This window comes from Veillonella sp. VA141, from assembly GCF_003992175.1.
Taxonomy (GTDB): Bacteria; Bacillota; Negativicutes; order Veillonellales; family Veillonellaceae; genus F0422.
On record NZ_RQVM01000003.1, the window covers coordinates 1 to 57,671 of the forward strand.

The 57,671-nt window shown below is 38.3% G+C and carries 53 protein-coding genes, 3 tRNA genes and 1 rRNA gene (1 of these 57 running past the window's edge); 50 read left to right on the forward strand and 7 right to left on the reverse strand.

Features of this window, described 5'->3' with window-relative positions; all coding sequences use genetic code 11:
• Positions 1 to 290: 290 nt before the first annotated feature.
• From rrf to EO112_RS04120, 10 genes are all read left to right on the forward strand, one after another.
• Positions 291 to 407, forward strand: a 5S ribosomal RNA gene (rrf, locus tag EO112_RS04075).
• A gap of 109 nt (positions 408 to 516) precedes the next feature.
• A tRNA-Trp gene (locus EO112_RS04080) sits at positions 517 to 592 on the forward strand.
• Positions 593 to 606: 14 nt separating this feature from the next.
• Positions 607 to 683 (forward strand) — tRNA-Arg (locus tag EO112_RS04085).
• A gap of 6 nt (positions 684 to 689) precedes the next feature.
• Positions 690 to 773: transfer RNA gene (locus EO112_RS04090), tRNA-Leu, on the forward strand.
• An 89-nt stretch (positions 774 to 862) separates the two neighbouring features.
• A complete protein-coding gene (locus EO112_RS04095; protein WP_009353527.1) occupies positions 863 to 1,045 on the forward strand; it encodes a hypothetical protein in 183 nt (60 codons plus the stop codon).
• Between the two features lie 55 nt (positions 1,046 to 1,100).
• Positions 1,101 to 4,382, forward strand: coding sequence for a transcription-repair coupling factor (gene mfd / locus EO112_RS04100; protein ID WP_127163039.1), 3,282 nt, complete (start codon positions 1,101 to 1,103; stop codon positions 4,380 to 4,382).
• Position 4,383: 1 nt separating this feature from the next.
• On the forward strand, positions 4,384 to 5,928 hold the full coding sequence (locus tag EO112_RS04105; RefSeq protein ID WP_127163041.1) for a polysaccharide biosynthesis C-terminal domain-containing protein: 1,545 nt from the start codon (positions 4,384 to 4,386) through the stop codon (positions 5,926 to 5,928).
• A complete protein-coding gene (gene mazG / locus EO112_RS04110; RefSeq protein ID WP_127163043.1) occupies positions 5,925 to 6,716 on the forward strand; it encodes a nucleoside triphosphate pyrophosphohydrolase in 792 nt (263 codons plus the stop codon). The genes EO112_RS04105 and mazG overlap by 4 nt, the downstream gene beginning before the upstream one ends.
• A 47-nt stretch (positions 6,717 to 6,763) precedes the next feature.
• Complete coding sequence (locus tag EO112_RS04115; protein WP_062402136.1) at positions 6,764 to 7,087, forward strand: HU family DNA-binding protein; 324 nt, start codon at positions 6,764 to 6,766, stop codon at positions 7,085 to 7,087.
• A gap of 212 nt (positions 7,088 to 7,299) precedes the next feature.
• Positions 7,300 to 8,418: a glycosyltransferase gene (locus EO112_RS04120; protein ID WP_127163045.1), complete on the forward strand. Its 1,119-nt coding sequence runs from the start codon at positions 7,300 to 7,302 to the stop codon at positions 8,416 to 8,418.
• A 119-nt stretch (positions 8,419 to 8,537) separates the two neighbouring features.
• On the opposite strand, the gene EO112_RS04125 is transcribed toward EO112_RS04120, so the two are convergent.
• Complete coding sequence (locus tag EO112_RS04125; RefSeq protein ID WP_009353548.1) at positions 8,538 to 8,897, reverse strand: hypothetical protein; 360 nt, start codon at positions 8,895 to 8,897, stop codon at positions 8,538 to 8,540.
• Between the two features lie 167 nt (positions 8,898 to 9,064).
• On the opposite strand from EO112_RS04125, the gene EO112_RS04130 reads away from it, so the two are divergent.
• The 22 genes from EO112_RS04130 (at position 9,065) to EO112_RS04235 (ending at position 33,195) form a co-directional block, all read left to right on the forward strand.
• Positions 9,065 to 9,259, forward strand: coding sequence for a type II toxin-antitoxin system HicA family toxin (locus tag EO112_RS04130; protein ID WP_009353532.1), 195 nt, complete (start codon positions 9,065 to 9,067; stop codon positions 9,257 to 9,259).
• 29 nt (positions 9,260 to 9,288) lie between these two features.
• Positions 9,289 to 9,687: a type II toxin-antitoxin system HicB family antitoxin gene (locus tag EO112_RS04135; protein WP_009353546.1), complete on the forward strand. Its 399-nt coding sequence runs from the start codon at positions 9,289 to 9,291 to the stop codon at positions 9,685 to 9,687.
• Between the two features lie 6 nt (positions 9,688 to 9,693).
• The gene (locus EO112_RS04140; protein ID WP_127163047.1) at positions 9,694 to 11,718 is read left to right on the forward strand and encodes an ABC-F family ATP-binding cassette domain-containing protein; all 2,025 of its coding nucleotides are present in this window, start codon (positions 9,694 to 9,696) and stop codon (positions 11,716 to 11,718) included.
• A gap of 401 nt (positions 11,719 to 12,119) precedes the next feature.
• Positions 12,120 to 13,466, forward strand: a complete 1,347-nt coding sequence (locus EO112_RS04145) for a putative porin (RefSeq protein WP_127011237.1) — start codon at positions 12,120 to 12,122, stop codon at positions 13,464 to 13,466.
• A 523-nt stretch (positions 13,467 to 13,989) separates the two neighbouring features.
• Positions 13,990 to 15,222 (forward strand): S-layer homology domain-containing protein, encoded by a 1,233-nt coding sequence (locus tag EO112_RS04150; RefSeq protein WP_164723948.1) that lies wholly within the window; start codon positions 13,990 to 13,992, stop codon positions 15,220 to 15,222.
• Positions 15,223 to 15,666: 444 nt separating this feature from the next.
• Complete coding sequence (locus tag EO112_RS04155) at positions 15,667 to 16,905, forward strand: S-layer homology domain-containing protein (RefSeq protein WP_127163051.1); 1,239 nt, start codon at positions 15,667 to 15,669, stop codon at positions 16,903 to 16,905.
• A 173-nt stretch (positions 16,906 to 17,078) separates the two neighbouring features.
• A complete protein-coding gene (locus EO112_RS04160; protein WP_127163053.1) occupies positions 17,079 to 17,669 on the forward strand; it encodes a phosphatase PAP2 family protein in 591 nt (196 codons plus the stop codon).
• Positions 17,670 to 17,773: 104 nt separating this feature from the next.
• Positions 17,774 to 18,088 (forward strand): hypothetical protein, encoded by a 315-nt coding sequence (locus EO112_RS04165; protein ID WP_127163055.1) that lies wholly within the window; start codon positions 17,774 to 17,776, stop codon positions 18,086 to 18,088.
• 189 nt (positions 18,089 to 18,277) lie between these two features.
• Positions 18,278 to 19,150, forward strand: a complete 873-nt coding sequence (locus tag EO112_RS04170; protein ID WP_240629341.1) for a sirohydrochlorin cobaltochelatase — start codon at positions 18,278 to 18,280, stop codon at positions 19,148 to 19,150.
• 115 nt (positions 19,151 to 19,265) lie between these two features.
• Entirely contained in the window at positions 19,266 to 20,216 is a 951-nt protein-coding gene (gene rfbB / locus EO112_RS04175) for a dTDP-glucose 4,6-dehydratase (RefSeq protein WP_127163059.1), read from the forward strand.
• A gap of 404 nt (positions 20,217 to 20,620) precedes the next feature.
• Positions 20,621 to 22,228: an LTA synthase family protein gene (locus EO112_RS04180; RefSeq protein ID WP_240629342.1), complete on the forward strand. Its 1,608-nt coding sequence runs from the start codon at positions 20,621 to 20,623 to the stop codon at positions 22,226 to 22,228.
• A 106-nt stretch (positions 22,229 to 22,334) separates the two neighbouring features.
• On the forward strand, positions 22,335 to 23,093 hold the full coding sequence (locus EO112_RS04185) for a glycosyltransferase family 2 protein (RefSeq protein WP_127163063.1): 759 nt from the start codon (positions 22,335 to 22,337) through the stop codon (positions 23,091 to 23,093).
• Between the two features lie 34 nt (positions 23,094 to 23,127).
• Positions 23,128 to 24,261 carry a glycosyltransferase gene (locus EO112_RS04190; RefSeq protein ID WP_127163065.1) on the forward strand — a complete coding sequence of 378 codons (1,134 nt, stop codon included), beginning with the start codon at positions 23,128 to 23,130 and terminating at the stop codon, positions 24,259 to 24,261.
• Position 24,262: 1 nt separating this feature from the next.
• On the forward strand, positions 24,263 to 25,438 hold the full coding sequence (locus tag EO112_RS04195) for a glycosyltransferase (RefSeq protein WP_127163067.1): 1,176 nt from the start codon (positions 24,263 to 24,265) through the stop codon (positions 25,436 to 25,438).
• 11 nt (positions 25,439 to 25,449) lie between these two features.
• Positions 25,450 to 26,496: a glycosyltransferase family 9 protein gene (locus tag EO112_RS04200; RefSeq protein WP_127163069.1), complete on the forward strand. Its 1,047-nt coding sequence runs from the start codon at positions 25,450 to 25,452 to the stop codon at positions 26,494 to 26,496.
• Positions 26,489 to 27,136, forward strand: a complete 648-nt coding sequence (locus EO112_RS08410; RefSeq protein WP_127163071.1) for a CatB-related O-acetyltransferase — start codon at positions 26,489 to 26,491, stop codon at positions 27,134 to 27,136. Before EO112_RS04200 ends, EO112_RS08410 begins: the two co-directional genes overlap by 8 nt.
• A gap of 8 nt (positions 27,137 to 27,144) precedes the next feature.
• Entirely contained in the window at positions 27,145 to 28,305 is a 1,161-nt protein-coding gene (locus EO112_RS04210; RefSeq protein ID WP_127163073.1) for a glycosyltransferase family 4 protein, read from the forward strand.
• A gap of 135 nt (positions 28,306 to 28,440) precedes the next feature.
• Positions 28,441 to 29,214 carry a glycosyltransferase family 25 protein gene (locus EO112_RS04215; protein WP_127163075.1) on the forward strand — a complete coding sequence of 258 codons (774 nt, stop codon included), beginning with the start codon at positions 28,441 to 28,443 and terminating at the stop codon, positions 29,212 to 29,214.
• 30 nt (positions 29,215 to 29,244) lie between these two features.
• The gene (locus EO112_RS04220) at positions 29,245 to 30,327 is read left to right on the forward strand and encodes a hypothetical protein (RefSeq protein WP_127163077.1); all 1,083 of its coding nucleotides are present in this window, start codon (positions 29,245 to 29,247) and stop codon (positions 30,325 to 30,327) included.
• Positions 30,317 to 31,351, forward strand: a complete 1,035-nt coding sequence (locus EO112_RS04225; RefSeq protein WP_127163079.1) for an N-acetylneuraminate synthase family protein — start codon at positions 30,317 to 30,319, stop codon at positions 31,349 to 31,351. Before EO112_RS04220 ends, EO112_RS04225 begins: the two co-directional genes overlap by 11 nt.
• Before the next feature lie 4 nt (positions 31,352 to 31,355).
• Positions 31,356 to 32,474, forward strand: a complete 1,119-nt coding sequence (neuC, locus tag EO112_RS04230) for a UDP-N-acetylglucosamine 2-epimerase (protein WP_127163081.1) — start codon at positions 31,356 to 31,358, stop codon at positions 32,472 to 32,474.
• A gap of 13 nt (positions 32,475 to 32,487) precedes the next feature.
• On the forward strand, positions 32,488 to 33,195 hold the full coding sequence (locus tag EO112_RS04235; protein ID WP_127163083.1) for a cytidylyltransferase domain-containing protein: 708 nt from the start codon (positions 32,488 to 32,490) through the stop codon (positions 33,193 to 33,195).
• A 131-nt stretch (positions 33,196 to 33,326) separates the two neighbouring features.
• On the opposite strand, the gene EO112_RS04240 is transcribed toward EO112_RS04235, so the two are convergent.
• Positions 33,327 to 33,551, reverse strand: a complete 225-nt coding sequence (locus EO112_RS04240) for a DUF2188 domain-containing protein (RefSeq protein ID WP_127163085.1) — start codon at positions 33,549 to 33,551, stop codon at positions 33,327 to 33,329.
• Positions 33,552 to 34,188: 637 nt separating this feature from the next.
• On the opposite strand from EO112_RS04240, the gene gap reads away from it, so the two are divergent.
• From gap to eno, 5 genes are all read left to right on the forward strand, one after another.
• On the forward strand, positions 34,189 to 35,196 hold the full coding sequence (gap, locus tag EO112_RS04245; protein ID WP_062402066.1) for a type I glyceraldehyde-3-phosphate dehydrogenase: 1,008 nt from the start codon (positions 34,189 to 34,191) through the stop codon (positions 35,194 to 35,196).
• A 64-nt stretch (positions 35,197 to 35,260) separates the two neighbouring features.
• The gene (gene pgk / locus EO112_RS04250) at positions 35,261 to 36,439 is read left to right on the forward strand and encodes a phosphoglycerate kinase (protein ID WP_127163088.1); all 1,179 of its coding nucleotides are present in this window, start codon (positions 35,261 to 35,263) and stop codon (positions 36,437 to 36,439) included.
• 6 nt (positions 36,440 to 36,445) lie between these two features.
• Complete coding sequence (gene tpiA / locus EO112_RS04255; RefSeq protein ID WP_231723409.1) at positions 36,446 to 37,198, forward strand: triose-phosphate isomerase; 753 nt, start codon at positions 36,446 to 36,448, stop codon at positions 37,196 to 37,198.
• A 19-nt stretch (positions 37,199 to 37,217) separates the two neighbouring features.
• Positions 37,218 to 38,744, forward strand: a complete 1,527-nt coding sequence (gpmI, locus tag EO112_RS04260) for a 2,3-bisphosphoglycerate-independent phosphoglycerate mutase (RefSeq protein WP_127163090.1) — start codon at positions 37,218 to 37,220, stop codon at positions 38,742 to 38,744.
• 12 nt (positions 38,745 to 38,756) lie between these two features.
• Positions 38,757 to 40,043, forward strand: a complete 1,287-nt coding sequence (gene eno / locus EO112_RS04265) for a phosphopyruvate hydratase (RefSeq protein ID WP_127163092.1) — start codon at positions 38,757 to 38,759, stop codon at positions 40,041 to 40,043.
• A gap of 50 nt (positions 40,044 to 40,093) precedes the next feature.
• On the opposite strand, the gene EO112_RS04270 is transcribed toward eno, so the two are convergent.
• Entirely contained in the window at positions 40,094 to 40,444 is a 351-nt protein-coding gene (locus tag EO112_RS04270; RefSeq protein ID WP_127163094.1) for a type II toxin-antitoxin system RelE/ParE family toxin, read from the reverse strand.
• Positions 40,445 to 40,446: 2 nt separating this feature from the next.
• On the reverse strand, positions 40,447 to 40,737 hold the full coding sequence (locus EO112_RS04275; protein WP_127135937.1) for a type II toxin-antitoxin system RelB/DinJ family antitoxin: 291 nt from the start codon (positions 40,735 to 40,737) through the stop codon (positions 40,447 to 40,449).
• A 463-nt stretch (positions 40,738 to 41,200) separates the two neighbouring features.
• Between EO112_RS04275 and putP the strand changes: the two genes are divergently transcribed.
• The 13 genes from putP (at position 41,201) to EO112_RS04340 (ending at position 55,060) form a co-directional block, all read left to right on the forward strand.
• Positions 41,201 to 42,631: a sodium/proline symporter PutP gene (putP, locus tag EO112_RS04280; protein ID WP_240629345.1), complete on the forward strand. Its 1,431-nt coding sequence runs from the start codon at positions 41,201 to 41,203 to the stop codon at positions 42,629 to 42,631.
• Between the two features lie 477 nt (positions 42,632 to 43,108).
• Positions 43,109 to 44,932 carry a DNA helicase RecQ gene (gene recQ, locus EO112_RS04285; protein ID WP_127163098.1) on the forward strand — a complete coding sequence of 608 codons (1,824 nt, stop codon included), beginning with the start codon at positions 43,109 to 43,111 and terminating at the stop codon, positions 44,930 to 44,932.
• Positions 44,933 to 45,079: 147 nt separating this feature from the next.
• A complete protein-coding gene (locus EO112_RS04290; RefSeq protein ID WP_126940681.1) occupies positions 45,080 to 45,871 on the forward strand; it encodes a thymidylate synthase in 792 nt (263 codons plus the stop codon).
• Between the two features lie 10 nt (positions 45,872 to 45,881).
• Positions 45,882 to 46,367 (forward strand): dihydrofolate reductase, encoded by a 486-nt coding sequence (locus EO112_RS04295; RefSeq protein WP_127160556.1) that lies wholly within the window; start codon positions 45,882 to 45,884, stop codon positions 46,365 to 46,367.
• A 1-nt stretch (position 46,368) separates the two neighbouring features.
• Positions 46,369 to 48,777 carry a Tex family protein gene (locus EO112_RS04300; RefSeq protein ID WP_127163100.1) on the forward strand — a complete coding sequence of 803 codons (2,409 nt, stop codon included), beginning with the start codon at positions 46,369 to 46,371 and terminating at the stop codon, positions 48,775 to 48,777.
• Positions 48,774 to 49,214: a signal peptidase II gene (gene lspA, locus EO112_RS04305; protein ID WP_127163102.1), complete on the forward strand. Its 441-nt coding sequence runs from the start codon at positions 48,774 to 48,776 to the stop codon at positions 49,212 to 49,214. The genes EO112_RS04300 and lspA overlap by 4 nt, the downstream gene beginning before the upstream one ends.
• 8 nt (positions 49,215 to 49,222) lie before the next feature.
• Positions 49,223 to 50,140 carry an RluA family pseudouridine synthase gene (locus EO112_RS04310; protein ID WP_127163104.1) on the forward strand — a complete coding sequence of 306 codons (918 nt, stop codon included), beginning with the start codon at positions 49,223 to 49,225 and terminating at the stop codon, positions 50,138 to 50,140.
• Positions 50,141 to 50,151: 11 nt separating this feature from the next.
• Positions 50,152 to 50,667 (forward strand): bifunctional pyr operon transcriptional regulator/uracil phosphoribosyltransferase PyrR, encoded by a 516-nt coding sequence (pyrR, locus tag EO112_RS04315; RefSeq protein WP_009353692.1) that lies wholly within the window; start codon positions 50,152 to 50,154, stop codon positions 50,665 to 50,667.
• Between the two features lie 18 nt (positions 50,668 to 50,685).
• The gene (locus tag EO112_RS04320; RefSeq protein ID WP_127163106.1) at positions 50,686 to 51,411 is read left to right on the forward strand and encodes a DUF554 domain-containing protein; all 726 of its coding nucleotides are present in this window, start codon (positions 50,686 to 50,688) and stop codon (positions 51,409 to 51,411) included.
• A gap of 309 nt (positions 51,412 to 51,720) precedes the next feature.
• On the forward strand, positions 51,721 to 52,065 hold the full coding sequence (locus tag EO112_RS04325; protein WP_062402031.1) for a nitrous oxide-stimulated promoter family protein: 345 nt from the start codon (positions 51,721 to 51,723) through the stop codon (positions 52,063 to 52,065).
• Between the two features lie 216 nt (positions 52,066 to 52,281).
• Positions 52,282 to 53,280, forward strand: coding sequence for an iron ABC transporter permease (locus EO112_RS04330; protein ID WP_127135931.1), 999 nt, complete (start codon positions 52,282 to 52,284; stop codon positions 53,278 to 53,280).
• Positions 53,281 to 53,295: 15 nt separating this feature from the next.
• A complete protein-coding gene (locus EO112_RS04335; RefSeq protein WP_127163108.1) occupies positions 53,296 to 54,039 on the forward strand; it encodes an ABC transporter ATP-binding protein in 744 nt (247 codons plus the stop codon).
• 22 nt (positions 54,040 to 54,061) lie between these two features.
• The gene (locus tag EO112_RS04340; RefSeq protein ID WP_127163110.1) at positions 54,062 to 55,060 is read left to right on the forward strand and encodes an ABC transporter substrate-binding protein; all 999 of its coding nucleotides are present in this window, start codon (positions 54,062 to 54,064) and stop codon (positions 55,058 to 55,060) included.
• 66 nt (positions 55,061 to 55,126) lie between these two features.
• Here the strand turns inward: EO112_RS04340 and EO112_RS04345 are convergent, their stop codons facing one another.
• The 3 genes in view from EO112_RS04345 to EO112_RS04355 are tightly spaced (at most 10 nt apart) and all read right to left on the reverse strand, a layout consistent with a single transcriptional unit that may run on beyond the window.
• The gene (locus EO112_RS04345; RefSeq protein WP_009353659.1) at positions 55,127 to 55,702 is read right to left on the reverse strand and encodes a DUF4125 family protein; all 576 of its coding nucleotides are present in this window, start codon (positions 55,700 to 55,702) and stop codon (positions 55,127 to 55,129) included.
• Positions 55,703 to 55,712: 10 nt separating this feature from the next.
• Positions 55,713 to 57,419, reverse strand: a complete 1,707-nt coding sequence (locus EO112_RS04350) for a DUF4037 domain-containing protein (RefSeq protein WP_127163112.1) — start codon at positions 57,417 to 57,419, stop codon at positions 55,713 to 55,715.
• A gap of 8 nt (positions 57,420 to 57,427) precedes the next feature.
• Positions 57,428 to 57,671 carry the end of a hypothetical protein gene (locus EO112_RS04355; RefSeq protein WP_127163114.1) on the reverse strand. The gene runs 293 nt beyond the window's last position, so the window shows 244 of its 537 coding nt (coding positions 294-537); its start codon lies beyond the right edge, outside the window; it ends in the stop codon at positions 57,428 to 57,430.

The window sequence follows — 57,671 nt, forward strand, 5'->3', positions numbered from 1 at the left end:
GACATGGTTGATAGGCCAGGTGTGGAAGTGCTGCAAGGCATGGAGCTGACTGGTACTAATAGATCGAGGGCTTTACTAGAGAACCAACTTTGTAGGAGCGAAAGCGACGCACAAAGTTGTGTGAATCAGTATGTCGGTTGTAAGAATTTCCACGACCGAAGGGAGTGAAGAAATTCCACAAAACCGACGAACTTGAAACTGATTTACGATATGAACTGGTATGTTAATGCAAGAACTTATAAGTTATAAAATTATTCTTCTATGTAGTTTTCAGGGAACACCCTGACAAATTCAGTGACGATGGCTACGAGGAACCACCTGTTCCCATCCCGAACACAGTAGTTAAGCTCGTAAACGCCGAAAGTACTTGGCTGGAAACGGCCTGGGAGGATAGGAAGTTGCTGATTAAACTTAGCGGGGGCTAGCATCTGCTAGCCCAGCTAAAAACTTGGTTCTGCTACAAGAATCACTTGACAAAGTATCAACTTTACGTTATACTGAGTAAGTCGTAAAGATAGGGGTATAGCTCAATTGGTAGAGTAGCGGTCTCCAAAACCGTTGGTTGTGGGTTCAAGTCCTACTGCCCCTGCCAACTAAATTACATATGACTCAGTAGCTCAGCTGGATAGAGTGTTTGACTACGAATCAAAAGGTCGGGGGTTCGAATCCCTCCTGGGTCACCATCTTATGCGGGAGTGGCGGAATTGGCAGACGCACCAGACTTAGGATCTGGCGCCATTGGCGTGGGGGTTCAAGTCCCTTCTCCCGCACCAATTTTAAAGATAAGCGAATAGTTATATTCGCTTTTTTTGTATATCTAGTGTAAGAATATAAATTTAAGTGTTGATACAAGGAGGTTGCTATGAAAGTTACAGACTTAAGCTTTTTAGCATCTGCGGTTTCTGGTTTACGTGAAACTCGTTGGAACAAAGAAATATTCAAAGCCTTTTTCTTCGGTCTTACTGTAGGTGCATATTTAATTTATGCAGCCCTTCATTATATTGAAGAGTCCACGAATACGGCGATTAAAGAAAACCTAGAATAATCACAGGGGCTATAGATAACTATAGCTCTTTTTCATATAAGAAAGGAAATACTATATGTCGATGACATATAAGCCTATATTAGATATAAAAGGGACTATGAAGGATATTGTAGACTCTTTTTATAAAAAAGGAGCTACCCAAATCTATGGATTAGGAGGATCACAGAAATCTTTTCTGTATAGTCAAGCTACATTAGAAGGTGAGCAAAGACCAACCCTTATTGTGACCCATGATAAAACCCATAAAGAGTTGTGGGAAAGGGATATACAATGTCTATTACCATATGCTAAAGTATTATCTTATCCTATTGTGGATCGCTCCCTTTCACAATGGACGGCAAAAAGTTTAGATACACAGGCAAAACGGATGGAGACCTTAGGAAATCTAGCTTTGGGCAAACCAGTGATTGTATTAGCTACTATAGAAGAAGCTAGTCAATTTGTAGGCGAACCTTGTACCGTGTTAGATCATATGTTAACGCTTCAGGTAGAGCAAGACATAGATCAGCAAATCCTGTTAGAAAAATTAGTACAAATTGGATATGAACGAGTGGACCAGGTGGAATATCGTGGTCATTTTAGCGTGCGTGGAGATATTTTAGATGTATTTCCTATTCAAAGTGAATTTCCTTTTCGTCTTGAATTTTTTGGCGATACGATTGATACTATGCGTCAGTTCAATGTGGATACGCAACGCTCTATGGGGGAAACTTCGGAATGTATGGTCTTACCTATACACGCAGATAATGATGAGGAAACTTGCTCTATACTCTCTTATTTAAGTAGTGGCGTATTAATTTTAGATGAGCCAAAACGGTTAGAAGAAGCGTTAGGTAAAGTTCATAAGGAAGATGCGACGAATGAAGAGTTATATATGCGTTGGAAGGATTGGAAAGCATCTTCTCAGGCGCATACCACTATTTTATTCAGTATGATGCAACGCTCTGCAGGGTGGGGGAAGGTACAGACCATCGGTATGATGGGAAAATCTATTGCCTCCTATGAACGTCAAATTCCTATGCTTATGGATGATATTAAGTTTAATGCATCCTTGAATAGACAAATCGTATTGGTATTACACAATCAGCAACGCCGTGAAGCAATAGAAAGTGCGTTACTTGAAAATAAGATATCCTATGTGTATCGAGATACATGGGAATGGACAGCACCTGCAGTTCTTATTGTGGAGGGCATACTTTCAGAGGGATTTGAATTGCCACATTCAAACCTAACGGTCATCACAGAAGGGAATATTTTTGGCTTTCAGAAGAAAAAAATTCGTAAGAAAGTAGATAAAGGTCAGGAGATTAAATATTTTACAGATATTACCGTTGGGGATTATGTAGTACATAGCATCCATGGTATTGGTAAATATCGAGGACTGAAGACCATAGAGACGGAAGGCATTCATCGAGATTATATTGAAATTGATTACGCTGGTACAGATCGTTTATTTTTACCGGCAGACCATTTGGATCAATTACAAAAATATATTGGTAATGAAGGAGTTACGCCCAAACTACATAAAATGGGTGGTAAGGAATGGATTAAGACAAAATCGAAAGCCCAAAAATCTATTGATGATTTAGCAGATACCTTAGTAGAGTTGTATGCGAAACGAGAACTTATAGAGGGCTATGCATTTTTACCAGACCAACCATGGCAACGAGAGTTTGAAGACCAGTTCCCGTATGAAGAGACTGATGACCAATTACAAGCGATTCAAGAGATTAAGGCGTCGATGGAATTACCACGCCCTATGGACCGACTGTTATGTGGGGATGTTGGATTCGGTAAAACAGAAGTGGCTATGCGCGCTATGTTTAAAGCTGTTATGAGCGGTAAGCAAGTAGCCATGTTAGTACCCACAACGGTGCTTTCAGAGCAACATTTTAAAACATTTATGTATCGATTCTCACAATTTGGAGTGCGTGTAGAAGTGTTAAATCGATTCCGGTCAGCGAAAGAAAAGAAGGATATTATCAAGGCTGTACAAGATGGACAGGTAGATATCTTAATCGGCACACATGCGTTATTAAGTAAGAAAATTCAATTCCAAAAGTTAGGCCTATTAGTAGTAGATGAAGAACAACGATTTGGGGTGGCACAAAAAGAAAAGTGGAAACAATGGGCTACTAATATTGATATTCTAACCCTCAGCGCTACGCCAATTCCACGGACCTTGCATATGTCCTTGGTAGGGGTTCGTGAAATGAGTGTCATCCATACGCCACCGATGGAACGATTACCAGTGCAAACCTATGTTGTGGAGTTTGACATGCAAGTAGTGACGGAAGCTATTCGTCGTGAGCTACAACGAGGTGGACAGGTATATTTTGTGTATAACAAGGTACAGTCCATTGCGCATATGGAAGAACAGTTACAGCGAGCTATGCCGGACCTACGCATTGCAGTGGCTCATGGACAAATGGCGGGTACCATGATGGAACATGTGATGCAGGATTTTACAGAAGGACAATATGATGTGCTCTTATGTACTAGTATTATTGAAACGGGCTTAGATATTCCGAATGCCAATACCATTATTATTTACGATGCAGACCATTTGGGCTTGTCACAGTTGTATCAAATGCGCGGGCGAGTAGGGCGTTCTAGTCAACGAGCGTATGCGTATTTTATGTATCGCCCAGATAAGGTGTTAAATGAAAGTGCCGAAAAACGGTTGAAGGCCATCCAGGAATTTACCGAATTAGGTGCAGGATTTAAGTTAGCTATGCGCGACATGGAAATTCGAGGGGCAGGCAATTTATTAGGTGCGCAACAACATGGTAATATCGCAGCTGTCGGCTTTGCTATGTATGCCGCCATGTTAGAAGAAGCGATTGCAAAAGCTCAGAAAAAAGATATTCCAGACCGTCCATTACCAGCACCAGTGGTGGATGTAGGCATGGATGCCTTTATCGATAGTGATTATATTCATGATGAGGCACGAAAGATTTCTGTGTATCAACGATTACTACAAATTGATACAAAAGCTGGTTTAGACGATTTTGTAGATGAATTAATTGACCGTTTTGGATCTCCTACAAAACCAGTGGAACGTCTCATTAAATTGGCCATGATTAAGGAACGAGCTCGCGCTTTAGGTATGAAGAGTGTCATTCGTAAGGATGGGAATATTCTCTTTACTTGGCAAGATGAGTCTAAAATGGAAGACTGGGATATGGGTGCCATCAGTGAAGATATATGGAAACATATGAAACATCGAGGCTCAAACCCTACTGTATGGGCCTATACATTACAATCTGGCGATGTAATCCGCCAAGTAGAACAAGTACTGAGTGAATTTGAACGAAAACTTCCAAAGGAGGGCTAATATGACGGGATTTATGAAAGGAGCTATGATCTTAACCGCAGCAGGGTTATTGGTGAAGGTCATAGGGGCGGTCAGTAAAGTCATTGTAGCCCGTATCTTAGGAGGCGAAGGGGTGGGTCTGTACCAAATGGCCTATTCTTTGTATCAACTAATTATCAGTATCGGAGCAGCAGGATTACCAGTAGCTCTTTCTATTATGATTGCTCGAAAAGTGGGACAAGAGGACTATAGAGGAGCTCGGTATATTTTCAAGGTAGCATTGACTACTATGGGGATGTTAGGTGTATTGCTAAGTGTAGCCTTTTATATTGCTATTCCTTATGTTATCGAAATCGGATTGATTACAGATAACCGAGCAGAAGGTGCGTTATTAGCGGTAGCACCTGCCATTGGGATTGTTTCTTTATTGGCCTGTTTTCGAGGCTATTTTCAAGGATTTCAAAATATGTTGCCTACTGGTATATCACAGGTATGTGAACAGTTAGGGCGTGTACTAGTGATGGTGGGGGCAGCTATCTACTTTTTACCACAGGGGATTGAATTAGCCTCTAGTCGTGCTGCCTTATCTTCTGTCATTGGTGTAGGCTTAGGATTAGTGGTGTTACTGTATTATTATGGTCGAGAATCTAAATTAGAAGGACAAATATTTCCTTTAGAATCACCGAAGACCATTATAAAAGACTTAATGACACTAGCCTTTCCAGTGGCCGTAGCCAATATTATGATACCTCTCATTGGAGCCATTGATTTATGGCTAGTACCACAACAATTGATGCTATCTGGTTATGGTAAAGAAGAGGCTACAACAGCATTTGGATATTTAACAGGCATGGCGACCTCTCTTATCAGCTTACCTGTTATAGTGACTATGTCCTTAGCCACTAGCTTAGTACCGGCCATATCTAGACTGCATAGAGATCGAGATAAAGAAGAAATCCATCATCGCATGGAAACCGCGCTACGGATGACGAATATCGTAACGATTCCTGCCTTTGTAGGATTATGTGTATTGGCTACACCGATTTCTCAGATGATGTTTGATACCCCTAATGCAGGTGGAGCTATTGCTGTTCTTAGTACTAGCATTTGGCTACTAGGTGTACAACAAGTAACAACCGGTGCCTTACAGGGGTTAGGACGCACGGCGATTCCCATGTTTACATTACTCTTAGGGGCAGTATTAAAAATTTTATTAAATCTCTATTTAACACCGCAATGGGGGATAGAAGGGGCTGCGTGGGCCACTAATGTAGATTTTGGTATAGCTGCGGTAGCAAACTTGTATATATTGTATCGAAGTACATCATTTACTATTTCTTTCCTAGAAATTGGAAAAATTCTATTCTCCTCCTTAGCCATGGGTGGTGGCACAGTGATGTTTTATAATTTTATGGGTACTATCCTATCTAATACCATGAGTGTAGCAGTATCTATTCTTTTAGGAATTGTACTATATGTATTAGCACTAAGTATAACGAAAACCATGCAGGTGAAAGAGCTTACAGATTTGGCAAAACAAGCCATGAAGAAAGGTGGTTCTAAGTGAGTCAAAAAGAAACGAGTTCCTTTACATTGGATCCATTAGTAGATGTATTAGCTGAATTACGAGGCCCTAATGGATGTCCTTGGGATAAATTACAAACACATAGTTCACTACGTAGATATTTGCTAGAAGAAGTATATGAAACATTAGAAGCTATTGATGAAAAGAATGTGGACCATTTACGGGAAGAATTAGGAGATTTATTGTTGCAAATCGTATTTCATGCACGAGTGGCAGAGGAAAATGGATATTTTACCATGCAAGATGTGGTGAATGATATTACCGCTAAAATGGTGAGACGACATCCGCATGTGTTTCAAAGGGCAGACCGAGAAACAGTAGGAGATACATTAGCAACTTGGGAAGAATTGAAAGCAAAAGAAAAAGGGCATGAACGCACATCTATTTTGGATGGAATTTCTCCAGGATTACCAGCTTTATTACGGGCTCAAAAATTACAAGAGAAAGCAAGTAAAGTGGGGTTCGACTGGCCTAGTGAAGAAGGGGTGTGGGCTAAGTTTTATGAAGAAATAGATGAATTTAAGCAAGAAATATTCAAAAAAGATATAGAAAAAGCGGAAGAAGAGGGGGGAGATGTACTTTTTTCCTTGATAAATCTGTTTAAATGGTATAAAATAATCGGAGAAAACGCACTACACCGCACAAATACAAAGTTTATACGGCGATTTTCTTATGTGGAAAAAAAGGTCCAACAGAGTGGAAACAAATGGGAGGATTTTACTCTCAAAGAGCTAGATGAATTTTGGGAGGCGGCAAAGGTGGAACTTTAATCGCATGATTAAGTTAAAGGAATACTATTTTTAAGGGAGGTTCAATCATGAACAAAACTGAATTAATCGCAAGCGTTGCAGCTAAAGCTGAATTGACAAAAAAAGATGCTGAAAAAGCAGTAAAAGCTTTATTCGACACAATTGGCGAAGCATTAGCTAAAGAAGAAAAAGTACAAGTAATTGGTTTTGGTACTTTCGAAGTTCGTACTCGTGCTGAACGCATTGGCCGCAACCCTCGTACGAAAGAAGAAATGACAATTCCAGCATCCAAATCCCCAGCTTTCAAAGCAGGTAAACAATTAAAAGACCTTGTGAACGCACCAGCTACTAAAGCAACTACTAAAGCAGCTACTAAAGTTCGTAAAAAATAATTCAGGATATTCCTAAGATACAAAAAAGAGCGCTACAGTTCCTCTGCAAATTGATATTTTCTTACATTTGCATGGGAAGGATAGCGTTCTTTTTTATACGTAATATTCATATCTCTTCGAATCTATGATAGAATAGACATAATGTAATTACTTAGTAAGAATCAGTGAGATAAACATACATCATTAGAGGCTATCTAAAGAAAGGAGGGTACATGGGTCAACGTATTTTAATTGTATCGGCGTCAATTGGTACGGGTCATACGCAAGCGGCACTGGCGATTCAAGAATATTGGCAACAGAAAGATCCAAGTGCAGTCGTGCATCATGTAGACTTTTTAGGGACAGATACATTTTCCTTTGATAACCTATTGAAAGAAACCTATTTTAAAATGTTAGACTTCTTTCCTTTTCTCTATGATATTGTCTATCGTTGGTCTGGTGCTGAATGGAAAGGAAGCGTAGCCCAAACGGTAGTGTCTTGGATGCTAAAGAATCGGATGGAAAAACTCATAGAAAAGGAAGAACCAGATTTAATTGTTTGTACACATCCATTTCCTTGTGGGGCAGCAAGTGTATTGAAACGACATCGAAAAATAGAGATTCCTATTGCAGCTGTTATGACTGACTTTGCAGCCCACCAATTTTGGCGCTATGATGAAATCGATGCCTATCATGTAGCTACGCCATCCATGGTGTATGAAGTGTTAAACATGGGTGTACCTTTAGAAAAAATTCATGTCACAGGTATTCCTATTATGCGTCACTTCTTTACACCTTTAAAAGAACCTTATGGCAGTGATTCTTGTAAGAGGGTATTGCTCATGGGTGGTGGACTTGGATTAGGCTGTGTAGAAGAAGCTTTACAACGGTTAGATCATGTACCGGGGATTGATGAAATTCATGTAGTGGCAGGCTTGAACGATGGGTTATATAACTCTTTGCATCATATGAAAGAATCCTTACGAACGCCTATTTCCATATATGGCTATACCAATGAAATCCCTGAATTGATGCGGAAGGCGACGTTGCTTGTGACAAAGCCCGGGGCATTGACTTGTATGGAAGGCGTTACTATAGGTGTACCTATGGTATTTTTCAATGCCATTCCTGGACAAGAAGAAGCTAATGCAGAACTGTTAGAACAAAAGGGCTGTGGCAAATGGGCACGTCATATTGAAAACTTGGATGATGTAGTAGGTGCTTTATTACAAAATCATGAACGGTTACAGGCTATGCATGAAGCAGCGAAGGCTTGGAAAGTAGATGGAGCAGCGGAAATCGTAGCTGCTTGTGAGGACATGCTGGCACATAAACAGGGGATGCTTGAATAGAAAGATAACATAATACAGGACTTAGGATGCCGACTAGTATGGCCTCCTACTTATACAGTTGTATTAAGAAAGGCTGTCACAACATGTAAATTACATGGTGCGACAGCCTTTTTGCCGTATTACTCGCTATAGGAGTCCATTTCAGAATCGTAACGCTCAATATTTTCATTGCGAATATCTTGCAAAGTATCTAGCAATTCTTCCGCACTTTCCACACGAAGGAATAATTCTTTTAGTTCCTCTCCATTTGGAAGTGTTACGCTCCATTGAAATGCATCATTATCATCATACACGGATACAATTACAGGTGTATCCATTGCAGTAGGAATACGTCCATCTTCATCGGAAATAATGGCATATTGACCATCTTCCTCTTCGCTACCATCAGATAGTTCGTATAATAGGACGTCCCGTTCGTCAACTTCTACAATTTCAAAACCAATATCTTCAAACTCTTGCTGAACCGTGTCAGTGTCCATGACAACCTCCTTATAAAATAATGAATATGTTACTTTCATTCTAATCCATGACAGTAGGTGTGTCAATGCAAATCTATAGTTTACATACGTGTTAGTACGTACTATAATAAAAATAGAAGTTGTTTTGTATGTAATTAGTAATCTCATGTCTATTTTCGTGAAAGCTGGTGATTATTTTGGTAACACCAAAAGAACTACTAAAAGTATTAAAAAAGGACGGCTGGTATGTTGATCGAATACGAGGCTCACATCATATGTTAAAGCATACGAGTAAAGTGGGGCGTGTTACAGTACCTGTACATAAAGAAGACTTAAAACCTAAAACATTACATACAATATTGAAGCAAGCAGGAATTAAATAAAGTAGTTACGATGAAATAGGAGGTATACTATGAGAAAAGAAATGTATCCAGCAATTTTTAGCAGTGATGGAGATGGAGGATATACAGTCAGCTTTCCAGATTTGCCAGGCTGTGTTACAGAAGGTAATACATTAGCCGAGGCGGTGGACATGGCAGAAGATGCATTGGGACTTTATTTGTATTCTTTGAGTGAAGATAAAGAAGAATTTCCAGCTCCTATGAGTCCAACAGATATACAATGTAGCTCAGGGGAGTTTATTGGGCTAGTAAAATGGGATGAGGAAGCTTATTTAAGAAAGACAGATAATAGAGCTGTGAAAAAAACGCTTACTATTCCTAGTTGGCTTAATCATAAAGCAGAAGAAGAGAATCTTAATTTTTCTAAAATATTACAAAGTGCATTAAAACAAGAACTAGGAATTATATAAACGAGTATGAACATCTTAACATTACAAAACATAGAAAAATCGTATGGCACCCGGTTATTGTTTAAAAACGTAAATGTCACCATAGCATCTCATCATCGCATTGGCTTAATTGGCGTCAATGGGACAGGAAAAACAACTTTATTGCAGGTGTTAGAAGGAACACAAGAGCCAGATACAGGTAGCATAGAACGAAATGGGAAGGCTACGATTCATCGATTGGAACAAGATCCATATATTGATGAAAGAACTACCTTGCTGGATAATGTATTATTAGGAGACCATCCTAAACTTTCACTGGTTCGAGATTTTGAAAGAGCGTTACAAGATCCAGAATCACCGCAGTATATGAAATTATTAGCGCGCATGGATGAAGAAGATGGCTGGGTTGTAGAACAAGAAGCAAAAATGATATTGACACGCCTTGGCTTTCATGATGTACATGGGCCAGCAAACTCATTATCGGGGGGACAACGACGAAGATTAGCATTAGCTAGAGCCTTGGTCTATCCTTGTGATTTATTATTGCTTGACGAACCTACGAATCATTTGGATGAGGCCACCATTGAATGGCTAGAACTATATTTAAAGGATAGAAAAGGGGCTGTATTATTGAGCACCCATGATAGATATTTCCTAGATGCCGTATGTAACACCATATGGGAACTATCGAATCAGACTATATATGAATTTCAAGAGACTTACGAAACCTATGTATCCTTGAAAGAAGAACGAGAAGCACAGTTAGATGTCATTGAGGAAAAGCGCAGAAAACTGATTGCCAGTGAATTACAATGGGTGCGCCGTGGTGCGAAGGCGCGTACCACGAAACAAAAGGCAAGATTGCAACGGTTCGAGCAATTGAAAGCTATGGAAAAACGACAAAAAGTAGGTACTGTGGATCCCGTAGTATTAGCCTCTCGTTTAGGAAATACCATTTTTGATATAGAACATTTGTCCTTTGCGTATCCTACAGGACGAGAAGTGATTAAAGACTTTACGTACTATATGGTACGTCATGACCGAATTGGTGTGGTAGGACCTAATGGGATTGGTAAGACTACGTTGATGAAACTATTTCAAGGAGCATTGGAACCAACCGGGGGGACTATGGGGCGTGGAGAAACAGTTCGGATTGGATATTTCTCGCAACAATTACCAACGTTTAAAGAGGACCAACGGGTGTTGGACTATATTCGAGAAAATCGTTCATACTTGCACTTGCCCGATGGTAGTTCCTTAAGTGCAGGTCAATTATTGGAACGATTTTTATTTCCTCCATCACACCATGGTTTGCCAATCCGTAAACTGTCTGGTGGGGAAAAGCGAAGATTATTTTTACTTCGCATTTTAATGGATGCACCCAATGTGTTACTCCTAGATGAGCCTACCAATGATTTAGATATTCCAACCTTAGAAGTGTTAGAAGACTTCTTAGATTCTTATAGTGGTATTGTCATCACCGTGTGTCATGACCGGTACTTTTTGGACAGAGTGGTAGATAAACTCTTTGTATTCACTGGAGCAGGTCATATCGAGATATACCATGGTGGTTACTCTGATTATGAAGCGGATACGAACCTAACGAGCGCCATGGGTGGTGATACAAAACGTGGTGTCCTACGTCATGCTGTGCAGGTACAGGGTGGCTCCGCTGGTTCTAGGGAGCAGAATGCGGAACACCATGCCAATGAAGGGACGGTAGTAGATGCTGAAAGTGGAGGTGTACAAAACCGATCACGTGATACAGGCATAGATGTGAATACTAGTATGAATCCAGAAATAGTATCGACTACGATAGATAGCAACGAAGGTGCCAAAAAGAAACTGACCTTAGGGGAGATGAAAGAACTTGAACAACTAGAACTACGCATTGCGGAACTAGAAGGTCTAGTGAAAGCCTATGATGCTATGATTGCTCAAGGGGGTAGTGACTATGAAGCCATTGAAAGTACCATTAAAGAACGAGAACAAGTGATAGAAGAGTTGGATATGAGTACTTTACGATGGTTGGAATTGGAGGAGAGAAAGTAAGAAAAGCTAAACTACAAATTCTAATTTGTTAGTTACCTATGAAAAAGAACCCCTTAGGGGGTTCTTTTTTGTTATTTCTACAAGTTTATAATTGATAGACAAAATAGCTTATTATCAGTGTTTTAAACAAAATTTGTTTGACATCATAGAGGGATATCGAAAAAAATAGTTGTACTTTCTTTAAATTTATGTTATTATACAAAAGTCTTTTCAATATATTTAAGTAAATGGATATAACAAAACTTTATGGAATACATATACAAATCATAGATATAAATTACTAGAGGAAACATGGATACTCTATTAAAAATATAAAGATGAATTGTATATGTGGAATGAATTTTGTTATATGATTCAGAGAAGATTAAGTAATTTTATGTTTTTAGTAAGAGGTACTAACAATGAAAAAACATTTAGCAGTATTAGCTGCCACAGCAGTATTGGGTGTGACTTCTGCATTCGCAGCAAACCCATTCTCCGACGTAACTCCACAAGATTGGGCATACCAAGCAGTAGCTCAATTGGCTTCCCAAGGTATCGTTAACGGTTACCCAGATGGCACATTCAAAGGCCAACAAAACATCACTCGTTATGAAATGGCTCAAATGGTAGCTAAAGCTTTAGTTCGTCAAGATCGTGTTGACGCTGAACAAAACGCTATCATCAACCGTTTGGCTAACGAATTCTCCGCTGAGTTGAACAACTTAGGTGTTCGTGTTTCCACATTGGAAAACAAAGTGGGTAACTTCAAATTCACTGGTGATGCACGTGTTCGTTACCAAGGTTCCAATACTGTAGAAAATGCATATGTAAATGATATTACATTTGGTGATGCTGAAGAAGCAGATGTTGATGCAGCTGATGCAGCTGATGTAGATGTAAACGATGAATCTTTAGCAGTAGATGAAGATAATGTAAAAGCAGTTACAAAAAAACGTTCTAAAATTGACTACCGTGCACGTGTACAATTCGAAGCTACTGTAAACGACAACACTAAAGCAGTAGTTCGTTTAGCAACAGGCGATAAAGAATTCGGTGCAGCTGGAAATCCTACTACAACATTAGATCGCATCTATGTACAACATAATTTTGGTAAATATGCGACTGCTTCCGTAGGTCGTCAAGATATCTTGATCGGTAGCGGTTTAACTTATGACAGCGCATTTGAAGGTGCAAAAGCAACTGTAGGTAAAGATAAATTAAATGCAACAGTAGCACATGGTTACATGGTTGGTGGTGACTTCGAAAACCTTTCTCGTGAAGATCGTTACCAAACAACAGTTTACCAAGTAAATGCAAAAGTAGGTAAACATGTAGATGCAAAAGGTTACTATGTACAAGACCATGGTCAAAACTCTGAAAACTACTTTGGTGGAGCATTAGATACACACTTCGGCGCTCATAATAAAATTTGGGTTGGCGGTGAATTCGCTAAATTCGAATCCTTCGGTAAAGAAGGAAATGCTTGGACTGCAGGTATCGGTTACGGTGCATACGATATCTCCAAAGCCGGTTCTTGGAATGTAAAAGCTCAATATTTCCGTAATGGAGAAATGAGCCCTGTAACTATTCCATCCTCTAAATTACCTAAAGCTTCTACAGATGACTTCAAAGGTTGGTTAGGAACTGTTAACTATACAGTAGCTAAAAATGTTGGTTTAACAGCATATGCACAATTACGTGGTAAACATCTTGATGGTTATGAATTACCTGACTACTACCGTGCAGACCTTAACTACAAATTCTAATTTGAAAGTTAATTATAAAAAAGAACTCCTTCGGGAGTTCTTTTTTATATGATAAATGATAGATTGTAAATAGGATTGCTCCATATACTTAGGTAGTGTGTTAAAAGTATGGGTAAATATATTCAATTTTTATTTGCAATTTAAGTGAAACTTGGGGCTAAGTAAGTATTCATTTATTATCTCGATCTAGGAGTTTTAAAGGTCTAAAATGCTGTAAGAAAAGATTGGAATAATACATGTTATAGCAAATAGTTAGATATGGTTATTAAAAGTATATATATTTTGCGTGCGAAAATAAACGAAACGCTTATTTATTGGGAAGTATTTGCTTTATATGGATATCCTATGATATGATACTTTCGAGTCAAGTATGTTTGCTATGATTTAGATTATAGGTATGTCATTACTGAATGTTGAGGAAACATGGACACTCCATGAAAAGTAATGCGATGATATAATCAGTCAAGCTATACGTATGAGACGATGTATATTATTTTATTTTATTTTTCATTGAGAGGTAATTATCATGAAAAAACATTTAGCAGTATTAGCTGCAACAGCAGTATTGGGTGTTACTTCTGCATTCGCAGCAAACCCATTCTCCGACGTAACTCCACAAGATTGGGCATACCAAGCAGTAGCTCAATTGGCTTCCCAAGGTATCGTTAACGGTTACCCAGATGGTACTTTCAAAGGCCAAAACAACATCACTCGTTATGAAATGGCGCAAATGGTTGCTAAAGCATTAGTTCGTCAAGATCGTGTTGACGCTGAACAAAATGCAATCATCAATCGTTTAGCTAACGAATTCTCCGCTGAGTTGAACAACTTAGGCGTTCGTGTAGCTACATTGGAAAACAAAGTGGGCAACTTCAAATTCACTGGTGACGCTCGTCTTCGTTACATTGGTTCCAATGATGCACGTGATTCTAAATTTGACTACCGTGGTCGTGTAAAATTCGAAGCAACTGTAAATGATAATACTAAAGCAGTGGTTCGTTTAATGGGTAGCAAAGAGTTTGGCGCAGCAGGTAACCCTAATACAGCTATCGATCGCGTATATGTGCAACATAACTTCGGCAAATATGCAACTGTAACAGCTGGTCGTCAAGATTTAGTAGTTGGTGCAGGTCTTGCATATGATGATGTATTTGAAGGCGTTGTAGCTAACGTTGGTAAAGATAAATTAAATGCGTCTGTTGCATTTGGTTACTTACAAGCTGGCGAAGCTTATGGACAAAAACTTAATAAAATTGGTCGTAAAGCAGACGAACAAAACCCTAACACAAATGAACAACTTTCTGTATACCAATTAAACTATAATCCAACAGCAAAAGTTGCAGTAAAAGGTTTCTATGCTGATGTTCATGAAGAAAATCTAGACAATGCATATGGTGCATCCCTTGACCTTATGCTTGGCAAAAAAGTTTGGGTTGGCGGTGAATATGTTAAAACTGAAACTTTAGGTGCTAATGGTGAAGGCTGGACTGCAGGTTTAGGCTATGGTAACTACAACATGGCAAAACAAGGTACTTGGAGTGTGAAAGCTCAATACTTCGACATCAAGAAAGATGCTCCTGTAGTATCCACTACTTGGAACTTGATTGAGAAAGATCAAAAAGGCGTATTGGCAACAGCTAAATATGCTGTTGCTAAAAACGTAGGTCTTGCTGGTTATGCAACAATTGACACTAAAGGTCAAGATAACAAAGCTAAAGCGGAATCCTACCGTGCAGACCTTAACTACAAATTCTAATTTGCTAGTTACATATACAAAAGAACTCCTTCGGGGGTTCTTTTTGTTTTATCAGAGCTATCATTTAGTTCTTTGTCAAGTTTTAAGGGGAGCAATTAAGGCTCTATAATAAATGCTGAGGACTCTAGATAAAACGTGCCGTTAGTATTCGGTAAAGAGTTTTAGATTTTAGCAAAGAAATAAATGCTAATTGAAATTTTTTCTTAATTAAAAACTACATATCGTGCAATAAAACGATAAAAGGGTATTGAGTTTTATCTGTTGTTGTGTTATGATAGTTACAGGTCAAATAAGAATAATATAGATTAGAGGATAGTGATGTATCTGCTAGTATGTGAGGAAACGTGGACACTCCATTGAAAAGTAGTACAATGATATGCTCGAATCTATCTAAGCTTAGGAGACGGTGTATATTATTTTATTTTTCATTGAGAGGTAATTATCATGAAAAAACATTTAGCAGTATTGGCTGCAACAGCAGTATTGGGTGTAACTTCCGCATTCGCAGCAAACCCATTTGCAGACGTAACTCCACAAGATTGGGCATACCAAGCAGTATCCCAATTAGCTTCCCAAGGTATCGTTAACGGTTACCCAGATGGCACTTTCAAAGGCCAACACAACATCACTCGTTTCGAAATGGCTCAAATGGTAGCAAAAGCTATGGCTCGTCAAGATCGTGTTGACGCTGAACAAAATGCTATCATCAACCGTTTGGCTAACGAATTCGCAACTGAGTTAAACAACTTGGGCGTTCGTGTTTCCACATTGGAAAACAAAGTGGGTAACTTCAAATTCACTGGTGATGCTCGTCTAAAATATGAAGGTACAAACGATGCTCGTGATTCTAAATTTGATTATCGTGGCCGTGTACAATTTGAAGCAACTGTAAATGACAACACTAAAGCTGTAGTTCGTTTAGCTGGTGAAAAAGAGTTTGGTGCAGCTGGTAATCCAGAAACTAGTATTGACCGCGTCTATGTACAACATAATTTCGGTAAATATGCAACAGCTACAGTAGGTCGTCAAGATTTAGCAATTGGTAATGGCCTTGCATATGATGATACATTTGAAGGTGCGGTGGCAACAGTTGGTAAAGATAAATTGAATGCTACAGTATCTTATGGTTATATTTTAGAGGGTGATAAAGACTCTGCATTCAAAAAAGCTAAAACAGCTAAAGAAAACCATGAAGTGAATGTATACCAATTGAATTATATGCCAACTGAAAAAGTAGCGGTAAAAGGTTATTATGTTGATTTCCACAAAAATGAAAAAACTATAACTCCTGTAGAAGACTTCCATGGTGCAACTTTAGATGTTAAACTTGGCTCCAAAGTTTGGGCTGGTGGCGAATATGCTCGTGCAGAGCAAAGTGGTGCAGCTGGTGAGGCTTGGACTGCAGGCTTAGGTTATGGCGAAGCTGATATGGCTAAAGCAGGTACTTGGGGTGTGAAAGCTCAATACTTTAATGTGAAAAATGCTGCTCCTGTATTGTCCTCTACTTGGAACTTTGTTAACAATGGACAAAAAGGTGTATTAGCAACTGTTGATTACACTGTAGCTAAAAATGTTGGTCTTTCTGCATACGCAACTATCGATACTAAATCTTTTGATAAAGACAAAAACGAATACAAAGCGGCTCCAGAATCCTACCGTGCAGAACTTAACTACAAATTCTAATTTGATAGTTACACATATGAAAAGAACTCCTTCGGGAGTTCTTTTTTTGTGTATAATTTAGATATATATTTTTATCTACAATGTATACTTTATAATCAACACATTACAATCTACTAGGAACATGATATAATAAGACATAATATATTCATTTCTAGGAAACGGAAGGTGTTATAATGAATTATTGGTTATTTTCGCTTATCAATGATATGGCTAACCAGAGTATTGTATTAGATGCCCTAATGATAGTCATTTCTAAAGTTGTACCGTACATTTATATTTTTATATTAGCTGGGCTATATATGCAAGGTTTCCGTACTCGGAACTTTAAACTACGTGGTGAAAGTTTTGCTACAGGTGTACTTTTTGTGATTTGCTTACTCGGTAGCTTTATCTTGGGATCTATGTTCTATGAAAATCGTCCATTTGTGGACCATAATGTGGTGTTAATTGTGAATCATGCAGCAGATGCTAGTTTCCCAAGTGATCATGCGGTAGGGACTATGGCTCTTGCCTGTGGTATTTTATTCTATCGTTGGAATTTGGGGACCTGGATGGTCTATGGATCTATTTTAGTAGGAATCTCTCGGGTGTTTGTAGGGAATCATTACCCTGGGGACATACTAGGGGCTTTCATTTTAGTATGGATTTTAACTGCTCTATATAATAAACTTTTACGTCGTGGTGTAGTTCGTGTATACAAAGGACTGGATAGACGACTCATGCATGCCTATATGAAACGATTTCAACCAGAAGAAAGATACTAATTGCATACAGTAGTAATGGACAAATAGTGTATAAGTGCATAGTTATATAATGTATCATTAGCTTAATACATATACTGGTACATATAGTGTATAGGAGGTCATTCATGGATTTTCAAAGTTCTGCAGGTCCTAATCAATATAGTGATTCTGTGTATGAAGTAGTCTTTACACCAGTATTGGAACGCCCGGAGTATCAAGGGGAGCCCTTACATTCTTTATTGTTAGAATTGCGTGATAAAATGGGACAATCCGATTTTGATCAATATATTAATAGTCTAATTTCCATTAAATACAATGGGACAGCGTTATGGCTAATTACAAAAAGTGAACGAAATCGAACATTAATTGAAGGGCGGTTCTTGCCGTTATTGCGTGATGTATTCAAGGTAGCAGCACCGCGAATTATTTCACAACCATAAGCATAGGCTAATCATTTAAGGTCTGATAATAGATAATACTATCTATTGTTAGACCTTTTTTAGTATCTTCTAATTATTTTAATAAATGAGAAAAATTATCATTGACATAATGCAAAACGTGACGTATGATAGGTATTAAGAAGTGTGTTTATGTAACCCAACAAACAAGGAATTAATATGGAGGCATATATGAATCAACGTGGTATTGTGTTAGCAACATTTGGATCTATCTACGGAGATGCGGTGGAAGCATCCGTAGGTGCCATGGAACGACGGATTATGGAAATGTATCCTGGCGTGGAAGTGCGTCGTGTGTTTTTATCGGATGCATTGGTAGATAAATGGAATGAAAAATATGATGCGCAAGTCTATACATTAACAGGTGCTATTGAAAGCTTGGCGAATGTAGGGGTAACAGATATCTTTGTACAACCATTTGCCTTGGTGTGGGACCAATGTTATGTACAAATGCGTAAAGAAGTGATGAAAGAAGCTCATGATCGTGGCTTGCGTGCTACGGTGGGTAAACCATTGTTGAACTCCTTAGGCGTGAAGAACTATGCAGATGATTACTCCGATACGATTGAAGCTATCATCAAGCATATTAATATTCGTGCTTTAAATAAAACTGTGTTATTAATGGCGAATGGACAAAACCAATTAGAATATAGTGCGTTACAATTAAAATGCTTGTACGGAGCGGGACAAAATGTAGTAGTATTTACTGCTAATGGGTTCCCTAATTTCAAACAAGCCTTAACACTATTAGAACGCTTAGACCATCAAGAGGTGTTGGTGGTACCATTGGCATTGATCGGTTCAGCTCACTTAATGGACTATTTAGGAGGCGAGCGTTCAGACTCCATTGCAACCTTGTTAGGCCAACAAGGCTATGGCGTATCCATCTGGAACGAAGGCTTAGGAGAAAATCCGTACATCCAAGAATTGTTCGTGAAACACTTATCTCAAGTGATTCGTAGTGCAGAACGTCGCACCTTGCGTCAACGTGAAACAGGAGAAGGCAAACCTGTTGTGAAACATGGGGCTTTCAGAACAGCATAAGAGAATGTAAACTATCGCATATCATGATACGTCATGGTATGCGATTTTTTGATTGTTACGGGAATTTGGAGTATAATGAAATATATTGATAGTTTTTATATTTAGAGGTAATGGTATGAAGGTCCTAGTATCCGGTGGCTGTGGTTTTATAGGGAGTCATTTCTTACGATATATGATGAATGCCTATCGGGACTATTCATTTATATGCTTAGATGCGTTAACCTATGCAGGGAATAAGAACAATATAAAAGACTTATTAAAAGATTCTAGGTTGACTATGATAGAAGGAAATATTAGGAATGCTGTTTTTCTAGATACTTTGTTTGCTACCTATAAGCCAGATGTGATAGTACATTTTGCAGCAGAAACTCATGTGGATCGAAGTATTACTGGCCCACAAGTATTCTTAGAGACGAATGTTATTGGAACAGGAATTTTATTAGATGCTTGTTTACGACATGGCATAGAACGATTTCATCATGTATCTACTGATGAAGTATATGGTACATTACCCTTGCAAGGAGGGAGTGCATTTACAGAACAAAGTCCGTTACTACCTAGTAGCCCTTATGCAGCCTCGAAAGCATCCTCAGACTTGTTGGTGCTGAGCTATTATAAAACCTATGGTTTACCGATTACTATTTCTAGGTGTTCAAATAATTATGGAACTCATCAGTATCCGGAAAAATTAATTCCCCTTATGATACAACGTGCTTTGCAGGAGGCGCCGTTACCAGTTTATGGCGATGGATTGAATGTACGAGATTGGATTCATGTTGTGGATCATTGTAGGGCTATCGATTTTATTCTAAAAAAAGGTACAGTAGGAGAGGTTTATAATGTTGGTGCTGGTGAAGAGATTCCTAATATTAAGTTAGTAAAACAAATTCTAGACGTGTTGGGAAAACCTTATGAATTGATTACTTATGTACCAGACCGATTGGGTCATGATTTGAGATATGCCATAGATAGCAGTAGGCTAGAAACATTGGGATGGAAAGCCGAGTATACTATGGAAGAGACATTACAAGGGATTGTGGAATGGTATAGGGCGAATGTTATATAAATTTGACAAATTGTATTGTTATATTGTGGTGAATTATGGAACTGTTAATTTTACAAGGCTTACAACAAGATATAAAGATTTTTCTGTTAAGTCCTTTATTATGTGCTATCTTTAGAGTTTTATTTATCTACTTTTTTGCACCTAATAAGACTTATAAAGGGCAGGAAAAGAAATGGTGTTCCTGCTTTAACTATGGGTTTTGGTGGGGCATGGACTTTAATGCCTATGTGCTACTTTTTTTATTTTTGTTAGTCACATTACCTTCATTGGGGCTTGAATTTATTTACGTTCATGGTGATTCTATTAGAGTGATTTTGGGAACTTTATATTTCCTTGTAGTATATATAGCTTTTTTAGGAAAATTAATTTTCTATTATCATTACAAGGATACATATAATTCAAATTTGCGATTAGGAAGAAATGCAGATAAAAGAAATTTGTTAGATATTTTCTTTAACCAAAATTATGGATGGTGGATTTTGGTATCCTTGCCAATCTATACAATAGGAATGTACTACTTCCTTAATTGGGTGTTAGAAGTAGGAACGCTCGTGGTACCAACAATTTATTCGAAACCTATGTACTATATAGTCAATACGATAATAGTGATAGCCACAGTAATCGTATATTATTGGTTTCGTTACGGTGGTACATTTAAACATCGTAATAAACCCGAATGGGACACAGTGCCTGAAGTTGTTAAGCGAGATATATTTTTTGCGAAAGCTTGTATCGATGATTTGATTGCTTTTGAATTAGCTGTTCGGGCAAAACCGCAAGAAATATTAGCACATAGCGATGAAGAGTCTATCCAAATTTTAAAGCCTTTGATTAAAATTGAACGGGATTTAGTAGATACAATCTGGAACTCTTTGCGTAAAAAAGCAGCAGGACCTCGCATTGAAAAACCTAAAAAGATATTTTTAATTGTAGAAGAAAGTTATAGTCAGTTTGCATTTGATGATATATATAAGAATATACCTATAGCTAATGCAGGGCGATCTATTCGTGAACAAAACACAACAATTAGCATTGATAATTTTTTAGCTGGTGGATTAATATCTCAGCCGTCTATTAGCTCTATGTTGAATGGTATTTATGATGTCAATTTAGAGTTGAATGAAAAAGCATATTTTTGGAATCATCAATTACCAACATCATTGGGAAAACAGATTTCAGAGTTAGGGTATATATGTTCTCTGTGGTATGGTGGATCCTTATCTTGGTCTAGCTTAGGTTTATTTGCAAAAGGAAATGGATTTTATAATGTTTATTCTGGTTTTGATATTACATCTAGTGATACACCACATACGTGGTTGGGAGTCTATGACCATTTGTTTTTAGAGGGGATACAACAAAAATTAGATGAAAATAATACAGATAACTATGAATTTCATTTTATTTATACTACCTCAAATCATGGACCGTACACGATTCCAATTGAAAAGTATGGATTTGAAAAAGAAGAATTGTTAGAAAAACTGCCAGACTATTTATACAAACATGCTGAAGATATTGGTACCTATGCCTATTGTGATTATTATTTAAGCCAGTTTGTGCGTTATGTTCAAGAAACCTACGAAGATAGTTTAGTTATAGTAACTGGTGACCATACGAGAAGGTTACCTGTGCCGTGTCAAGATAAAGGTAGGGCCCATCGATTGCGAGAGGATATTAGTACTGCCTTTTATATGTCACATAAAGATTTTGATGAAAATTTATTGAATGGTGTATGTATAGGGATACATATGAATATTTTGCCAACGATCATAGAATTAATAGCGCCTAAAAATCATGAATATGTCAGTTTATTTCCATCTTTGTTTGAACCACAAGAGCTTATTGTAACTCCGTATCATTGGCTAAGTAATAGTCATATTGGTTTCTTTAAAGATCAACGTGTAGAGACTATAGATGGAACTCCAGTATATGATTATAATTTGAAAGATGTAGTTGCTTTACAGAGAGCCTATATGGAAGCAACTGGTGCTATTGTTCGGCACCATCTATAACCTACGGTTGAATACAAGGCATAAACTTGATACAATAAAAGATGAATAAAAGACTATCACGAAAGGTGATAGTCTTTGTCATATGTCGATAAATAAGAGGAAGTTTATGAATACAGTTAGTGTGCTAATTTTAACAAGAAATGAAGAACAGAATATTAAGGATTGTATAGAAAGTTGTCAACCTTTTGCTGATGAAGTGATTGTTATCGATGATGGTAGTGAAGATAAGACAGTATTTATTGCAGAATCGTTAGGAGCAAAAGTGTTGCACCGACCTCTAAATGGTGATTGGGGAGCTCAACAAACTTATGCTGTAGAACAGGCTAATAGTTACTGGATATTTTTTATTGATGCAGATGAACGATGTAGCCCTGAATTATGTAAAGAAATTCTATTAGCCATACAAGGAGAGGATTTTGCATATTGGATAGAACGTCATAATCGATTTCATCATAATGTAGCTACTCACGGAGTATTACGTCCAGATTATGTATGCCGGTTAATGCCCAAAGTAGGGACATATGTAGAAGGATATGTACATCAGGCTGTTATTACACCTTATGAAAGAAAAAATTTAGAATCACCTATGTACCATTATACCTACGATAATTGGAACCAATATTTTAATAAATTCAACAAATATACAACCTTGTCAGCAGAAAAATATAAAAAGGCTAATAAATCTGTCTCCTTTTTGAAAGATATTGTGTTTCGGCCATTCTGGGCATTTATTAAAATGTATCTTTTACAAGGTGGTATTTTAGATGGGAAAATGGGATGGGTCTTGTCTGTGAATCATTACTTTTACACCATGACAAAATATGTGAAGTTGTATTATTTATATAAATCCAATGGTAAGTTGTAATTAAAGTATTATAAGGTTACGGTAAGGAGTTCTCATGCGAGTTGCCATATTAGAAAGTATTATCATGCCAGCTGGTCATGAAGTAGAGTTTGATAGAATTCTTGTGAACGAAATGAAACGGCAAGGACATGAGCCTATGTTTTTTGTGCCAGAAAAATTTCCTTTTAAAGTTGATTATGGAGCACCTGTGCATGAGTTGCAAGGTGGTGAAGTTGTGACGTATGCTGGAGCAACTTGGTACCAAAAACTATGGCGATCATTACAACGTGAGAAACGACGTGTAGCCTGGTTTAATAGTGCTTATGAATTAGCAAAACAAGGTGCTTGTGATGCCATAATCATTCCTACGGCGACATATCGCTATATTAAATCTTTGCTGAGAAGTGAATTAAAAAACTCATCAGTTCCTGTACATATTATATTTCATGGCATCAATCCTAAGGAACAACCTAAGTTTGAAAAACAAGCTAGACGTGTACAGTCGTATAAGAATGTTCATTTGCATGTCATTACCTTGCGAAATGATTTTGCTAATAGTGGTTTAAGTAATGTTCATTTAGTAGCGCCACCTGTGTTTAAACCTGTATTCGATACTACCGAGCCTTTAGAAAATCATGAAGGTCCAATACGCATAGGATTTTTCGGACAATTTCGTAAAGAAAAAAACTTAGAACCATTTATACAAGCCTTTATACATGCAAAATTTGCAGTACCTGTTGAATTGGTAGTTCAAGGCGCTACTGCAAAACCTGAGGATACCGCTTTATTTACTTCACTTATAGAAAAGTACAAACATATGTCCAATATCGTATTCCGTCATGAAAACTTGATTGGAAAAGATTGGGAAGATGCGTTACTATCTGTAGATGCCATTGCAATGCCGTATGCTGCTGAGAGATATAGATACCATTGGGGAGCCATGCTATTTACAGCCATTGGATATAACAAACCAGTATTAGTGTCACCAGAATTAAATCCAGAGGTAATAGAACAATTTCCTATTGGAGGTGTGATACATTCATTGAAAGAATCAGATATTATTAGTGCTATGCAAGAATTAGTAGATTTGTTAAGTACAAAAAAAGCAGAAACTAAAGTTGCCTTGGAAAAGGCTAATGAGGTATATAGTCATGAGGCGCTAATTCGAGAGATTTTGAGAGGGACATAATATGAAAATTTTGTTAGCTAATTTTACAAAAATGGTTGACGATAGTGGTGGACTAGCCAAGGTAACTTGTAAATTTGCCAATGAAATGTACCAACGAGGCCATGAGGTTGTATTAGTGTATAGCGATGAACAATCTGGAGAATTTTACTATCCTATAAATAGAGATATCTTACAATACGACTTGCGGAATATGGATGGAAAAAGAGTGAATTATCCGCTTACAATACGCCTAAAACGTGAATGGTATCGTATGTTTAATAAGCAAAAAGCGAGAACCATTAATAATGAATTTGCTGAAAAATATTTGTTGATACCATTGGGAAGAATCTTAGAAGAGACGCAACCAGATGTTATTGTGAGCTTTCAACCAGCAGCAACAAAATTGTTGGTTATGGATTTAAATATCTCTATACCAGTTGTAACAATGAGTCATGGTGATCCGGAAGATTATTTCCACTTTTATCCAACAGCAGAAATACCAGCTGTAGAGAAATGTGCAATGAACCAAGTTCTTTTACCATCCTTTAAGGAACATCTATTGCATCATTTACCGAATGCCAAGGTGACTGTGATTGGTAATGCGATTCCACAATATAAGGAACAAGTCGATTTAAATAGGACTAAAGAAATCTATCGAATTGGTTTTTTGGCAAGATTATCTAAAAATCATAAGCAACCACACTTGTTGATTGAGGCATTTTGTAAATTAGCAGATGAGTTTCCAAACTGGGAGTTAGTTTTGTGGGGGGCAAAAGAAGGGGAAGCCTTTTTTAAACAAATGGAATTAATAATTTCAGCACATGGTTTACAAGATAGAATTTACTTTGCGGGTTCGACAAATAATGTTGAAGATGCATTAGCAAGCTGTGATATTTTTGCCTTTCCAAGTGCCTATGAAGGATTTGGACTATCATTAGGGGAAGCTATGAGTAAGGGTTTGCCGGCTGTGGGCTTTGCATCCTGTAGCGCCGTTAATGAACTAATTATTGATGGATACAATGGAATACTGTGTGAAGATGGTGTCGATGGATTAGCTCAAGGATTAAAGAAGTTAATGGCTAATCAAGCATTACGTGCAGAATATGGAATGAATGCCAATACAGGTATGAAAGTGTATGCTCCAGATAGAATATGGGATCAGTGGGAACAGTTGTTAAATAACATTAATACAAAATAGGGATTAATAGTATGTATAAAAAAATTGTAATGAGTCGATTTGGTGGTTTAGGGGATATGGTGATGCTTACCCCTATATTGAGAGGAATAAAGACACTTTTGCCGGAAAGTAAGTTAATCGTAGTAGGGGAAGAAAATGCCAGGTCTCTAATGGAGGGGTGTCCGTTTGTTGATGAATATCTAGGATTCGATAAAAGCTATAAAAGTTCTTGGAATATTATAAAAAAAATATGGAGAGCTGATATTGTATATTTGATGGATACGCTGTATCGTATCTCTATAATTTATTGGTTAGCGAGAGTAAAGAAAAGAATTGGTTTTCCTCACAAAAGAAAGTTTTTTTTAACGGATCTTATTTCTGCTAAATCATGGATGAATTATGCCTATGAACCAGTAGTGTATGCGGACTTTGTAAAAGATATACTACAAATTGATATTACACAATTACCAGAATGGGATAGTCTTTTCTATCCAGAGGGAAGTGAATTAGAGAAGAAGAATGTAATTGAATTATTACAACATAGACGTTATAAAGATTTTATTGTTTGTAGTTTAGAAACAGGTGGATATCCTAAAGATTGGCCTATTGAACACTGGTTGGAACTATTTAGAGAATTAGAAAAAATAGAAAAGAGTGTGGTTATTATTGGCGTTCCGTCAAAAAAATATACTGATATAGAATTTCCTGATAATGTTCTTGATTTAAGAGGAAGAACAAATCTCCATGAAACAGGAGAAGTTATACGATTAGCAGATATGGTTGTTAATGGATGTAGTTTTCCTATCCATGTAGCAAATGCTGTTAATACTCCAGTCATTGGTCTATATGGATCAGAGCCTGATTGGCGATGTAGACCACAACGTATATTTGCTAGTATATGTGCTGAAATGGATTGTTCACCGTGTGATTATATGTTTAAAGGACCTGGTTGGTGTGAGAATCCAATATGCATGAAGCAGATCTCTGTAAAAAGAGTTATCACAGAAATTCAAAGATGCTATGATGAAGGAAAACCTTTGGGAGAATATCGATTAATAACTGGAGAAAATGATGGATAATAATTTAATTGAGAAATATGATATTTCTAAAATGGATGCGTATTTAGCAGAAATGGTTTATAGAATCAAGGGTAGCAGAATTTGCCCAGAATATGTCTATAAATTGTCATTAAAAAAATATGGATTTAAAGATAATTTGGGAAGATATTATACAGAAAAATATTCAGGAATTCCTGTTGGCAAATTCACTTGGGGATATAAATATATACGGGATGATATTATCAAGTCTATTGGAGCATATTGTTCTATTGCGATTGACCAATTAGTGGTTCCGAATGGACATAAAACTGATTATGTTACTACGTGGCAGTCGGAATTGGAATATCGGAATGAATTACCTATTAACAAAAGTACAGTCATTGGTAATGATGTTTGGATTGGTGCACGGTGTACAATTTTAAATAACCTTACAATTGGTGATGGAGCTGTTATTGGTGCAGGTAGTGTAATAACAAAAGATGTACCACCATATGCCATTGTAGTAGGTGCTAATAAAATTATTAGATATCGTTTCCCAGAAGAGATAATCCAAAAATTGCTTATCATGAAATGGTGGGAATGGGAAGATGAAAAAATACGTTCCTCTTACAAGTTATTTGAAGATCCTGTTGCTTTTGTAGATGCGTATTATTTAAAGTAGAGTAAAATATGAGAATATTAGAAATATTATCAGGTCCATCATACGATTCGGTCATTGCCTATAAAGATGCGGGGATGTTATTGTATGAATTGAATAAATCTTTTAATTACACAGCTAATTATTGTGGATGTAATAGTAGTGAGTATGAAGTAGAGTGGAATCCTCAATTTTTAAGATCTGTGTGTGTTAATAAAATTTCAGAAAGCTTAGAATTCAGGAAACAGGTATTAGACATAAAAAAATATATAGTAGACCATATAACAGATTATGACGTAATTATATTTTTTAATTATGGAAGTACTGTATATAAATTAGCTAAACTTTGTAAGAAAATTAATCCTAATATCACTGTATATTCTAAGCTAGATATGGGACAAGGTGGATTTTCCCACTTTTCTCCAAAGCGAAACTTCTCGAATTTACGCAGTCGTCTTGAGTTTTTTAAAAGTAGGTATATTGATTTTTTTACTGTAGAAACAAAAGAGTATTATAATACTTTAAAAAATAGCCCAATGTTTAAAGATAGGTTATATTACTTACCAAACGGTGTATCTATATTAGGGATCGATGATGCCACCGTAAATATAGATCAAAAAGAAAATATTGTGATTACTGTTGGTAGACTTGGCATTTATGAGAAGAATACTGAATTATTTTTGAATAGTATATTAGAAATTCCTGATAAAATACGTAGTCAATGGAAATTCTACTTTGTGGGACCACAAACAAAGGAATTTTCACAGTATATCACGAAATTTTTAGAAGAGAATCCAAGGCTTGTATCTAATATAGTTCAATTGGGAAATATAACAGATAGAAATGAATTAGCTGACCTATTAAAACAATCAAAAATAATTTGTATGCCTAGTAGAACAGAAGGGGCGTGTATTGCAACTTTAGAAGGTATGTATTTTGGCTGTGTACCTATTATTAGCCGGTATAGCTCTTTTGTAAGAGATACAACAAATAATGAAACTATTGGTAAGGTAGTGGATGACTATACATCTAATGGTTTTGCAAATGCAATGGTAGAATATATGAATGATGAACATCTTATAAAATCTGAAATAGAAAAAGCGATAAGCTATGCAAGAGATACATTCGATTATAAAACTATTGGTGCTGAATTAAATCGATTGTTGATTTTGTATAAAAACTCGTTAAAATGAATGGGTAAAGCTTAATCTTATATTGAAATTGGATGCTCAATAAAAATTGTTTAAGTTAAGTATCTAATTTTCATTCATAAAGTATGTGATTTTATTATATTTTAACATTATATTATATACTTACAGGAGACATGAATGTTAAACTATACTATAATATCGGACGCTTTAAATAGAGATAGACGAGAGTCTATTAAGGATATATTTAAAGGCATAGGGATTAATGAGATATCGTTTACAGAAGCTATTATGGCAACTAGAATGAGTGATATAGAAGTATATTCACATACTATAGAGAATAGCTTTCTTACGAAAGGTGAAGTAGGCTGTGTATTGAGCCATAAAAAAATATATGAAACATTTTTGAATAGTGAAGAAAAATCTATTATCATTTTTGAAGAGGATGTTCTTTTTACGGAAATGTGTAATATTCATGTACTAGAACAGATTGTAAATGTGATAGATACAATTGAGGCTCCAGTTGTTGTTGCATTACAGAAGGGGGCATATAATAAAAAAGAAAGGTTCAGGATTAATAATGAAATATCTATTTTTTCTAGCTATAAATTTTATAGTACCGTTGGTTATATTATTAACAGGGCGGCTGCAAAAATTATTTTAGAAATTCAGACCCCTATACGCTTTGAAATGGATGCCTTTGAATATTATTGTTGGCTAGGGGATTTACAACTATATTGTTTAAATGAAAATCTGGTTATTCAAAATCCTGAATTTGATTCGGTTATTGGAGATGAACGATTTTTGCCTTCTAAATGGCGTGAAAGAATGGAAAAACGAGATAAAATATATAATGACTTATATAAGCGTCTTTCCATCATGAAAAAATTACAAGTGGGGATTAAACATTTTAGACGAGTGCTTTATGAAAGAGTAAAGCGATATACAAGGTAAATGGGTCATTAAGAATGTAGCGAGGGACTATTGTTAAATAATACAGAAAATGGTATAGGTATGAATAAGATAAACGTGTTATTTATAGTAGCAACAGAAATGCAAATTATTACGGCATTAAACTTAATAAACGCCTATAACTATAAAGCAGATATAATTTGTTTAGAAGATCATTTGCTAAAAGCTAAAAAATATTCTAGAAATTTGACCAGTTTGGGAATATTTGGTTTTGTACGCTTACTCTCGTCGGACAAAGTTGAGGAGATTTTCTTACAAAAATATAATGAGATTTTTGTTACTAATGGTATGTTTTTAATAACATATAAAACAGAAATTTTATCATCAAAAACTAAAGTATCTATATTTGATGAGGGTACTATGACTTATTTAAATTCATTTATAGAATCTTGTAATGATTGTTGTGGTTGTCGAACAGTATATTTATATGAACCAACATTAGCTAACTTTTATGGTGATAATAGGTTTACTATTAAACAAATCCCTAAAATAAAGTCAGATAATTATGTGTTATTGAAGCAATTGAATCAAATATTTAATGTTAGTTATGATGATATGATAGAAATAAAAGATGTAGTTTTACATATATTTTTTTCACAGCCTCTTCGGTATGAGTTATCTAAGAAAGCAAAAATACGTAGACTATTGAAGCTATTCCAGTCTCGTTCTAGTAGGGAATATGCATTAGAAACAGTGGGGATTATGCAAGAAATATTGGTAAATCGCATTAGAAATACAGGTATTTCACTGTATAGAAAGTTTCATCCAAGAGAAAAAGAACGAATATATAAGGGAGATACTTTGCAAATTGACTATCCTTGGGAACTATATTTACTAAACCATCCAGATATGAAGGTAATTCAATATTCTCTTTTTTCTAGTGTGTTAACGTCTAGTTTTTTACTAGGTGATTCGTACGATATAAAAAATTATTATCTATATCCTATCGTTGTAATAGAAATAGAAAAATATGGTAATGTGGACATTAGTACTGAAGAAGTATTAGAATTTTTTGATAAATTGGTAAAACTAGGTAAAGTGATTCCTATTGATTCAATGGAAGAATTAGAACGGGTGTGTCAACATGAAGTTTAATATAGGTCAAATTGAAGTAGGTCGTGGCTGTAGACCTTTGGTGATTCCAGAAATGGGAATTAATCATAATGGTAGTTTAACGGTTGCTAAAGAAATGGTATATGCGGCGTACCAAAGTGGTGCTCGTATTGTAAAGCACCAAACTCATATAGTAGAAGATGAGATGAGTGGTGCGGCTAAGAATGTCATTCCAGGTAATGCTGATATTTCTATATATGATATTATGGAACAAGCTGCATTGAGTGAATCTGATGAATACGAATTGATGAAATATACAGAATCGCTAGGTATGGAATTTATCAGTACTCCTTTTTCACGAGCGGCAGCAGAGCGGTTAGAAAGATTTGGGGTAAAAGCTTATAAAATTGGATCAGGCGAAATGAATAATCTCCCTTTAATTCGACATATTGCACGATTTGGTAAGCCTATGATTGTGTCTACGGGGATGAATGATTTAGAAAGTATCCAACGGACCGTGGCGATTCTAGAAGAAGAAAAGGTACCTTTTGCATTACTACATACGACTAATTTATATCCAACGAAGCCTGAGTGGGTTCGCTTGGGAGCGATGCAGGAGATGATGCAAACCTTTCCACATGTACCTATTGGATTATCGGACCATACAGTTAATAATAATGCCTGTATTGCAGCTATGGCACTGGGAGCAGTCATATTAGAGCGTCATTTCACCGACTCTATGAATCGCAAAGGTCCAGATATTGTATGTTCTATGGATCCAAAGGCTTTACAAGAATTGCTGAGTGCAGCACAGGAAGTGCCAGCCATGCTAGGTGGAAAGAAAGCCCCAATTCAAGAAGAACAAGTGACCATCGATTTTGCCTATGCAACAGTTGTTACCATTGCAGATATTAAAGCAGGTGATGTGTTTACCACTGATAATGTATGGGTAAAACGACCTGGAACGGGACAAATTTTAGCAAAAGATTTTGAACAAATTTTAGGGAAAATAGCGACGGTGGATATTTCAACTGATACGCACCTTACTTGGGATATGATAGAGTAATACTATGAAACGAATTGTTTTTATTACAGGCACAAGAGCTGACTATGGTAAGTTAAAATCTTTAATGTTATCAGTAGAAGCCTCGTTCGATTATGAATTACATGTGTATGTAACGGGGATGCATCTGTTATCTGAATATGGTTCTACCTTTAAAGAAGTTGTGAAAGATGGGTACAACCATATTTATATTGCAAGAGAAAATATGCCAACCTATAATATGTCTGCTGATTTAGGTAAAGGTATTTCTAATTTTACCCGGTACATAGGGGAAGTAAAACCAGATTGTATCGTTGTACATGGTGATCGTGGAGATGCTTTAATGGGTTCAATTGTGGGGGCATTTAATAATATACATGTCGTCCATATAGAAGGCGGTGAGATCACGGGTACGATTGATGAGTCCATACGTCATGCGATTACGAGATTTGCCCATGTACATCTAGTAGCCAATGAACAAGCTAAAGAGATTCTATTAGCCATGGGTGAGGATGAGCAACGAATAAAAATTATCGGATCTCCTGACATTGATATCATTAAACATAAAAAATTAGGTTCCATTGAGGATATAAAGAAAAAGTTGGGGATTTTATATGATTCTTATGCGATTTTATTATTTCATCCAGTTGTGACAGAAGTGAAGAACTTGCAAAGTCAAGTGAAAGAGATTATTCAAGCATGTAAAGTGAGTGACAAACAGTATGTTGTGATTTATCCAAATAATGATACTGGTAGTCAAACTATTCTTGATGCCTATAAAGAATTAGATACTTGTACAGATTTTACTATGTTTAAGTCGATAGGGTTTGAAGATTTTTTAGTCCTATTACAACATACAGAATTTATACTTGGCAATTCTAGTGCGGGTGTACGTGAAGCTCCATATTTTGGAGTGCCAACGATTGATATTGGTAGTCGACAACATGGACGGTATTCTGCAGAAAATACGAGTATTGTTCATGTAGATTGTGAACAAGATATCATTGTATCGGCAATACAATCCTTGCCGGATAGATATAAAGTTTCTCATAGTTGGGGAACGGGTAATAGTTCCGAATTATTTATGGAACTTTTAGAACAACCAGAATTTTGGAGCACATCATTGCAAAAACGTTTAAGTTATTGAGGAATAGTTTGCTATGTATCAGGATAAAAGAATTCTTGCTATCATACCAGCAAGAGGGGGTAGTAAGGGAATTCCCCATAAAAATATTATTAATTTATGTGGTAAGCCGTTGATAGCGCATACCATTGGAGCGGCTAAACAATCTGCGTATATCGATACGGTGTTAGTCAGTACGGATGATGTTGATATACAACGGGTTAGTGAGGACTATGGAGCATCAGTTCCATTTCTTAGAGATGCTAAGATTGCTTCTGATGAGGCAAGAACGATTTCTGTTGTTGTTGATGCTGTAAATAGATTACAAGCAATAGGGCAAAACTTTGATACTGTAGTATTATTGCAGCCAACATCACCATTACGGACTACCGACGAAATTGATGTAGCAATTGATGTATTCTTTCAAAATGAGATGAAAGGAGTAGTCAGCGTGAATGTGGCTAAAGTTTCACCTTTTTTATTGCGTACTATTAAGGGCTCACAATTACAACGTATTATTAGTGAAAATAGTACGATTCGAAGACAGGATATGCCAACCTATTATGAGGTAAATGGGGCTATTTATATCAATGCAATTTCCGATATTACGGAATCGTTGAGCTTTAACGATAATCCAATTCCTTATATCATGAATCGAGAACATTCTGTGGATATCGATACATGGGATGATTTGGATGAAGCGGAGAAACTCTTAAAAGGTGACTTTATATTGTGTGATGAATAGGTATATATAAGTATAAAATTCGTTTTATAGGGTAAGCAGTGGTGAAATACTGCTACAATATAAAGGGGCTGTAACAAAAATGTAAAAAAGTACATTTTGTTACAGCCCTATTTAGTATAGGATCTAATTAGTTAGCCTTTTGGTGGATATGAATCGTGGCCATGGCTATCTTTTTGAGCTATTTTGCCGTCTTTATTATGAATAACTAATTCGCTTTTTTGATTGCGACTAATTTGACGAGCATAATCAACTGCATCTTTTTTTATATTAAAATGCTTAGTTACTCTTGTATTACCTTCGCCTCTAACATTCCACCCGTTATTTTTAGAGGGTACTACATGTTGATTTTTTCCCATAGTGTATTCTCCTTTCTTATATATTATACAACAATTAATATGATAGTTTCTACTAGCAGGAAATTGTTGAATAGGTTATTAGATTTGACAAATGGATTTAATAGATACACGATTTTATTTCGAGCAACATAAATACTATTTTTTACTAAATAGCATTCTACATAATGTTTCCACCAAATCTCGTATGGTGGAGGATATTTTGTTGCACATATTTTAAAGTCTAATTGCATATTATGGCTAAGAAACACTTTGTGACTATGTAACAGAAATGGTCTCCAACCATTTTGTGTAACTGTAGTATTATTAATACAACCCAATAAATTATATAGTTTCTACCGGAGCAATACTATGTATTGCCCTGGTTTTTTTGTAATTTGTTAAGAAGGAATATAAAGCCTATTTTATGTAATGAATTCACATTAAAATGAAGATAAAAAGATTAATCATGTAATTGTATATCTGTATAGTGAAAGTGAAGATATTACACCATTATGATATAAAGCTCTATGCAGAATCAATGTTTAGCAGGCTATAAAGAAAAGATGAATTGTTTTTAAACTTGCACCAACCCCAATAGTCTTGTAAAATAGAGGTATAACAACTTATGTAGTATAAGAAATTTTAGGAGGAATTGATTATGGCAGTGAAGATTGGTATTAATGGCTTTGGTCGTATTGGTAAATGCGTCATGCGCGCGGCTCTTAACAACCCAGATGTGGAAGTAGTAGCCATTAATGATACTGGTGATATTGAAGGTTCCGCTTTACTGTTTAAACATGACTCAATTCATGGCAACTTAAGCTGTGACGTGTCTGTAGAAGGCGAATATTTAGTAGTAGACGGCAAAAAAACACGTGTATTCTGTGACCGTGATCCAGCAAAATTAGACTGGTCCTCCGAAGGGGTAGAAGTGGTTATCGAATGTACGGGTGTGTTCCGTTCTCGTGAAAAAGCAGCAGCTCATTTAGGGGGCACTGTTAAAAAAGTAATCATTTCCGCACCAGGTAAAGATGAAGATAAAACAATCGTTATGGGTGTCAATGAAAGTGAATATGATCCAGCTACACATCATGTAGTATCTAATGCAAGTTGTACTACAAACTGTTTAGCTCCATTTGCAAAAGTATTGCATCAAGAATTTGGTATCAAACGTGGTATGATGACAACAGTGCACTCTTACACAAATGACCAACGTGTATTGGATGCACCACATAAAGACTTACGTCGTGCTCGTGCAGCAGCGATGTCTATTATTCCTACTACAACAGGTGCAGCAAAAGCAGTGGCATTAGTATTACCTGAATTAAAAGGTAAATTAAATGGCTTTGCTCTTCGTGTACCTACTCCAAATGTGTCTGTAACAGACTTAGTAGTAGAACTTGAAAAAGAAGCAACTAAAGAAAGCATCAATGCAGCATTCCGCAAAGCAGCTGAAGGTGAGTTAAAAGGTATTCTTGGCGTATCTGATTTGCCATTAGTATCCAAAGACTTCAATGGTGATGCTCGTAGTTCTATCGTAGATGCAGACTTGACAATGGTGATGGAAGGCAATATGGCAAAAGTAGTAGCTTGGTATGACAATGAGTGGGGCTATTCCTCTCGTATTGTTGACTTAGCTGTGTACATGAGCAAACGAGGCTTATAATCTGCCGGGGACTACGAGGGTAGTCCCTTTTTGGCATGTTTATTGTATATACATAGGAGACAGTATGAAACTTTCACTAGCAAATATGAATGTAGCAAATAAAATTGTATTTGTACGAGTTGATTTTAATGTACCTTTGAAAGACGGTGTTATCACTGATGACACTCGTATTCGTGCCACATTACCTACCTTGCGTCATTTGATTGACCAAGGTGCGAAGGTAGTGATTGCCTCTCATTTAGGTCGCCCTAAAGGAGAGCGTAAACCAGAGTTTACCTTAGCTCCTTGTGCCAAACGATTGAGTGAATTATTAGAACAACCAGTTCGTTTTGTAGAAGATTGCATTGGTGATATCCCTGCACAAGCTGTAAGTGAAATGAAGTCCGGTGATGTGGTGGTATTAGAAAATCTTCGGTTCTATAAAGAAGAAGAAAAAAATGATCCTATTTTTGCCAAAGCCTTAGCGGATTTAGCAGAAGTGGGCGTGAATGATGCCTTCGGCGTATCTCATCGTGCCCACGCCTCTGTGGAAGGGATTACGAAATACTTACCAATGGGAGCTGGTTTCTTATTAGAAAAAGAAATTCGCTATGTCGGTGGTGCTGTAGAGCATCCTGAACACCCATTTGCAGCTATCATAGGTGGCGCCAAAGTAAGCGACAAAATTGAAGTCATTTCTAACTTATTACCAAAAGTAGAAGTATTGATCATCGGCGGTGGTATGGCAAATACTTTCGTAGCGGCTCAAGGTCATAATGTGGGTACTTCCTTAGTGGAAGCTGACAAATTTGAACTAGCTCGTGAATTAATTGCTCGTGCAAAAGAAACTAACACTAACCTATTATTGCCAGTAGACTTCGTTGTAGCCGATGCTTTCAGTGAAACTGCTAATCACAAGGTGGTAGATGCAACGGCTATTGAAGAGGGTTGGATGGCCTTAGACATTGGTCCGAAGAGCCGTGAGCTATTCGCAGAGGCTTTAGCACCGATGAAAATGATCGTTTGGAATGGTCCTATGGGCGTATTTGAAATGGAAGTATTCGCAGGTGGTACCAATGCGGTAGCGAAAGCGGTGGCAGAGGCGAATGCAACTACAATTGTAGGCGGCGGCGATTCTGTAGCGGCTATTGAAAAAAGTGGATTAAGTCACAAAATTTCTCATATTTCCACTGGTGGCGGCGCCTCCTTAGAGTACTTAGAAGGCAAAGTATTACCAGGTATTGCAGCCTTACAAGAGGCATAGGAGGTTATCATGCGACAACCGATCATTGCTGGGAACTGGAAAATGCATATGACGAATACGGAAGCCACAGTATTCGTAGAACAATTGAAAACATTAGTGGCAGATGCTAGTTGTGAAGTGGTGGTATGCCCTCCGTTTACAGCCATTAGCACTGTAGCTGATTTAGCGGAAGACACCAAGGTTCGTGTAGGGGCGCAAAATGTGTTCCACGAAGAATCTGGTGCCTATACAGGGGAAGTATCTCCTTCGATGTTGACGGACTTAGGCGTGTCCTACGTAATTGTGGGGCACTCTGAACGACGTTCTATCTTTAAAGAAGCAGATCGTTGTGTGAATAAGCGTGTACGCATTGTTTTACAACATGGCATGAGCCCTATCCTTTGTGTAGGTGAAAGCTTAAACCAACGTGAAAGTGGGGAAACGGTGGCATTCATTCATTCCCAATTAGAAATGGGATTGCATGGAGTGCCTGCAGAAGAAATGACAGAAGTGGTGATTGCCTACGAACCGATTTGGGCCATTGGCACAGGTCGTACAGCCACAGCGGAACAAGCTGGGGAAGTATGCCAAAGCATTCGTGAGAAAATTGCCGCTATGTATACGCCGGACATTGCAGAACAAGTACGCATTCTATATGGTGGCAGTGTAAAACCGGAGAATGCGAAAGATATTTTAGCCCAAGCCCATGTAGATGGTGCTTTGGTGGGCGGTGCTTCCTTGGAAGCAGAGACTTTTACGGGAATTATTAATGCCTGTTAACATAGGTTTGAGGTAGCGTATGGCAAAATTAAAAGGACCAGTGATGCTAACAATCCTTGATGGATTCGGTATTGGGGATGGTCAAGACCCAACCAATGCGGTGGTACAAGCGAACCCCCGAACATTTTTAGAATTATGGGATAAGTGCCCTCACACTCTATTGGATGCATCTGGTATGGCCGTAGGCTTGCCAGATGGACAGATGGGAAACTCTGAAGTGGGGCATTTGAATATTGGTGCCGGACGTATTGTGTACCAAGAATTGACGCGCATCACGAAAGAGGCAGAGGAAGGAACCTTATTCACTCGTCCTACCTTGGTGAAAGCCTATGAAGAAGGGGCTAAACAAGCCTTGCATCTAGTGGGCTTGTTGTCGGATGGCGGTGTCCACTCGCATATTGATCACTTGAAGGCAATACTTCGTGGCGCTAAAGAGGCCGGTGTAGGAAAAGTCTATATCCATGCCTTCTTGGATGGTCGTGATGTACCTCCACAAAGTGCGTTGGCCTATATTGATGATATTGCTCACTATTGCAAAGAATTGGGCTTAGGATCGATTGCGACAATAGGTGGTCGTTATTATGGTATGGACCGTGATCAACGATGGGAACGAGTGCAACTGGCGTATAATGCCATGGTATGTGGTAGTGGCACAGAAGTAGGTTGTGCTCATGAAGCGGTAGAACACAGTTATGCTGATGAAACGACAGATGAATTTGTCATTCCATCTGTGGTGGAAGGGTATACAGGTATGCAGGATGGAGATGCGATCTTGTTCTTTAACTTCCGTCCTGATCGGGCTCGTCAATTAGTGCGTGCTGTGGTAGATCCTGATTTCAGTGGATTTGAACGAAAACATGTATTGCAAGGTTCCTATGTGGCGAGTTTGACTCGGTATGAAGCGGACTTACCAGTGCCTGTGGTGTATGATAAAGAACTGCTAACAGATACCCTAGGAGAAGTGCTAGCTAAGGGTGGCTATCGTCAACTGCGCATTGCGGAAACAGAGAAATATGCTCATGTGACATATTTCTTCAATGGTGGTAAGGAAGATGTATTCCCTGGGGAAGATCGAATCTTAGTGCCATCTCCTAAGGTGGCTACCTATGATTTGCAACCAGAGATGAGTGCTCCAGAGGTAACAGAAAAGGTAGTATCCGCCATTCGCAGTGGCGAGTATGATATGATTATTTTGAACTATGCGAACCCAGATATGGTAGGCCATACGGGTGATTTTGAAGCAGCAAAACGAGCTATTTTAGCAGTAGATGCGGGGCTTTCAGAGATTGTGAAAGCCATTCAAGATAGGAATGGTCAATTATTAATTACAGCGGACCATGGAAATTCTGAGGTCATGGTGGACCATACCACAGAAATTCCGCACACGGCGCATACGACGAATCCGGTACCACTCATTTTAGTGGGAGCCCCAGAGGGTGTCACCTTGCGACCAGGTCGGCTATGTGATTTAGCACCAACTATTCTGGCTTTAGGCGGTATTAAGCAGCCTGAAGCTATGAGTGGTGAAAGTTTGTTAGTACAATAAGGAGAAGTAACAATGGCAGTAATTACTGATGTATACGCAAGAGAGATTATGGATTCTCGTGGCAATCCAACAGTAGAAGTAGAAGTATATTTAGAAGACGGTACGATTGGTCGTGTAGCGGTTCCATCTGGAGCGTCCACTGGTCAATTTGAAGCGGTGGAATTGCGCGATAGCGGGTCTCCTCGTTACTTAGGTAAAGGTGTATTACAAGCGGTAGCAAACGTAAATGACATCATTGGACCTGCTATTTTAGGGTTTGATGCATCTGAGCAAGTGGCTATCGATGGAGTGATGATCGAGTTAGATGGTACGCCAAATAAAGCAAAATTAGGGGCCAATGCAATTTTAGGTGTATCCATGGCAGTAGCTCGTGCAGCGGCTGAATCCTATGATTTACCATTATTCCAATACCTTGGTGGCACGAATGCAAAAGAATTGCCAGTACCAATGATGAATATTTTAAATGGTGGAGCTCATGCAGATAATAACGTGGATATCCAAGAGTTCATGATTATGCCAATTGGTGCATCTAGCTTTATGGAAGCATTGCGTTATTGTGCAGAAGTATACCATACATTGAAAGGTGTATTGAAAGCAAAAGGCTTGGCCACAGGTGTAGGTGATGAAGGGGGCTTTGCTCCGAACTTAGGTTCCAATGAAGAAGCATTACAAGTGATTACAGAAGCTATTGAAAAAGCAGGTCTTGTAGTGGGTAAAGATATTGTATTTGCTATTGATGCAGCATCTTCTGAGTTCTACAAAGATGGCAAGTATCACTTAGCTGGTGAAGGCAAAGTAAAAACAGCTGCTGAGATGGTAGAATACTATGCAGAACTTTGTGAAAAATATCCAATTTACTCCATCGAAGATGGCTTGGCAGAAGAAGATTGGGAAGGCTGGAAACTATTGACGGAGCGCCTTGGCAAAACTGTTCAATTAGTAGGTGACGATTTATTCGTAACGAACACAGAACGCTTGTCTCGTGGTATCAAAGAAGATACAGCGAATGCAATCTTGATCAAAGTGAACCAAATCGGTACGTTGACAGAAACATTTGATGCTATTGAAATGGCAAAACGTGCAGGCTATACAGCTGTAATTTCTCACCGTTCTGGTGAAACAGAAGATTCCACAATTGCTGATATCGCTGTAGCAGTAAACGCTGGACAAATCAAAACTGGTGCTCCAGCTCGTTCCGAACGCGTAGCGAAATACAACCAATTACTTCGTATTGAAGATATGTTGGCAGAAACGGCTCAATACCGTGGTAGCGATGTGTTTTATAACATCAAACGATAAGAATATGTGAAAATAAAAAAGGACCCTGCGGGGTCCTTTTTGTATAAAACCTATATGTATTTTCCGTATACTGCGGGAAGTTCCTGCAAGAATAAACTATAATTAGGAGCCTGACGTTGGTTTAATACGGCAAGAATAGTAATCGTATGATGAATTTCGTTGATACTATAATAAATATCATATTTCTCGAAAGAATAAATATGATATACATTTTTAGTGGGCTTAGATACATTTAGAATACGATATCGATGCGGTAGATATGATAAACTCTCTATAGCTTTATGTATTTTATGCGAAGTGTACTTAGCTGTTTCTACGGAGAAAGATTCAGCTATATAGCAATAGATATTTAATAAATTGTATTCTGCAAATGATGAAAGTCGTATATCATAGGTTTCCATAATTATTCTCCCAATAAAGTAGCGAAAAATTCTTTAGCAGAACGTCCATGACCGTTGTTTGTTTCTTCGACTCCACGAGATAAAATATCTTCTAATTCTGAAGGGCTAAAGTCAGATGTACTAAGAGGTGGTGTATTTAACTTTAGATCAAAAGGTAGTCCTTTATGTAGGATAATTTGTCGATAAAATAAATCAATAGCGACAGCGCGACTTAGTCCAAGGTCTTCTAAAATAGATTCAGCATGTTGTTTTATATTTTCATTAATTCGGACATTAACACTAGCAGATTTCATGTTGGGCTCCTTTCTGTGTACTATATTAATTAAATTATAAACCGTTGTATTGCAATATGCAATATAAAATAATACATGAAATATAAATTGACTAGGTAGTAGGTTGTGATATAATATAGTTAAGAAAAGGAGAGCCATCAACGTGCGTTCGGCGTTAGGCTCATCTGAGGAATGAAAAAAGATGATACCTAACGTGTTGAGGAGTGGTAGTCCTCATGCGTTAGGTATTTTCATTGTCTATTTACATAGATCAATGATAGCACTCGCTTTGTTTTATACAAAGCGTTTATTTTTTGCATAAAATCCGTGAAAGACGATATATATAATCTATGATATAATAGAAAAGATTAATGCTGAATGCATTCTATAGAATTTTAAGTAAAGGTGAAAGGATTAGGAAAGGAGGAGTAGGGTGTACAACAATTTTGAAGTGATTGGGGCATTTGCATTGTATTTAGGCCTCATGATGTACATCGGGGTATATTATTACCGCAAGTCTAATAGCTTAGACGACTATATTTTAGGAGGTCGCCAGCTAGGCCCCTGGATCACGTCCATGAGTGCGGAAGCCTCTGACATGAGCGGATGGATGTTGATGGGTTTACCTGGATTTGCCTACTCAACAGGGATATCGGCGTTATGGATTGCCATTGGTTTGGCCTTAGGAACGTGGCTGAACTGGGTGTTCGTATCGAAACGATTACGCAACTACACAGAGGTAGCGAATAATAGTTTAACTATACCGGATTATTTGAAAAACCGTTTTCATGATACATCAAGAATTGTGCCGGTAGTGTCTGCTATCTTCATCGTTATTTTCTTTTTAATTTACACATCTTCTGGATTCGTGGCAGGTGGTAAATTATTTAATACTATCTTCGGCTTAGATTACATGACATCCCTCTTTATTACAGCGGGGGTAGTTATTTTCTATACCTTCTTAGGTGGTTTCCTAGCTGTAAGTTGGACAGACTGTATCCAAGGGATGATGATGTTCTTTGCCATCTTGCTAGTACCTGTAACGGCAGCCATGTATTTAGGGGGTCCTGTAGAAACAGCAAACTTAATTGCTACGGAGTTCCCAGCAGGATTGTCCATTTGGGGACCGGAACAAGATACGTTCACTTTAGTGGTGGGTATCATTTCTAGCCTAGGATGGGGGCTTGGTTACTTTGGTCAACCTCATATCTTAGTGCGTTTCATGGCGATTTCCGACGCGAAAGAATTGAAAAAAGCTACGAATATTGCCATGATTTGGGTGGTTATTTCCTTGTTGGCTGCAGTGGCAGTAGGTCTTGTTGGTAAAGTATATTTAACAACACCTCTAGTAGATGCTGATGCAGAAACAGTATTCCTTGTGATGAGCGAGCATTTATTTAACCCATTTGTGGCAGGCTTAATTTGGTCTGCTGTATTGGCAGCTATCATGAGTACAGCCTCTGCACAATTATTGGTAACAGCCTCTTCTGTGTCACAAGACTTGTATCGCAATGTGTTTGCTCGTGATGCAGGGGACCGTGAATTGGTTATGGTCAGCCGTGCAACGGTGTTGATCGTATCTGCTATTGCCATCGTGATGGCGGTGAATCCACAAAGCTACATCTTGACGATGGTTGCCTATGCATGGGCTGGGTTCGGCGCTGCATTCGGCCCTGCTATCTTAATCTCTTTGATTTGGAAACGTATGACTCTGAAAGGTTGTATCGCAGGCATCTTAGTGGGTGGTATCACCGTTCTTGTATGGAAACAATTTGGTTGGTTTGGCTTGTATGAAATTGTACCAGGCTTCATCTTGTCTACGATTGCTATCTTTGTAGTTAGCTTATTAGACCATGAGCCAAGTAAAGAAATCCAAGCGGAGTTCGATGCATCAGAACAAATGCATATTTTATAATTACATATACATAGTAAACGAAATGTTGGGGCTACTCCGTTGAGAGTGGTGCCAACATTTTTTTGTAAACGTATTGGACTATGTATCAATACGTATTGTATAAAGAGCGTAATGGCATGGTAATAGTAATTTAGGTAGATAGGTTTACGCCGTGGGCCATTACATCAAGTGAAGAGTATAATAGCGTCGTAACAGTAGTGTAAGTGAGTGCGGTAACAGTATGTTTATCCTAACTATCTGATGGTGATGATGGTAGAATAAAGAAATATGTAAACGAAATATCTATGAATCGGAAGTACTCCTATATAAGGTAAATAATTAGTATGGAATGGCATTTAGTAGAAGTGGACTATCATGGCAAATGACTGAGGGAAAGAAAGGATAGTTCTAGTTCAAACAGTTTATACTAACCCATAAAAATGGTATAATAAATAGATACGATTCGATGAATATACTGTTAGAGAGGAGGAAAGACATATGGATGCTAGAGCCCTACGAGCATTGCAACATTTTTATGGATATTCCAGTTTTCGCCCCGCTCAAGAGGTACCTGTTGCAGCTTTGTTAGAGAACCAAGATGTGCTAGGGATTATGCCTACTGGGGCCGGTAAATCGATTTGCTTTCAAATTCCTGCGATGCTAAAGGCGGGCATTACCATTGTATTTTCTCCATTGATTTCCTTGATGCAAGATCAGGTGGATACCTTGAAAGAGCAAGGTATGCCAGCGGCGTATATGAATAGCACCCTCAGTCGAGAAGAGCAGAATAAAATTTTGTACTATTTACGGGAAGGGCGCATTAAATTATTATACTTGGCGCCAGAAAAATTAGCATCTGAAGGGTTTTGTGAGTTTCTAAGAGGACTACCGATTAGCCAAGTCATCATTGATGAAGCCCATTGTGTTTCACAATGGGGGCATGATTTTAGGCCTTCTTTCACGGCCATAGGACCTTTTATTAAGAGCTTGCCCCATAGACCTGTGGTAGGGGCTTTCACAGCCAGTGCTACGGAAGAAGTAGAACGTGATATAAAACAACTCTTAGGATTGGAGAATGCTCGTGTGCATATTACAGGATTTGATCGTCCTAACTTGGCGTTTTCTGTGATCCACGAAAGTAAGCGTATGGAATATGTACGAGATTATGTGCTACACAACCCAAATGATGTGGGGATTGTCTATTGTGCCACTAGGGCGAATGTGGAAAAGGTATATCGTGAGCTTTTACGGTACGGTGTGAAAGTAGGTTACTACCATGGTGGTTTATCTGATGAAGAGCGTAAGTACCAACAGAATCGTTACGCCTTTGATGAAGTACAAGTTATGGTAGCTACTAATGCATTTGGGATGGGTATCGATAAAAGTAATGTGCGCTATGTAATCCATTACCAAATGCCACGAAATATGGAAAGTTATTACCAAGAGGCAGGCCGTGCTGGACGAGATGGAGCACCGGCAGATTGTATTTTGCTCTACAATGGGCAAGATGTGGCAGTACATCAATATATTCTAAGTCAAAGTGACTTGCCACCAGAACGACAACGGATTGAGCGGAATATGCTACAAGCCATGATCGATTATTGTCATACACCTATGTGCCTACGTAAATTTATGTTGTCTTATTTTGGTGAACAAGTGCCTTGGGATCAATGTCATCATTGTAGTACTTGTGATGAACCACGAGTGGCAGTGGATGTAACAGCCGAGGCGAGCGCAGTATTGCATACGATTTGGAATACAGAAGAACGATATGGTGTGACCATGATTGCGGATATCCTATGTGGGAATCGGACGGAGCGTATTGAGAAGTTTCGCTTACACCGATTATCCGTATTTGGCAAATTAAATCGTTGGGCAGATAAAGATGTAAAAGGCTTTATTAAGCGCTTAATGGCGATGGGGTATGTGACGTCTTCGGGAGGGCAATATCCTATTTTATCCGTTACGGAACAAGGTCATGAAGTATTAGCGGGACGGGTCACTGTGAAAGATGTGCTTATTGAGGTAGGGGAACATCGTCCTATGCAGGGCCGTTCTAAATCAAATGCTTCAGGGCTAGCAAAAGCCACTAAGAATAACTCCTTATTTGAGGCTCTGCGTGTGCACCGTTTGGAACTTTCAAAAATAGAAGGGGTAAAACCGTTCATGATTTTTTCAGATGCTACCTTATTGGATATGGTAGCAAAAGAACCATTGACCTTAGGAGATATGGCGAATGTGAAAGGCGTAGGAGATATGAAGCTGCGCAAATATGGCAATGAATTTTTGAAGGTTATTGCCGATTTTAAGGGCAACATATAGCGATAGAGGGACAACTTGATATTTATCTAAATGTAGATATACAAATACATTTAGACACAGATATTGATACAAATACAGATATATATACAGATATACAAAATATATGCTGATACCATTTAGCGTAGTTTCGTATACAAGGAGGCATAGATGAGTTTAGCAGATACGCAATATTTACAGATTATAGAGAATATATTAGATCATGGGTATTATGCCAACAATCGTACAGGCATTGCGACCTATAAATTACCGCATCAAGTGATGCAATTCAATTTAGCAGAAGAATTTCCTATTTTAACCACGAAATTTGTGGCTTTCAAAACGGCCATTAAAGAATTGCTTTGGATTTGGCAATTGCAATCTAATGATGTACGTCAGTTGCAGGCCATGAATGTAAAAGTTTGGGATGAATGGATGCGTGAAGATGGTACGATTGGTAAGGCTTATGGATACCAAATTGCCAAATATAAACAGTTAGATAATTTATTGGATATGCTACAAAAGGACCCTCAAAGCCGTCGTATGATTGTGACCTTGTGGAATATTGAGGACTTGCCAGATATGGCGTTGCAACCATGTGCCTATGAAACATTATGGGATGTCACCGATGGTCGTTTAAATTGTATGCTTATCCAGCGCAGTGGGGATATGGGATTAGGAGTGCCTTTTAATACAGCACAGTATGCAGCGTTGGTTCATATGATTGCCCAAGTATCTGGATTGCAGGCAGGACAATTCACGCATGTCATCAATAATGCTCATATTTATGAGAACCATGTAGAAGCTTTACGTACTCAATTAGAACGTAAACATGAAGCCTTAGAGGCTCCGGTGTTACGATTAAACCCAGAGATCAAAAATTTCTATGATTTTACGCCAGAAGATATAACTCTAGAAGGCTATGAGCATTTAGGGAAACTATCTATGACAGTAGCTGTATAAGGAGTTATCTATGTTAGCAATGATTGTAGCAGTGGCTGAGAATGGCGTTATAGGCAAGGATAATCAACTGATTTGGCGCATTCCAGAAGATTTAGCATATTTTAAACAGCGCACTACTGGGCATGTCATCATCATGGGACGGAAGACATTGGAGTCTTTGCCGTTTTTGTTACCTAATCGTGAACATTGGGTCATTACATCACAATTGGATTACATACCACCCTATGAAGGAGTGAAAGTATTCCATAGTCCAGAGGAAGCGGCACAAGCGGCGCAAGACCTAGAGTTAGCGTATTGCATTGGTGGCGCCCAGGTGTATGCAAGCATGGCACCTTATGCAGATCGTTTGTATGTGACGGAGTTACACCGAGCTTTCACAGGGGATGTGACATTTACTGAGCATACCAAGCCAGAATGGATGGAGATAGAGCGTATACCCGGCGCAGGGCAAGAGGACTTGTCCTATGATTTTGTAACCTATGAAAGGCGGAAATAGAATGGAAATACATGTAGTGATAGCCCAAGAGTTAGGGGTAAAGCCACATCAAGTAGAAGCAGCCATTACTTTATTAGATGAGGGCAATACAGTACCATTTATTGCACGGTATCGAAAAGAAGTGACTGGTGAGTTAAAAGATGAACAATTGCGTGACATCGAAGAGCGGATGAAATATTTACGCAATTTGTTACAACGTAAAGAAGAAGTAACAAAATCTATCGAAGAACAGGGAAAATTGACGGAAGAATTGTCCCTAGCCATTACGAAGGCTATGAAATTACAGGAGTTAGAGGACTTGTATTTGCCGTTCCGTCCGAAAAAACGAACTCGTGCGTCTATGGCCAGAGACCGTGGTTTGGAACCGTTGGCACAGGAATTGTTTACAACGGCTACAGAAGAAGAGTTACGCCAAATGGGAGCAGAGTACCTTAATGAAGAAGTGCCTACTGTGGAAGATGCCTTACAAGGGGCGATGGATATTGTAGCAGAAGAAGCGAGTGAACGAGCAGATATTCGCCAATATTTGCGTAAAGCCATGTGGGAAACTGGTCATATGAAAACGGAGCTAGTAGGCGAAGAAGAAGTAAACCAAGGATTCTTACAGTACAATGAAGAATACAAAGAACCTATTCGCCAAGTCCCATCCCATCGTGTATTAGCGATGAATCGTGGGGAAAGCTTGGGAGCTTTAAAAGTTAGCTTTGTGGTACCGGATGAAACGTTTATCCAATATATGGTAGATACTGTACAAGGTACTGTAAGGGTAGAGCATTCGTATATTGCTGAGGCTATTGCTGATGGATATAAACGATTATTATATCCCTCGTTAGAGCGTGAAACACGAAATGCAATGACAGAGCAAGCAGAAGAGCAGGCCATCAAAGTATTTGGTACGAACTTGCGTAATTTATTGCTCCAAGCACCTTTATCTGGACATGTTATTATGGGCTTAGACCCAGGATATCGTACAGGTTGTAAAATGGCCATCATTGACAGGGAAGGTAATGTCCTAGATTATGGGGCTTACTATCTTACGATGAGTGATAAACAAGCAGAGCGTGCCAAACAAGAATTGGCTAAGAAAATCCGTCAATATGGTGTTACTTTGATTTCTATCGGCAATGGTACTGCTTCTTATGAAACAGAGCAATTTACATCTGCCATGATTGCTGAAGAAGGCTTAGATTGTCATTATATTATCACTAATGAAGCAGGTGCCTCCGTATACTCCGCTTCTAAGTTGGCCATTGAAGAACTGCCAGATTTAGATGTATCGATTCGTGGCGCTGTGTCGATTGCACGCCGTGTACAAGACCCATTGGCGGAATCTGTGAAGATTGATCCAAAATCAATTGGTGTCGGTCAATACCAACATGATGTGAATCAAAAACAATTGGGCGCCACCTTAGATCAAGTGGTAGAAACTGTAGTTAACCATGTAGGGGTAGAGCTCAATACAGCGTCTCCAGCGATATTGAAGCATGTGTCTGGTATTTCTAGCACCGTGGCGAATAATATTATTGCTTACCGCAAGGAACATGGTGCTTTTACTAGTCGTAAGCAATTATTGAAAGTAGCACGTTTAGGTCCTGCGGCCTTTACACAATGTGCCGGTTTCTTGCGCATCGGTAAAGGGGAGAACCCTTTAGATGCGACGCCAGTTCATCCAGAGTCTTATGAGATTGCCCAAGGAGTGCTAACACAGTTGGGGATGTCCTTAGACGATTTACGTAATAAAGCGACACTGGAAACGGCCAAAGCGAAACTGCAAACGGTGAATGTGGAAGAGTTGGCGAAACAGCTAGATGCAGGTGTACCGACGGTGCGAGATATTGTAGAAGCCTTGCAAAAACCAGGTCGTGACCCACGGGAAGATTTACCAGCACCGATGACTCGGAAACAAATTATGAGTTTGGAAGATATTCAAGTCGGTACCGTGGTAAAAGGAACCGTCCATAATGTGGTGGACTTTGGTGCCTTTGTAGACTTTGGTGTGAAAATCAATGGACTGCTGCATAAAAGCGAGTTTTGTGCCTATCATGAACATCCATCTGATGTATTAGCAGTAGGAGATATTATCGAAGTAGAGATTATTTCTGTCGATGCAAAACGGAACCGCATTGGTTTATCCATGAAACGAGAAAAACCAAAAGATCCAAACCGTCAAGGTCATAGACGCAATGGCGATGGAAATCCCCGTCGAGATACACCACGTAAGGATGGTCAACAACCAAAAGGCGAAAGACAACAGGGTCGAAACTCTAACAACGCTAAGGATGTAAGAAGTGGCTCAGGTAATCCTAAGCGAGATAGAAACAAAAACAATCGTGGAAAAGGGCAAGAAAAAGAACAGGACTTAGGTGCTTTATTACAACAATGGGCTGACCGTGGAGGACGTAAACGATGATCTATATCATAAGTATCTTGACCTTCCTATTGGATCAAGTAGCAAAATGGTATGTACGTAGCCACTTTCGGTTAGGTGAATCTGTGCCAGTTGTACCTGATATTTTTCATTGGACCTATATTGTGAATCATGGAGCAGCCTTTGGTATGTTGATGCACCAACGATGGATATTGTTGTTGGTAGTGGTGCTTTTGTTAGGCGCTATGTACGTAGGTCGTAAGAAATTAGCTATGGCACCGTTATATGCACGAATTGGGACAGGCACGCTCTTGGGTGGTGCTTTGGGCAATGCCTGGGATCGTTTGTACTTAGGTGGTGTAGTGGATTTCTTTGATTTCCGAGTGTGGCCTATCTTTAATATTGCGGATATTGGTATTTGCATTGGTGTACCTTTGTTGATTCTATATTTTTGGTCCTATGAAAGCCAGAAACAGTGAGGTAAATAATGGAAACAAAACAATATATAGTAGAGGCTCAAGATGAGGGTACACGATTAGATGTGTACCTCACGAGAGAGCTTGGTCAGTCACGTAGCTATGTGCAATCCTTAGTGAAAGAGGGCAATGTACAAGTGAATGGTAAAACAGGAAAATCGAACTTGAAACTTTCAAAGGATAGTGAAATTAGCGTTACTATTCCTGAAGTGCACGAAGTAGAAGTAGAACCAGAGAACATTCCACTGGATATTCTATTTGAAGATTCGCATATGATTGTCATTAATAAAGCTCGTGGTATGGTGGTACATCCAGCGGTAGGCAATCATTCAGGGACACTGGTGAATGCTTTGCTATACCATTGTAAAGATTTATCTGGCATCAATGGAGAAATTCGCCCTGGCATTGTGCATCGATTAGACAAGGATACATCCGGTGTGATGATGGCAGCCAAACATGATGAATCCCATTTGGGCTTAGCAGAGCAAGTGAAAGAACATAGTGCTACAAGAACCTATTATGCATTAGTACAAGGCAATATTGCAGAAGAAAAAGGGACTATCAAGGCCCCTATTGGGCGCCACCCTAAAGATCGTATGAAAATGGCGGTGGTCTTTGAAAATAGTAAAGACGCAGTGACCCATTTCCGTGTACTAGAACGATATGGCAAGCACACATTAATAGAATGCCAACTAGAAACGGGAAGAACTCACCAAATTCGTGTACATTTAGCGTATATTGGACATCCTGTGGTGAATGATCCGTTCTATGGATTCCGTAAAATGGATTTTCCTATTGTAGGGCAGGCCTTACATTCTAAAACATTATCTGTGAAACATCCTATCACAGGGGAAGTGTTACACTTTGAAGCGCCATTGCCGGACGATTTTTTGGCATGTATTGAGTATGCGAAAGAGCATAATCGATAAGGAGTGATACTATGGAAGAACGTATCTTAATTGATGAAGCTGGTATGATGCGAGCCATTCGTCGTATCGGGCACGAAATTTTAGAGCGTAATAAAGGATTATCCAATGCTTTAATTATTGGCATTGAGCGCCGTGGTGTATATATAGCAAAACGATTACAAGCTCAAATTGAAGCCATTGAAGGGATTCAAGTAGATGTGGCAACAATGGATGTCTCCTTGTATCGAGATGATCGGAGCAATCAACCGAAGGAAGGGCCTCCGTTTACGATGGATACGACGGGTAAAATTGTGATTCTTGTAGATGATGTATTATTTACAGGTCGTACGATTCGATCTGCATTGAATGCCCTTATGGATGCAGGTAGACCGAGTGCCATCCAATTAGCTGTATTAGTGGATCGAGGCCATCGGGAACTACCTATACGAGCTGATTATGTAGGCAAAAATATTCCTACATCTCACTTGGAAACGGTGCAAGTTCGTGTGCACGAAGTGGATGGGGATGATAGTGTAGTGATTTTTTAGAAAGATGAGGAACAACCAATGCATGGTATGGGAACCATCCTTAATGTGGTGTTGATTATTTGTGGTAGCCTATTAGGTCTTTTTATTCGACATCGCATGAAAGAAAATTTGAAAGAAACACTCATGGTGGTGTGTGGCATCATTATCCTTCTATTAGGCATGAGTGGTACTATGCAATATATGCTGGTTATTGTTAGCGACAGTTTGCATACAACAGGACCTATGATGATGATTATCTCTATGGTACTAGGGGCGATTATAGGGGAATTGATTGATTTTGATCGTCGTATTACAGCCATTGGAGAATGGTTGAAGTTGAAAACAGGTAACAGTCGGGACCCACAGTTTACCAATGCTTTTATTACGGCATCCATGACATTTACCGTAGGAGCTATGGGGGTCATCGGTTCTATTCAAGATGGTTTGACTGGCGATTATAGTACGATGGTTGTTAAAAGTATTCTAGACGGCATTATCGTAATGGTCATGGCATCTTCCATGGGAAAAGGGGCTTTATTCTCCTTTTTACCAGTGGGGATTACCCAAGGGATGATTACGGGTTTAGCTCATTTAGCGGCACCGCTTATGACTCCAGAGGCGATTGATAATTTATCCTATGTGGGCTCCATCTTAATTTTCTGTGTGGGAATTAATGTATTGTGGCCCAACAAGATTCGTGTGGCTAACTTGCTACCAGCAATATTTATAGCAATGTTCATGACATTCTTGCCGATTACACTGTAAATTTTAGGGGGACTATAAATATCCTTTATACTATAGAGGAATAGTGAGTGCAACATTCCATACGGCATATTAGATAGGGATTATATGATAGAGGAAGGTTGAGTATAGGTACTCACTTTCCTCTTTTTACTTTCATAAAAGCTAATGAAAAAAATACAAGTTGAGCCTAGTAAAATTATGGATAGCGGATTTTTGCATGTGATAGAAAACATTGAGTCTATGTTAATGGCTGTGATAGAATAAACATACAAAAATGTGCGGCATAGATAGTTGTAGACATACTGAGCATTAAATAGTGAGGAGTTAGTGATGAAAGAACGTGAGAAACAGCAGGCTATCGAAAATAAGCGATTAAAAGAATTAAAAACGGTGCGCAAGATGATAGAAATCTACTGCAAAGGACAGCACCGACGTAAGTCTGGTGACCTCTGTGAAAGTTGTGCAGAATTGATGCATTATGCAGAAGCAAGGGTAGAGCGATGCCCACATATGGAAGAAAAAACATTTTGTGCCATGTGCAAAACACACTGTTACGCACCGACCTATCGAGAACGAATTAAAGAAGTTATGCGATATAGTGGTCCTCGTATGTTATGGATACATCCAATCATGACCATACGACACATATTGTTAGGGAAAGGTCTGTTGAAATAATATGTGACTGAAATTATATGTTACAGTAATATGTCATGGGAATTGTGACGTGTTAAAAATCAAGTAAACACCTTTACACTATATCGAAAATTATAGTATACTATAGATAGACAAAAGAGCGCCCATCATAGGTTGCTCTTTTTTTACTGTAGGAGGCACGAATTTCGTGAGGGAAACTCCTAAGCGTATATTGGGTATAGTTAAAGGGCGTATAACATGAAATTAAAAATCGTAGGATTATTGATCTTACTGGTGATTTCACTCGTAGTAGCCCCTCAATTTGGGGCTTCTTTCATACCGGTGTGGGATATGTACCAGGCATTTACCAGTCCAGTGCCAACAGATGAGATGAAAATGTTGAGCACCATTGTGCAAGATATTCGTTTGCCACGGTTGTTGTATTCCGTACTGACAGGGATTGGATTATCTTTAGTAGGGGTTCTGATGCAAACAGTAACACGCAATGCACTAGCCGATCCTTATGTATTAGGTGTCTCGTCAGGTGCTAGTACAGGAGCGGTCTTTGCTATCATTATGGGAGGATTACCATTCTTGGCATCCTATAATGTGCCATTCTTTGCGGCTTTAGGAGCAGGTATTTCCATCTTGTTGGTGTTAATCTGTGTGGGACGTAGCCAAAGTCCAGTAAAATTAATTTTAATTGGTATGGGTATGACAGGTATTTTCTCATCCATTACGATGATGATTATTTATGGAGCGAAGCACGAAGCACAAGTACGAAGTGCTATGTTCTGGTTGCTCGGTAGTTTTGCAGGCATTCAGTGGAGAGATTTACCATTAACAGCCATTATCATTGGTTTGTTGATGTTCTATATGTACATGTATAAACAGGATTTTGACGTCCTCTTATTAGGGCAACAAGAAGCGAAGCAAATGGGCTTATCTGTGAAATCCTTGCAATTATCTATGGTCATCGTATCCTCTGTGGCTATCGCTACCTTAGTAGCAAAAGTAGGTGTAGTAGGCTTTATGGGCCTTATTATTCCGCACTTGGCACGCATGGTTGGGGGCCCTAAACATGGACGATTACTGATTTTTGCGCCACTCATTGGTAGTATTGTGATGATCTGGGCGGATGTACTTTCACGAGCTATGTATAGCCCCGAAGAAATTCCTATCGGCGTATTGACATCCTTACTAGGGGCACCGCTATTTATTTGGATTATTATGACGAGATACCGTCATCAAGGTTAGACAATAGGAGGGACTATGTACGAGGTAAATTCTTTGTCCTTTTCCTATGGAAAACGACAAATTTTAGATGATGTGAAGCTCAGCTTTCCTAAACATAAAATGACGGCTATCATTGGACCTAATGGTTGTGGTAAATCGACACTTCTTGGACATTTGAGCCAATTGCATCCCACTGATGCGATTACACTGGATGGTGTGCCTTTACAAACTATTGATGGCCCCACCTTTTCACGGAAGGTGGCTGTGTTGGCACAAATGCATGATGCTATGATTGATGATTTTTTAGTGAAAGATATTGTACTTATGGGACGATATCCTTATAAAAGTCATTTTGGAAATTATACAGCGGAAGATGTTGCTATTGCCCAGTCCTATATGGATCAAGTAGGGGTATCCCATTTGGCAGAAGAGGAAATGGGACATTTGTCGGGAGGTGAACGGCAACGTGTGTTCATTGCAAAAGCATTGACACAACAAACAGAGGTATTGTTGTTAGATGAACCAACAAATCATCTAGACATGAAATACAAGGTAGCGCTCATGAAAGAATTGCAAAACTTTTCGGGTACAAGTATTGTGGTTCTCCATGACCTAAATCTAGCGGCGTGCTATTGTGATCACATCGTATTGATGAAAGATGGCAAAGTATTAAAAACGGGAGCCCCACAAGAGGTGTTAACCCCAGAGTTGCTGGAGCCTATTTTTGAAGTGCCTTTCCATGTGTCTATGGAAGAGGGCGTGTATCATTTGTATTACTAACTAAGGTAAGAAAGGGAAGATTATGTTAAGTAATTGGAAACAATCTAAAGGCTTTGTATTAACAGCTTTAGTATGTGGTGCTTTGGCAGTAGCAGGCTGTAGTTCTGAAAAAGAACAAGCGAAAACTGGCACAGAAGTGACTTGGAATCAAACATTTGAAGGCAAACAAACTGAGTTTGCTGTGAAAGAATCTCCAAAACATGCCGTATCCATGTCTCAATTTACAACAGAAATGATGTTACAATTAGGCTTGGAAGATAAAATGGCAGGTACAGCTTTCCAAGAAGAAGAAATCTATCCACCATTACAAGAAGCCTATGGCAAAGTAAAAGTATTAGCTGAAAAATGGCCTTCTTATGAAGTGTTTATGTCTGTAAAACCTGACTTCGCTACAGGATGGGAAGATTCTTTCAGTAAAGAAGGTATCCCTGCAGATAAAATGATTGCTCAAAAAGTAAACATTTGGATTCCAGAGTCTGCTTTATCTACACAAGCTGACTTAGAAACTAATTTCAAAGATATGATTAAGTTAGGTGAAATCTTCGGCGTGAAAGCAAAAGCAGAAGAATGGGTAAAAGGTCAACGTGCCTTGCTAGAAAAAGTACAAGCTAAATTGAAAGACCTTCCACATAAACGTGTATTCGTATATGACTCCCAAGATGGACAACCTTTCACAGTATTCGAAGGTTACACAACTAACGTATTGCGTTTAATCGGTGCTGATAACGTAATGAGTGGTTTAGGGGTAGATAAAACTTGGGCGAAAGGTTCTTGGGAAACTGTAGTTCAACAAAATCCTGATTACATCATCATTCCTGATTACGGTAACTCCATCCGCAACGATGATGATTTCCAAGAAAAAGTAGCTAAAATTAAAGCTGACCCTCAATTACAAACAATTAAAGCGGTACAAGAAAATCATTTCGTTCGCGTAAAATTATCTGAAATTACACCAGGCGTTCGTACAGTAGAAGCGTTAAAACGTTTAGCTGAAGAAATCCATGGTATCCATATTGACTAATTAGATAGTCTTTTATACATAGTAAAAGCCGTCACAATAGTGACGGCTTTTTTGTGTTTATTGTACTTATCGCTTTGCTCCAGCTTGTAGGGCTTTCAGATATTCTTGTACAGGGTTTATATTATTTTTACTACACTGTAAAAAATGAGCTAATATACATTCTAAAGTGTTTTCTGAATAGGACTGTAATTCTCCAGTCATATAGGTTTCCACAGATGTATGAGTCAGGGAATTATCTTTTGCTTGGATGGGACGATGGTGTGTGTCATAGCCAGGTATTTCTAATTGGATATCTAATTCCCACTTCATATACAAGGCCATAATGGCAGTCACTAAAGACAATTTTACGTTAGAAATAGATGGCAATTTATCCTTTATGGCTAAAAATTCATCGGGATGAGTGGCTTCCATCATATATCCGTATTTGAAAGTTACCAAGTTATGTCCTTTCATGCGTGCCACTTCTAAATCGTGCAAATAGGATTGTAAAACCGGTGTAGAGTACATAGACCAATAGGCATGGCGTGACACAATGAAGTTAGCCATTTGGTCTTGGCAAGGTGAGCGATGGTCTACATTTTGCGTACTAGTGAAGAGAGGCCATTCTTGTTGAATGATAGAAATAATTAAATCGTCTTTCATAATAAAACTCCTATTCTACCCAAGAATCTTCTTTACGGAGAAGTGGATCTTGAATGCGTTGAATGACTTCTTTAGCTTGATAGGTTAAGAAATCAATAGGACTTGTGCTTAAGCCGTTGCGTTGCAACTCTTGAATAATAGCACTACATAAGCGATCAATGTGAGATTTTGTATCTGTAATAGGTGCATCTAGTAATTCTACAATCCCATGTTTGACCGTGTTTCCTAAGATAGGAAGAGTACAACTATGGCGATAGAGCCATTTGTAGAATGGCGCATAGGATTTGTTGAATAGATGCACGAGTAGCATGTAATGATGGACAAATTGATGCAATGCTAAACTTGCAGCAATTGTGTCGCCTCGTTGTAACATACGAGGTAAGTTATACTGCCCAGATTGAGCCAATTGGTTTAATTCATAGGCAATTTTACGAAGGCGAATATCTTCTGGATAGTAGGCCAATAATCGCTGACGAATATGTGTAAAAGATCCAAAATTATCTAGGAAGACTTCACCATTTGTGGCGGTGCACAACAAGTCTTGTGGGACACGGCGAAACTCTTTTTCACACTGAGGCCCTTCAGGATAAAGTGTATAGCGCTGGTAAAATTCAGATATACATTCAATTTGTACTGTGCCATAGGCATAGTTCTTAAAGTAGGACTGAAGGCGTTCTTTATTAGTTTCATAGATATCAGCTGGTAAGAAGAGCTGACAGCGCTTGGTAAAGTCGTGGTCTTCAGAGATGGCATCATCAAAGCCTAAACATTCTGATCCTGTGCCGACCAAAGCTAAGCACATATAGGGAGCTAGGTCAGGTAGATTGAGCTCTATGTCTTGTGCTACTTGGTGAGCGAGTTCTCTGCCTAGCTCTAAGCCAGTTTGGCGATGACAGGGCACCTCTTGTTGCAGCGTTTTAATAAGGTCTTTTACATATTCAAGATTGTGCAATACAGATTGATAGGCTTGACTTTCCACACCATAATTATGTTTCACAATGGGAAGAGCCTCTCGATATAAATTTAGTGCCACATCGTAGTGATGTTGTTCCATTTCAAAGTCGGCTCGATTATTTAACACCGCTGCATACATAGGGTGTTCTGTACCTACCTCACGACGTAAAATGTAGGCAGCTTTATCTAGATAGACCTGAGGAGAAAGCTCTTGTTTTCCTTTAACGTGTTTGCTGATTTCATATAAATTATTGTAGCTAATAGCTAGGGGAACCTGGTATTCTGTAGGCTCTAATAGGCGGACTGCTTCTAATTGCAATTTATGAGCTGTTTCGTAGTTGTTTGTGTCACGATAGAGAAGTGATAAATTGTTCAACAGACCAATATAAGCATAGGATGTATCACCTACGGATTGAAAGATTTCCTTTGCTTTCAACAGATGTGTTTCCGCTTCGTAATAGGATTTCTTTTCACGATATGTATTGCCTAGATTAATTAAAATTGTAGCATATGTTTGTGGTGTGTAAGTATCGCTTTTTTCGTAGAGACGTAGGGATTCATCAATAGCGGTAATGGCATCATCATAGCGTCCTACATTACGTAGAGACCCACTATACTCATTTAATATTTCAATCAGTTTTTTGTCATTCTTTTGGGTCCGACACAGGTGAATGGCTTTTTCTAAATAGTCTATCATACCTTGTTCATTGCCTTGTCGCCAAAGTGTGTGTGCTTGTTTTAGTAAAGACTGAATGGATTCCATAGAACCTCCTATAATAAGGTAAGTAATTCTGTTGACGGTTCTGAAATATTGGCAAAGCTCACAATGTCTTTAGGATAACGTTCTGATAATTCCATTTCAATGGTTTTTAAATCACTATAGGAACCAGCGATAGTGAGAATGCTTTTGCCACAGAGACCAATTCCAATTTGTAGACTTAATAAATGAACTTGGTGATGCCAAGCTAGATGATTAGCTAAATGAAATACAGCCACTGTTGTGGAACATTCATAG

Bases quoted from the DNA above. Each gene is read 5' to 3' on its own strand.
- EO112_RS04095 (WP_009353527.1), top strand. From the start codon at position 863: ATGAAAGTTACAGACTTAAGCTTTTTAGCATCTGCGGTTTCTGGTTTA.
- mfd (WP_127163039.1), top strand. From the start codon at position 1,101: ATGTCGATGACATATAAGCCTATATTAGATATAAAAGGGACTATGAAG.
- EO112_RS04105 (WP_127163041.1), top strand. From the start codon at position 4,384: ATGACGGGATTTATGAAAGGAGCTATGATCTTAACCGCAGCAGGGTTA.
- EO112_RS04115 (WP_062402136.1), top strand. From the start codon at position 6,764: ATGAACAAAACTGAATTAATCGCAAGCGTTGCAGCTAAAGCTGAATTG.
- EO112_RS04120 (WP_127163045.1), top strand. From the start codon at position 7,300: ATGGGTCAACGTATTTTAATTGTATCGGCGTCAATTGGTACGGGTCAT.
- EO112_RS04125 (WP_009353548.1), bottom strand. From the start codon at position 8,897: ATGGACACTGACACGGTTCAGCAAGAGTTTGAAGATATTGGTTTTGAA.
- EO112_RS04135 (WP_009353546.1), top strand. From the start codon at position 9,289: ATGAGAAAAGAAATGTATCCAGCAATTTTTAGCAGTGATGGAGATGGA.
- EO112_RS04140 (WP_127163047.1), top strand. From the start codon at position 9,694: ATGAACATCTTAACATTACAAAACATAGAAAAATCGTATGGCACCCGG.
- EO112_RS04145 (WP_127011237.1), top strand. From the start codon at position 12,120: ATGAAAAAACATTTAGCAGTATTAGCTGCCACAGCAGTATTGGGTGTG.
- EO112_RS04155 (WP_127163051.1), top strand. From the start codon at position 15,667: ATGAAAAAACATTTAGCAGTATTGGCTGCAACAGCAGTATTGGGTGTA.
- EO112_RS04160 (WP_127163053.1), top strand. From the start codon at position 17,079: ATGAATTATTGGTTATTTTCGCTTATCAATGATATGGCTAACCAGAGT.
- EO112_RS04165 (WP_127163055.1), top strand. From the start codon at position 17,774: ATGGATTTTCAAAGTTCTGCAGGTCCTAATCAATATAGTGATTCTGTG.
- EO112_RS04170 (WP_240629341.1), top strand. From the start codon at position 18,278: ATGAATCAACGTGGTATTGTGTTAGCAACATTTGGATCTATCTACGGA.
- rfbB (WP_127163059.1), top strand. From the start codon at position 19,266: ATGAAGGTCCTAGTATCCGGTGGCTGTGGTTTTATAGGGAGTCATTTC.
- EO112_RS04185 (WP_127163063.1), top strand. From the start codon at position 22,335: ATGAATACAGTTAGTGTGCTAATTTTAACAAGAAATGAAGAACAGAAT.
- EO112_RS04190 (WP_127163065.1), top strand. From the start codon at position 23,128: ATGCGAGTTGCCATATTAGAAAGTATTATCATGCCAGCTGGTCATGAA.
- EO112_RS04195 (WP_127163067.1), top strand. From the start codon at position 24,263: ATGAAAATTTTGTTAGCTAATTTTACAAAAATGGTTGACGATAGTGGT.
- EO112_RS04200 (WP_127163069.1), top strand. From the start codon at position 25,450: ATGTATAAAAAAATTGTAATGAGTCGATTTGGTGGTTTAGGGGATATG.
- EO112_RS08410 (WP_127163071.1), top strand. From the start codon at position 26,489: ATGGATAATAATTTAATTGAGAAATATGATATTTCTAAAATGGATGCG.
- EO112_RS04210 (WP_127163073.1), top strand. From the start codon at position 27,145: ATGAGAATATTAGAAATATTATCAGGTCCATCATACGATTCGGTCATT.
- EO112_RS04215 (WP_127163075.1), top strand. From the start codon at position 28,441: ATGTTAAACTATACTATAATATCGGACGCTTTAAATAGAGATAGACGA.
- EO112_RS04225 (WP_127163079.1), top strand. From the start codon at position 30,317: ATGAAGTTTAATATAGGTCAAATTGAAGTAGGTCGTGGCTGTAGACCT.
- neuC (WP_127163081.1), top strand. From the start codon at position 31,356: ATGAAACGAATTGTTTTTATTACAGGCACAAGAGCTGACTATGGTAAG.
- EO112_RS04235 (WP_127163083.1), top strand. From the start codon at position 32,488: ATGTATCAGGATAAAAGAATTCTTGCTATCATACCAGCAAGAGGGGGT.
- EO112_RS04240 (WP_127163085.1), bottom strand. From the start codon at position 33,551: ATGGGAAAAAATCAACATGTAGTACCCTCTAAAAATAACGGGTGGAAT.
- gap (WP_062402066.1), top strand. From the start codon at position 34,189: ATGGCAGTGAAGATTGGTATTAATGGCTTTGGTCGTATTGGTAAATGC.
- pgk (WP_127163088.1), top strand. From the start codon at position 35,261: ATGAAACTTTCACTAGCAAATATGAATGTAGCAAATAAAATTGTATTT.
- gpmI (WP_127163090.1), top strand. From the start codon at position 37,218: ATGGCAAAATTAAAAGGACCAGTGATGCTAACAATCCTTGATGGATTC.
- eno (WP_127163092.1), top strand. From the start codon at position 38,757: ATGGCAGTAATTACTGATGTATACGCAAGAGAGATTATGGATTCTCGT.
- EO112_RS04270 (WP_127163094.1), bottom strand. From the start codon at position 40,444: ATGGAAACCTATGATATACGACTTTCATCATTTGCAGAATACAATTTA.
- EO112_RS04275 (WP_127135937.1), bottom strand. From the start codon at position 40,737: ATGAAATCTGCTAGTGTTAATGTCCGAATTAATGAAAATATAAAACAA.
- putP (WP_240629345.1), top strand. From the start codon at position 41,201: ATGATGTACATCGGGGTATATTATTACCGCAAGTCTAATAGCTTAGAC.
- recQ (WP_127163098.1), top strand. From the start codon at position 43,109: ATGGATGCTAGAGCCCTACGAGCATTGCAACATTTTTATGGATATTCC.
- EO112_RS04290 (WP_126940681.1), top strand. From the start codon at position 45,080: ATGAGTTTAGCAGATACGCAATATTTACAGATTATAGAGAATATATTA.
- EO112_RS04295 (WP_127160556.1), top strand. From the start codon at position 45,882: ATGTTAGCAATGATTGTAGCAGTGGCTGAGAATGGCGTTATAGGCAAG.
- EO112_RS04300 (WP_127163100.1), top strand. From the start codon at position 46,369: ATGGAAATACATGTAGTGATAGCCCAAGAGTTAGGGGTAAAGCCACAT.
- lspA (WP_127163102.1), top strand. From the start codon at position 48,774: ATGATCTATATCATAAGTATCTTGACCTTCCTATTGGATCAAGTAGCA.
- EO112_RS04310 (WP_127163104.1), top strand. From the start codon at position 49,223: ATGGAAACAAAACAATATATAGTAGAGGCTCAAGATGAGGGTACACGA.
- pyrR (WP_009353692.1), top strand. From the start codon at position 50,152: ATGGAAGAACGTATCTTAATTGATGAAGCTGGTATGATGCGAGCCATT.
- EO112_RS04320 (WP_127163106.1), top strand. From the start codon at position 50,686: ATGCATGGTATGGGAACCATCCTTAATGTGGTGTTGATTATTTGTGGT.
- EO112_RS04325 (WP_062402031.1), top strand. From the start codon at position 51,721: ATGAAAGAACGTGAGAAACAGCAGGCTATCGAAAATAAGCGATTAAAA.
- EO112_RS04330 (WP_127135931.1), top strand. From the start codon at position 52,282: ATGAAATTAAAAATCGTAGGATTATTGATCTTACTGGTGATTTCACTC.
- EO112_RS04335 (WP_127163108.1), top strand. From the start codon at position 53,296: ATGTACGAGGTAAATTCTTTGTCCTTTTCCTATGGAAAACGACAAATT.
- EO112_RS04340 (WP_127163110.1), top strand. From the start codon at position 54,062: ATGTTAAGTAATTGGAAACAATCTAAAGGCTTTGTATTAACAGCTTTA.
- EO112_RS04345 (WP_009353659.1), bottom strand. From the start codon at position 55,702: ATGAAAGACGATTTAATTATTTCTATCATTCAACAAGAATGGCCTCTC.
- EO112_RS04350 (WP_127163112.1), bottom strand. From the start codon at position 57,419: ATGGAATCCATTCAGTCTTTACTAAAACAAGCACACACACTTTGGCGA.